Genomic DNA, 56,245 nt, shown 5'->3' on the forward strand with positions numbered 1-56,245 from the left:
GTGGGCGGCGGTGCCTCGCTCATCGTCCAGGACGCCCGGCCAGCCAGGCCTCCGCCGCCATCTGTTCCGCTGCCCGCTTGCTGTCGCCCATACCCTCCGCCTCCCGCCCTGCGGCGGTCACCGCCACGACGAAGACCGGCTGGTGCGCCGGTCCGGTGGTCGAGACCAGCCGATAATCCGGCAGGCCGAGGCCGCGCCCCAGGGTCCATTCCTGCAACCGGCTCTTGGCCGACATCGGCGGCCGCAGGTCGGCACCTACCAGTGCCTCCCACTCCCGCCGCACCAGTTCGCGCGCCGGCGCCAGCCCGCCATCCAGATAGATCGCGCCGAGCAGGGCTTCCACCGCATCGGCCAGCACATTGGCGCGTTCCCGCAACCCGGCGCGGCCTTCGGATGCCGGCACCCGCAGCACCGCAGCGAGGCCAAGCCTGTCGGCCACCTTGGCCAGGGTGTCCCGCGCCACCAGCATGCCGAGCCGCTTGCCGAGGTCGCCCTCGCGCTCCTCCGGGAACCGCTCGGAGAGCCATTCGGCCATGACCAGCGCCAGCACCCGGTCGCCGAGGAATTCCAGCCGCTCATTGGAATCGAGCTGGGAGCGCCGCGGATCGGCGGCGGAACGGTGGGTGAGCGCCTGGGACAGCCATTCGGGCCGGGCGAAATCATACCCCAGCCGCCGCGCGAAATCCGCCAGCGCGGACGCCTCACCGCCCGTCATGGCCGCATGATCATGCACCTGCGCCACCGCCCGCCTGCCGGTACAGCACCACTCAGCGGATCGCGGAGAGCAGCCGCGTCCAGCGCACCGCGAGCGGCCATGCCCAAACCTCCCACCAGGCGGCGGAGCCGTCGACCGAGAAGAAGATGAACTCGGCGCGGCCGACCAGGTTCTCCACCGGGATGAAGCCGACGGCATCGAGGAAGCGGCTGTCCTGGCTGTTGTCCCGATTGTCGCCCATGGCGAAGACATGCCCCGCCGGCACCCGGTATTCCTGGGTGTTGTCGGCCGCGTTGCTGTCCGAGCATTCGAGGATGCCATGCGTCCGGCCTTCCGGCAGGGTCTCGCGGTAGGACCTCGGCCCTTCCCGGCCGAAGCAGCGGTCGAGGTCGGAGGGCCCGACCAGCTCCCGCTTCACCGGCCTGCCATTGATGTGCAGGACGCCGCCGCGCACCTGGACGGTGTCCCCCGGCAGACCGATGATGCGCTTGATGTAATCCTGGCTCGGGTCGCGCGGCAGCTTGAACACTGCCACATCGCCGCGCTGCGGCAACGAGCCGAAGATGCGGCCGGAGAACAGGTTCGGCCCGAACGGCATCGAATAGCGCGAATACCCGTAGGAATACTTCGAGACGAAGAGGTAGTCGCCCACCAGCAGCGTCGGGATCATCGAGCCCGAGGGGATGTTGAAGGGCTCGAACGCGATGGTACGGATGCCGACGGCGATGAGACCCGCGTAGACAATGGTCTTCACGCTCTCAAGCCAGCCGCCGGACTTGTTCTTCGCCATGGAGCTGCTCAAGGTCGGGTCCTACCGGGACGGGGATGCGCCCGCGGAACGCCCCCCTTGGGAGCCACATCAGGCGGCGGGATGAAGCCTGCCGAGGGGTGGGGTGTCAAGGAACCCCCCTCCCCGGATGGTTACACCGAGTTCATGGCATGAAGCTGCCGCCGCCGACATCGAGCGTCGCCCCGGTCAGGTAGCCGGCGGCATCGGAGGCGAGGAAGGCGGCGACCTCGGCCACATCCTCCGGCGTGCCGACGCGGCCCATCGGCACCTGGGCGAGGAAGGCCTCGTTCACCCCGGCGCCGGCGCCGCGCGCCATGGGCGTATCGATTCGCCCGGGGGCGATGCTGTTCACAGTGATGCCGTCCGGCCCCAACTCGGTTGCCAGGCTGCGGGCGAAGCCCATCAACCCGGTCTTAGCGGCGGCGTAATGCGCCCCGGCGATCTGGCTCTTCGCCCGCGCCGCCTGGCTGGTCAGCATGATGATCCGGCCCCAGCGCCGCGCCCTGAGCGGTGGGATGCAAGCCTGGGAGACCAGGAAGGCACCGGTCAGATTCACCGCCAGGACCTGGCGCCATTCCTCGGCCGGCATTTCACGGATCTTCCGCGCGCGGCCATCGGGCCCTTTCGGCGAGATGCCGGCATTGTTCACGACGATGCCGAGCCTGTCCCACCAGTCGCCGAGCAGCGCCGGCAATGCTGCCACCTGCGCGTCAGCGGCGACATCGAGGGCGATGGCGCGGGCCCGGCCGCCGGCGGCGCGGATGGCGGCGGCGGTCGCTTCCCGCTCCTCGATCACGTCGGCGACAATCACCGGATGGCCGAGCGAGGCCAGCTTCGCGGCGATGCCGGCGCCGATGCCGCGGGCGGCACCGGTGACAAGGGCAACCCTCTCCGAATTGCTCATGGCGTCAGGATCACCTTGCCGGCGGCGCGCTGCCGCGCCAGTTCGAAGCCTTCCAGCCCGCGTTCCAGCGGCAGCCGGTGGGTGACCATCGGCCGGAAGCTCTCCGGCGCGCGGGAGAGATGCGCCATCACCCGGTCCCAGGTGCGGCGTTCCGCGCCATGGGTGGCGCGGAGCTGGTGGCGCATGCGGACGAAATCGGTCAGCGGCAGGGTCAGCGCCTCGGCATGGATGCCGGCGGCGACGATGACGCCCCCCTTCTTCAGCACCGCCATGCCCTCGTTCAGGGTCGAGGGCACGCCGGTTGCCTCCAGCACCACATCGACGGCCCGGCCACCGGTCAGGGCCAGCACCTGCTCCTGCAGCGAACCCTCCGCGACATCGACAATGTCGGAAAAGCCGAGCGCCCGCAGCACCTCGAAGCGTGGCGCGTCGGCACGGCCGGCGACGATCACCCGGGCCGCCCCGGCCAGCCGGGCGGAGAGCGCGATGGCCTGGCCAATGGTGCCCGGCCCAAGCACCAGCACGGTGTCGCCGAGGCCGACCTCGCCGGTCAGCACCGCCTCCATGCCGACGCCGAGCGGCTCGGCCAGCGCCGCCAGTTCGCTGTCCAGGTTCGGCGGGATGGCGACGCAGCAGCGCGACGGCACCCGCACCTCGGCCTGGAAGCCGCCGTCGCGGGTCAGGCCGATGCCCTCGCGCTTCAGGCAATTGCGCGTGTCGCCGCTGCGGCAGGCCGGGCAATGGCCGCAGAAGACGAAGGGGATGACGGCGACCCGGTCGCCCTCGGCGAAGCCCGAGCCGGTGCCGTTGCGGCTGATGGTGCCGGCGAATTCATGCCCCATGGTCAGCGGCAGGTGCGGCACCATGAAGCCGTAGCCCTCGGTCCATCCATAGGCATGCACGTCGGAGCCGCAGATGCCGACCGCCTCGACCCGCACCACCACCTCGGCCGGGCCGGGCGGCGGGGCTTCGGGGATCTCCTGGAACTCCAGGCCGAAGGCGGCTTGGGTCTTGCGCAGCGCCAGCATCAGAAGGGCTCCGGGTAGTGGCCGGCGTAGAAGGAGATCGGCGGCTTGGCGTCGGGGTCGGTCACCATGTCGAGCAGCACCGGCTTGCGTGCCGCCAGCGCCGCCTCCAGCGCCGGGCGGATTCCGCTGCTGGCCTCGATCCGCACGCCCTCCACGCCGCAGGCGCGGGCGATGGCGGCGTGGTCCACGGCGGTGAAGTTCACGGCGATGGTGTGCTCGCCGAATTTCACCTCCTCGGCATGCTTCTGGTAGCCGAGGATGCCGTTGTTCAGCACCGCCACCACCACCGGCAGTTCCATCCGCCGCAAGGTCTCCAGCTCCGCCCAGCTGTGGCCGAAGCCGCCGTCGCCGCAGAGGCAGAATACCCGTGCCCCAGGGGAGATTTCTTGCGCCGCGATCTGCGCGCCGATGGCCATCGGTAGGCCCCAGCCGAGGCCGGCGATGCCGCGCGGCGTCAGGAAGCGCTGCCCGGGCCGGCGTGCGGTCAGGTAGTTGGCGATCCAGATCGAGCTGTAGGAGGCATCGGCGACGACGATGTCCTCCGGCCGCAGCAGTCCATCGAGTTCAGCCATCAGCCGCTCCGGCCGGCAGAGCGGGGCGTCGCGGGTGGTGATGCCGGCGATGGTGCGGCGCCAGGTCGCGACGCCGGCGGCGATCTCCGCCTCGATGGCCGGGCGGGCGGCGGCGCGGGCCGCAAGGTCGCGCTTTCCCAGCTCCGCCGTCAGCGCGGCAAGGGTCAGCTTCGCGTCACCGACCAGCCGCATCGCCTCGTAGTTCCGCCCCACCTCCATCGGGTCCATGTCGAGATGGATGAAGCGGGTCGACTCGGAGAAGAGCTTCCAGCTATCGGTGCCGTTCTGGTTGGTGCGGTTGCCGACCAGCAGCACCAGATCGGCGCGCTCGACCATCGGCCGCAGCGCCTGGGTCCGCGCGCCCTGCCCCATCACATAGCCGATGACGCCGAGGCTCAGCGGATGGGTCTCATCCACCGCGCCCTTGCCCATGACGGTGGTGCCGACCGGCAGATGCGCCGCCTGCTGCAGGGCGGCCAGTTCCGCCGCCGCGCCGGAGAGGTGGATGCCGCCGCCGGCGACCACCAGCGGGTGCCTCGCCGCCGCCAGCGCATCGGCGGCCGCGGCGACGGCGGCGGGGTCGGCCAGGCTGCGGTCGAGCGGCACCTGGCCGAGCGAGAGCTGGCGCGGCCGCAGCAGGGCGGAGACCGGCGCCGCCGTCTCGGTCAGCAGATCGGCCGGCACCAGCAGCACCGCCGGGCCTGGGCGGCCGGAGGAGGCGGCGGTGAAGGCCATGTCGACGTAGTCGTCCAGCCGGTCGGCGCGGTCCAGCCGCTTCACCCATTTCGCCACCGGGGCGAACATGTTGAGGTGGTCCAGCTCCTGGAAGGCGTTGCGGTCGAAGGCGTCGCGCGTCACCTCCTGCACCAGGGCGACGATCGGCACGCTGGCCTTCAGCGCCTCGGCCAGCGGCGCCACCAGCAGGGTGGCGGCCGGCCCGTTCTGGGCGGTAACGACGCCGACCTTGCGGGCGATTCGGGCATAGCCATCGGCCATGCTGCCGCCGGCATTCTCCTGCCGGTAGACCTTCTGCTCGATGCCGGCGTGCGGGCTGGCCAGGTGAAAGGCGCTGGGCAGGCTCTGGCCGAAGGTCAGGGTCACGCCGTGGCGGCGGAACGCCTCCGCCATGCGCAGCGCGACGGTGGCATTGCTGGTCTGCCCGGCATGATCCGGCATGGCGTTCCCCTTCGGTGGTTCGCCGCAGCCTAGCATCCGGGGCCATGAGGGGAAGGCGCGGCCGTGCCGCCTTGCCCTGCGGCTCGGTGCGGTCCAGCCTGAGCGGGACATGCCCGACGATCCCCCCCGCCGCCGCCAGGACCTGCTGCCGCTGATCGGGGTGGCCGTGGTGCTGGCGGTGCTGGTGGCGGGATACCTGCTGTTCCCCTGGCTGCACCGGGCGATGAGCTACCAGGATTGCATCGCCTCCGGTCGGATCACCGGCTGCTGAACACCGACCGCCTCACGCCGCGTCGTGGAAGATGACGCCGAGGGTGAAGCGCTCGCCGTCGCGGATGCGGCTGACGCCATGGCGCAGCATCACCCGGTAGGTGCCGCGGCTGCCCTGCACCGGGCGGTGGTGGACGGCGAAGGCCACCGCCTCCCCCTGGCGCAGCGGCACCACCTCGGCGCGGGACTGCATGCGCGGGCGCTGCTCGGTCAGCACGAATTCGCCGCCGCTGAAGTCGCGCCCGGGTTCGGAGAGCAGGATCGCCACCTGCAGCGGGAAGACCAGCGGGCCGTAGAGATCCTGGTGCAGGCAATTGTAGTCGCCGGGGCCATAGCGCAGCAGCAGCGGCGTCGGCTTCGCCTGGCCGGCAGCGTGGCATTCGGCGGTGAAGCCGGCGAGTTCCGGCGGGAAGCGCCGCGCCTCGCCCAGCCACTGGTTCCAGCCATCGGCCACCGGCGCCAGCCGCGGGTAGAGCGCGGCGCGCAGCCCCGCCACCAGCGGCGGCAGGGCGGCGAAATACTTGTACTCGCCGCGGCCGAAGCCGTGCCGGGCCATGATGACGCGGCTGCGGAATCCCTCCTCCCGCTGGTAGAGCCCGGCGAGCTTCGTGCATTCCGCAGGTGAGAGCAGACAGCCGAGCGGGGCGGCGCCGAAGCCGTCCAGCTCGGCGGTGATGCGCGGCCAGTCGAGGCCGGCGATGCGGGTTTCGATGTCCATGCCGCATCCTGTCATGGCGGCGGCCGATACACCTGCCGCAGGTTGCGCCGGTGGCGGCTTCACGCCGCTTCAGCCCGGCCGACGGGCAGCGGATGGCCGCAGCAGCAGCCGGTCGCCGAGCCCGGCCGTCAGCGCCAGCAGCAGCAGCGCCGCCCCGCCGTGCCACAGCAGCACCATCACCGCCGCATCCAGGTGGTGGAACAGCGTCAGCCCGGCCGAGCAGAGCGCTGCCGAGGCCAGCGCCCCGAGCAGCAGCACCGGCCGCGGCCGCACCGGCCCGGCATGCCGCAGCAGCAGCAGCAGCGCCGCGGCCAGCGGCGCGCCGAGCAGCAGGATGAAGCGCAGGCAGCCCCAACTGGTGCCGAGCTGGCCCTCGATCGGTCCCAGCCGAGCGACGTCGGCGAGGCACCCCCAGCCGAGACTCGCCAGCCACAGCGCCAGCGGCGGCAACGGCAGCAGGCCCCAGGCAGGGCTGCGATCGGCGCGGGCCAGCATGGCGGCGGCCAGTGCGGCGCAGATGCCGGTGCCCACCGAGGCGAGCCACTGCACCACCTCCTGCGGCAGACGCAGCCGTGCGCCGAGATCATGCCGCAGGCCGAAGATCAGCACTGCCAAGCCGATCGCCGTCACCGCCAGCGCCAGCCACAGCCCGGCCTGCCAGGCCGGCGGCGCCATCCGCCGCACCGGCCGCAGCCCGGACGCCAGTTGCTCGATCAGTTCCTCGCTTCGCAGCTGGGCTTCCACGCCCCTATTCCTCCACGCCAAGCCGCCTGCGCAGCGCCTTCACCGCCCGGTGGGTGGCCACCTTCAGCGCCCCCACCGACATGCCGGACCGGGCACTGGCCTCGGCCAGCGGCAAATCCTCAAGCTTCGCCAGGCCAAGCGCGGTGCGCTGGGCCTGCGGCAGCGCCGCCACCGCCGCCCGCAGCTCAGCCGCCGCCACCTTCGCCTCCCCTCGATTCGCTGCGGCGTCGGACAAGGTTTCGCCGAAATCCTCGATCGGCGTTTCCCGCCCCGCCTGGCGACCGCTGCGGCGCAACCGGTCGATGGCGCGGCGTTCGGTGATCGCCACCAGCCAGGGGCGGATCGGCCGGCCGGGGTCGTAGGTGTCGCGCAGCCGGTGGATGGTCAGCAGCGCATCCTGCACCGCATCCTCGGCCTCGGCCGGGTCGCGGATGCGGCGGCGGGCGATGATGCGGAGCATCGGCAGGGCGGCACGCAGAAGGCTGTCGTAGGCCTGGGCATCGCCGGCCTGCGCCGCCGCCATCCAACCCTCCCACTCGCCCTCCGCCGCCTGGGTCAGGCCGCCGCCTCCTGCTGGTGGACATAGTTCTTGCGCGCGAACCAGATGATGTAGTCGTCGAACAGGACCGGCGGGTGCTTCGCCGGGCGGCCCGGGCCGGCGCAGCCCGGCAGCGCCTCGATCATCGTATCCGGATGCGGGTCGAAGAAGAACGGAATCGCGTAGCGCGCCGCCGGGCTGACGTTGCGGACCCGGTGCGGGGTGGAGAGGAAGACCTCATTGGTCCAGCGGTGCAGCATGTCGCCGCTGTTGACCGTGTAGGTGCCCGGCACATGCGGGATGTCGAACCACACCCCGTCCGGCAGGTGCACCGAAAGCCCGTCCACCGGATTGGCCGGCAGCAGGGTCATGAAGCCGCTGTCGGTATGCGGGGCGATGCTGAACTCGCCCTCCTGGAAGTCTTCCACCGCCGGGTAATGGGTCAGGCGCAGGATCAGGTTGGGCAGCGAGAAGGCCTTCTCGAAGTAGTCGGGCACCAGACCCAGGGCGCGGGCATAGACCGGCACCAGGCTCTGCCCCAGGCGCATCATGCGGTCCATGTAGGCGAGGCAGTCCTCGCGGAGGCCGGGCATGCCCTCGGGCCACTGGTTCAGCCCGCGCAGCGGCTTGTTGGCGATGACGTCGGGGTCGTCCGGGGTGCGCTGGCGGCGCAGGAAGAAGGCCTCGTTGACGCTCGGCTTGCCGTTCGGATTGTAGGCGCTGGTGCGGTTGAGCGAACCCTTCATCGGCATGTAGCCAAGGTTGTGCTCGTTGATCCGGATCTTCAGCTTCTCCTCGATCGGCTGGGCGTGGAAGCGCTTCGCCGCGGCGTAGGTCCGCTGGATCAGCCCGTCATCGATGCCGTGGCCGGCGAGCAGGTAGAAGCCGACATTCTCCAGGGCGAAGCGCAGCTCGGCCGCCAGCGCCTCCAGCGCGCCGGCCTCGCCGCGCAGGAAGGGAGCGGCATCGAGCACCGGCAGGCGGCCGCCGACCATGGTGGCGGGCGGGCGGGCGGCGGGCGCGGGCAGCAGCGGGTTCATGGCAGTCTCCGGTCGCTGGGGAGTCGAGCGGCGCATGGGCTGGCGGCGGCGGGACGGGTCACGGCACCATCTCCGGCCGCCGGGCGCGCCAGCCATGGGCCTTCTCATAGGCGTCGGCGGCGCGGAACAGCATGGGCTCGGTGAAGGGCTTGCCAACCAGCTGCATCGCCACCGGCAGCCCGCCGGCGCCATAGCCGGTGCAGATGCTGATGCCGGGCCAGCCGGTGACATTGAAGGGGATGGTGAAGTTGGGCTTCTCCATGAAGGCCCATTTCGGCACCTCGTCGATCCTCGCCGCCTCGCCCGGCTGTGCCGCGGTCAGCAGGATGTCGACATCGGCGGTCGCCGCTACCGTCGCCGCGATCAGCGCCCGCCGCTTCTTCTGCGCCGCCATATAGTCAGCGCCGGAGAGCAGCCCGCCCAGGACCAGCCGGTCGCGCAGCAACTCGCCATACAGATTCGGGTCGCGCCGCATCCAGGCCTCGTGCACCGCGAAGGCCTCGGTCAGCAGGATGATCCAGCCGCAGGCGTTGAACTCCGCAAGCGAGGGCAACGCGACATCGCGCAGCGTCGCCCCCTCAGAGCGGAAGAAGGCGGCGGCATCCTCGATGCCCTTCAGCGTCGCCGGGCTCACCGGATGGTCCAGCTCATGGAAGTGCCGGATGATGCCGATGCGAAGGCCCCTCACCCCCTGTCCCAGCTGGGCGGTGAAATCCGGCACCGGGCGGTCGGCGCTGGCCGGGTCGGCCGGGTCGTGCCCGGCCATGGCCTGCAGCAGCAGGGCGCAATCCTCCGCCGTCCAGGCCATCGGCCCGGTGTGGTCGAGCGATTGCGCCAGCGGCAACACCCCGGCACGGGAGCAGAGGCCGTAGGTCGGCTTGATGCCGGCGATGCCGCAGAGCGCCGCGGGGCCGCGGATCGACCCGCCGGTGTCCGACCCCGTGCCGCCGAGGATCATGCCGGAGGCGACCGCCGCGCCGGTGCCGCTGGAGGATCCGGCGGTGAAATGCTCCGGGTTCCAGGGGTTGCGCGCCGGCGGCCAGGGCAGGTCGAAGCTCGGCCCGCCGAAGGCGAATTCATGCGTCGCCAGCTTGCCGAGCATGACGATGCCGGCCTCGGCCAGCTTCGCCACGGTGGTCGCATCGGCCTCCGGCACATGGTCCTGCAGCACGCGGGAATGCCCGGTCGTCGGGATGCCTGCGGTGCAGTAGATATCCTTGTGGGCGAAGGGGATGCCATCCAGCGGGCCGCGCGGGCCTGCCGTCATGATCCGCGCCTCGGCCGCCCGGGCGGTGGCCAGCGCGGTGTCGCGGGTCCTGCGGATGAAAGCGTGCAGCCTGCCGTCCAACGCCTCGGCGCGGCTCAGGCAAGCCTCCGTCAGCTCGACCGGAGAGAGTTTCCGCGCGGCGATCAGCTTCGCCGCCTCGGCAATGGTGGGGATGTCCGTAGGCCGAGGCTGATTCGCCGTCCCGCCGCCGGTCGGCCGATCGGACGCGCTCATCGGCCGGGCTCCGCCGAGAAGGTGGTAGCCGGCTCCGCCTCGGGTGGCGGCGCCGGGGCGCGCACCAGCGCCTGCATCGCCTCGATTCCGCCGAAGGCGGCGTAGATCCCGGCCTTCTGCGCCGCGGTCAGCGTCAGGCCGGCGCGGGCGACCAGCGCCTCGAACTCGGCCTCGGTGGTCTTCGGCGGCATCGCTCTTCTCCCAGCCAGGATTGACGCAGTGCAGTATGCCGCAATGCCCGGCCAGGTGAAGCGTCTCAGGCATGACGCTGGCGCACCGGTTGCATCCCTCTCGCACCGGAGGCTAGGCTGACGTCGGAAACGGGCGCCCCGGGCAAACCGGAGACGCAAATGGGCTCTTGCGGCCCGCAGCGGGAGGAATGGCCATGAAGGTCGGCGAAGCCATTGCGGAAATCATGAAGCGCGAAGGCGTCGAGATCCTCACCGGCTATCCGGTGAACCATCTCATCGAATTCGCTGCGGCGAAGGACATCCGGCCGGTGATGGTGCGGCAGGAGCGCATCGGGCTGCACATGGCGGATGCCATCAGCCGCGTCACCGCCGGCCGCAAGATCGGCGCCTTCTGCATGCAGCATGGGCCGGGGGCGGAGAACGCCTATGGCGGCGTCGCCCAATGCTATGGTGAAAGCATTCCGGTGCTGGTGGTGCCGCAGGGCTATCCGCGGCGGATCGCCCATATCGACCCGAATTTCAATTCCTCCGAAGCCATGCGGCATGTGGTGAAATCGGCCGAGCCGGTGGTGCTGGCGGCCGAGGTTTCCAACATCATGCGCCGCGCCTTCACCCGGCTGCGCAACGGCCGCGGCGGGCCGGTGCTGGTGGAAGTGCCGACCGACATGTGGAATGAGGAGGTCGGCGAACTCGACTACATCCCGGTCATGGCGACGCGCTACGGCCCCGATCCGGCCGAGGTGAAGCGCGCCGCACAGCTGCTGGCGAATGCCAGGCGGCCGGTGATCTACGCCGGCCAGGGCGTGCACTGGGCCCGGGCCTGGCCGCAGCTGAAGGCGCTGGCGGAGCTGCTGGCGGCACCGGTCACCAGCAGCCTCGGCGGCAAGTCGGCGTTCAACGAGGAGCATCCGCTGTCGCTCGGCTCCGGCGGCCTCGCCATCTCGAAGCCAGTGCGGCACTTCCTCGACAAGGCGGATGTGATCTTCGGCATCGGCTGCTCCTTCACCGAGACCAATTTCGGCGTGAAGATGCCGAAGAGCCCGAAGATCATCCACGCGACCCTCGATCCCATGCATCTGAACAAGGATGTGCGGGCGGATCTCGGCCTTCTCGGCGATGCGGCGCTGACGCTGGATATGCTGCTGGCGGAGCTGGCGACGCTGGTCGGCAGCAACCGCGACCCGGCACCCGTGGCGGCGGAGATCCAGGCGGTGCGCGAGCCCTGGCTGGCCGAGTGGATGCCGAAGCTGACCAGCAATGACGCGCCGCTCAATCCCTATCGGGTGCTGTGGGACCTGCAGCACACGGTGGACCGCGACAACACCATCATCACCCATGACGCCGGCAGCCCGCGCGACCAGATCTCGCCCTTCTGGAAGGCGACCACGCCGCTCTCCTACCTCGGCTGGGGCAAGACCACGCAGCTTGGCTATGGCCTCGGCCTCGCCATGGGGGCCAAGCTGGCGGCGCCGGAGAAGCTCTGCATCAACGTCTGGGGCGATGCCGCCATCGGCTTCACCGGCATGGATTTCGAGACGGCGGTGCGCGAGCGCATCCCGATCATGTCCGTCCTGCTGAACAATTTCTCCATGGCGATCGAGCTGAAGGTGATGCCGATCAGCACCGAGAAATACCGCAGCACCGACATCTCCGGCGACTACGCCGCCATGGCGCGGGCCTTCGGCGGCCATGGCGAGCGGGTGACCCAGCCTTCCGAGATCGTCCCCGCCATCAGGCGCGGCATCGAGAAGACCCAGGCCGGCATCCCGGTGCTGCTGGAGTTCATCACCTCGAAGGAGACCAGCGTCTCTCGTCTCGGCTGATCCCGGGCACAGCCAAGGAAATCCCGGGCACAACCAAAAGAAGCAGGCGCGGGCGGGCCAGGCGGCGCGCCCGAACAGGGGAGGCGAGATGGCAAACGTTGCGTTCCGGAACGTTCGCAAGGCCTTCGGGCCGGTGGAAGTTCTGCACGGCGTCGACGTCGACATCGAGGACGGCGAATTCGTGGTGCTGGTCGGGCCGTCCGGCTGTGGCAAGTCGACATTGCTTCGCATGCTCGCGGGGCTCGAGAACATCACCGCCGGCGACATCACGATCGGCAACCGGGTGGTGAACCAGGTCCCGCCGAAGGACCGGGACATCGCCATGGTGTTCCAGAACTACGCGCTCTACCCGCACATGACCGTCTTCGACAACATGGCCTTCTCGATGAAGCTGGCCAAGGCGCCGAAGGCGGTGATGGAGTCAGAGGTCGCGCGCGCCGCGAAGATCCTCGGCCTGGAGCAGCTGCTGCAACGCTATCCGCGGCAGCTGTCCGGCGGCCAGCGGCAGCGCGTGGCGATGGGCCGCGCCATCGTCCGCAACCCGCAGGTATTCCTGTTCGATGAGCCGCTGTCCAACCTCGACGCCAAGCTCAGGGTGCAGATGCGCGCCGAGATCAAGGAACTGCACCAGCGGCTGAAGGTGACGACCGTCTATGTCACCCATGACCAGATCGAGGCCATGACCATGGCCGACAAGATCGTGGTCATGAACAGCGGCAACGTCGAGCAGGCCGGCCGGCCGCTCGAACTTTACGACACCCCCGCCAACCTCTTCGTCGCCGGCTTCATCGGCAGCCCGGCGATGAATCTGATTCCCGGCCGCGTTGGCTCCGGCGGCTTCGAGGCGGCGGGGGGCGCGGTGCTGCCGCTGCCGCCCGGCGCCTCGGCCGCCGCCGGCACCTACGGCATCCGGCCGGAGCATTTCCGCCTTGATCCCAATGGCCTTCAGGCGCGGGTGCAGCTGGTGGAACCGACCGGGTCGGAAACCCAGGTCTTCGTCCGCCTTGCCGATACGTTGATGAGCTGCGCCTTCCGCGAGCGCATCACCGCCGGCCCGGGGGATATCATCGGCATCAGCCCGGATCTGTCGCTGGTGCACCTGTTCGACTCCGGCACCGGCCAACGCCTCGCAGCCTGAGCAACCACAAGAACAACCAAGGGAAGCATTCGGGAATGTACATCATCAACCGACGCAGTGCCTTGCAACTGGGTGTCTCCGCCGCCGCCCTCGCCGCCTTCCGGGCCTCCGCCCAGGCGCCGATCGCCGCCACCGACACGCCGGCGCCGCGGCTGCCGATCGAGCAGGGCGCCACGCTCCGCATGCTGCGGCCGGTCCGCTTCGTACAGCCGGATGAGGATGTGTTCCGCGCCAACGCCGCCCGCTTCACCCAGGCCACCGGCGTGCAGGTGCGGGTCGATTTCGTCGGCTGGGAGGACATCACCCAGCAGACCGCGGTCACCGCCAACACCGGCGCCGGGCCGGACCTGATCATCGGCTTCGGCGACGCGCCGCACATCTTCGCCGAGAAGCTGATCGAGGTTTCCGACGTCGCGGACTATCTCGGCAAGCGCTACGGCGGCTGGATGGCGGTCGGCGAGAAATACGGCAAGCGGCACGGCACCAACAACTGGATTGGTCTGCCCTTCGGCGGCACCGCGGGGCCTCTGGTCTGGCGCAAATCGGCGGTCAACCAGGTGGGCTTCGAGAATCCGCCGTCCGACCATGCCGGCTTCCTCGACCTCTGCCGCAAGCTGAAGGCGGCGAACAAGCCGGCCGGTTTCGCCCTCGGCAATGCGGTGGGCGATGGCAACGGCTTCGCCAATTGGCTGCTGTGGTCGCATGGCGCCTCCCTCACCGACGAGGAAGGCAAGGTCTCGATCAACAAGCCGGAGACCATCGCCGCGCTGAACTACCTGAAGGAGCTGTATCCAACCTTCGTGCCGGGGACGCTGGCCTGGGGCGATATCAGCAACAACCGCGCCTACGCGGCGAATGAGTGCTGGGTCACCTCCAATGGCGTCTCGCTGTACTTCTCGCTGAAGAACGACCCGGCGACGGCGCCGATCGCCGAGGACAGCCAGCACAGCCTGTTGCCGCTCGGCCAGGCCGCAAGCTGGCCGAGCGCGCCGCTGACCCTGAACGCCATGGTGTTCAAGCACAGCCGCTTCCCGAACGCCGCCAAGGCCTTCCTGCTCTTCATGATGGAGCGGGAGCAGTACGACCCCTGGCTGATCGCCAACCTCGGCTATTGGGCGCATCCGCTGACCAACTATGGCAGCAGCGCGGTGTGGAGCAGCGACCCCAAGGTCGCGATCTTCAAGGACAGCATGAACAACAAGTTCTGGAACGGCTACAAGGGACCGATTTCGGAAGCCTCCGGCCAGGCGAATGCGGAATACGTCACGGTGCAGATGTGCGCCGCCGTCGCTTCCGGCCAATCGACGCCGCAGGAGGCGGCGCGTGAGGCCGAGCGCCGGGCCCGCCGCATCTTCCGCCGCTGAACCGGGCGGCGGCGCCCCTTCGGGGAGCGCCGCCCCCAACCGGGGAGCCTGCCATGTCCGTCACAACCGCACCGGCCTGGCGTCCGGCCCGCCAGGAGCCTGGCTGGCTGGTCAGGTTGTTCGAGTACAAGCCGTTCCTGGTCTTCGCCTGCCTGCTGCCGGCGGTCGGGCTGCTGATGGTCTTCCTGACCTATCCGCTCGGCCTCGGCATCTTTCTCGCCTTCACCGACACCACCATCGGCCGCCGCGGCATCTGGGTAGGGCTCGAGAATTTCCAGTACCTGCTGGAAGACCCGCTGTGGTGGAACGCGGTGTTCTACAGCGTCTTCTACACCGCCGTCGCGACCGTCGGAAAATTCGCCCTCGGCCTCTGGCTGGCGCTGCTGTTGAACAACCACATGCCGTTCAAGAGCCTGCTGCGGGCGATCATCCTGCTGCCCTGGATCGTGCCGACGGTGCTTTCGGCCATTGCCTTCTGGTGGATCTACGACCCTCAGTTCTCCATCATCTCCTTCCTGCTGGTCGATGTGCTGGGCTGGCGGACCACCAACATCGACTTTCTCGGCAGCGCCTGGCCGGCCCGCTTCTCGCTGATTGCAGCCAACATCTGGCGCGGCATCCCTTTCGTGGCGATCTCGCTGCTGGCCGGGCTGCAGACCATCTCGCCCTCGCTGTATGAGGCGGCGCTGCTGGACGGCTCCTCCGCCTGGCAACGCTTCCGCTACATCACCTTCCCGATGCTGCTGCCGATCCTGGCGATCGTGATGACCTTCAGTATCATCTTCACCTTTACCGACTTCCAACTGGTCTACGCCATCACCCGCGGCGGCCCGGTGAACTCCACCCATCTGCTGGCGACGCTCGCCTTCCAGCGCGGCATCCCCGGCGGCCAACTTGGCGAGGGCGCGGCGATCGCGGTCTCGATGATTCCATTCCTCGTCTTTGCCACGCTGTTCAGCTACTTCGGGCTGGCACGGCGCAAGTGGCAGCAGGGAGAAGGCAATGACTGACGCCGCAACGCTGCCCCAGCCGGTGGCCGCCAGCAACGCCGCCACCGCCCAGCCGGAGACCATGGCCTGGGACAGCAAGGCGCGGCGCATGGTCACGCTCTACCTGCCGCTGGCCTGCTTCGTCATCATCCTGCTCTTCCCCTTCTACTGGATGACGATCACCGCCTTCAAACCGAACGCCGAGCTGTTCGACTACAAGACCCACAACCCCTTCTGGATCAGCTCGCCGACGCTCGACCACATCTACCATCTGCTGTTCAACACCGCCTATCCGCGGTGGCTGATAACGACGATGACGGTGGCGATCTGCTCTACCTTCATCTCGCTGATCGCCAGCACCCTGGCGGCTTATGCGATCCAGCGGCTGCGCTTCAAGGGCAGCCAGTATGTCGGCCTGGCGATCTACCTCGCCTATCTCGTGCCGCCCTCCATCCAGTTCATTCCGCTGGCGACCATGGTCTATCAGCTCGGCCTGTTCGACAGCCCGATGGCGCTGATCCTGACCTACCCCACCTTCCTGATCCCGTTCTGCACCTGGCTGCTGATCGGCTACTTCAAGTCGATTCCCTATGAGCTGGAGGAATGCGCGCTGATTGACGGCGCGACGCGACTGCAGATCCTGCGGCAGATCACCCTGCCGCTGGCGGTGCCGGGGCTGATTTCCGCCGGCATCTTCAGCTTCACACTGTCATGGAACGAGTTCATCTATGCCCTCGCCTTCATCCAGAGCAGCGAGAGCAAGACGGTGCCGGTGGCGATCCTGACCGAGCTGGTCTCCGGCGATGTCTACCAATGGGGCGCGCTGATGGCCGGCAGCCTGCTCGGCTCACTGCCGGTGGCGATTTTCTACTCGTTCTTCGTGGACTACTACGTGTCGTCCCTGACCGGCGCGGTGAAGGAGTAGCGGCCAACCGGTCGCCTCCCTTCGTGCCTAATATGTCGTGAGCCTCGTCGTGGTCGGGCCTGGCCCAGCCATCCCTTCCACCGAGTGCGGCGAGGGATGCGCGGGTCAAGCCCGCGCATGACGGTGGCTGTTGCCGCCTAGAGTTTCCGCCCCAGCGCCGCGACATATCCCCGGTTATGGGTCGGTGTCAGCCAGATCTCGTTCATCGTCACATGCGGCGGCAGGCCCGCGGCATAGGCGATGAGGTCGGCGCAATCTTCCGGCTGCAGCATCTGGTCCAGTTGCTCCTGGGTCAGCGGGTTCGGCCGCTGCTTCAGGATCTCGGTGTTCACCTCGCCGGGGCAGAAGACGGTGCTGCGGATGCCGTTGACGCATTCCTCCATGTTGATGCTGTGGCTCATCGCCACCACGCCATGCTTGGCAGCGTTGTAGCCTGGCCCGCTCATCGGCCCGACATTGCGCCCGGCCATGGAGGCGGTGTGGATCATCACCCCGCCGCCCTGCTGCCGCATGATCGGCAGCACTGCCTGTGCCACGTAGAAGGCAGAGGAAAGGTTGCCATGGATCAGGGTGTCGATCCCCTCCGGGCTCAGCCGCTTCCAGTCGCGCTCGGTGACGTTGACACCGGCGTTGCTCACCAGCACGTCCAGCCGACCGAGCGTCGTGCCGATCCAGGCCGCCACCTTCTGCACCTCGGCGGGCTTCGTCAGGTCGGCCGGCTGCACATGCACGGTACCGTCCTTCGCCCGGATGCGCTCCGCCACCTGCTCCAGCCTGTCCTGACGGCGGCCGGTGATGACGGTGATGCAGCCCTCCGCGCCGAAGCGCTCCGCCACCGCCTCGCCAATGCCGCTGCCGGCGCCCGTCACCCAGGCGATCTTTCCTGTCAGCTTGCCCATGGGACCCTCCCCTTTGCCGCAGCAGGCTAGCGCCCGCACGGCGGCTTGTGGATAGGCGCCGGCCATGCTTCGCTTAACCGGTACGGACCGCCGCCCGGCAGCACCGCCGCCGGAGCGCCGAGCCGCACCGTAAGACAACGGAAAGAAGTGGAGGGGGAAGCATGAAGATCGCCCGGGTCGAGACCCTGCGCGCCGATGCTGGCTGGCGGCTGTTCTCCTTCCTCAAGGTCACCACGGACGACGGGCTGGTCGGCTGGTCCGAGTACAATGAAAGCTTCGGCAGCACCGGCCTTTCCGCGGTGATCGAGGGGCTGACGCCACTCATCATCGGCCGCGATCCGCGGCGGTTCGAGGAGGTGACGGCCTGGCTGCATGTGATGACCCGGCAGTCGCGCGGCGGGCTGAATCAGCAGGCGATCGCCGCCATCGAGAATGCCCTGCTCGACATCGCCGCCCGCGCCCGCGGCATCCCGGTCTATGCGCTGTTCGGCGGCCCGATCCGGGAACGCATCCCGGTCTACTGGTCACATTTCGGCAGCTACCGGGTACGCAATTCGAAGTTCATGGGCACCCCGCCGCTGCTCGACTGGGATGAGGTGGCCCGCCACGCCGCTGAGGTGAAGGCGCTCGGCTTCCGCGGCCTCAAGACCAACATCCTGATCCCCGGGCCGGACGGCAAGCTGTACCAGTACTCGCCCGGCTTCGGCCGCCATGCCGGCTGGCCGGAGCTGAACTGGGACAACCGGACGCTCAGCCTGCTGCAGCGCCACCTGCAGACCATCCGCGACGCGGTCGGGCCGGAGATGAACATCCACCTCGACAGCAATTTCCACTTCCGGACGGAGGGCTTCCAGAAGGTCGCCCGGGCGGTGGAGCCGTTCAACCTGACCTGGCTCGAGATCGACATCCATGACGCGCCGGCGCTGGCCAGCATCAAGCGCATGGCCCCCTGCCCCATCGCCTCGGCCGAGACGCTGCACGGCCGCCGTGAATTCCGTCCCTACCTCGAGCATTATGCGATGGACGTCGGCATCGTCGACGTCATCTGGAACGGCCTCAGCGAATCGATGAAGATCGCCTCGCTCTGCGACGTCTATGAGGTGAACTGCGCGCCGCACAACTTCTACGGCAATCTCTGCAGCATGATCAGCGCGCATTTCTCCGCCACCATCCCGAATTTCCGGGTGATGGAGATCGATATCGACAGCGTCTCCTGGCGTGACGAATTCACCCCGCCGCCGGTGATCGAGGATGGCGAGCTGGTGCTGCCGACCGGGCCGGGCTGGGGTGTCGAGGTGAATGAAGCCGCGATCCGCGCGCGGCCGCCGAAATAGCGCCAGGTTTCCACCGGCGCAGCAAGGAAGGAGGGGGAACGTAATGCCCAGGTTCAGGATCGTCACGCCAGCCGGCGCCAGCTTCACCGTCGCGGGCGGCGGCTATGGGCTGGAGAGCGAGGCGCTGGAAGGCCTCGACGCGACCATCGAGGAAGCGCCGACCGACGAGGCCGGCTTCATCGCCGCCGCCCGCGGCGCGGATGCGATCTACGCCAAGGGCATCCCGATCACCAAGGCGATCATCGACAGCCTGGAGAATTGCAAGGTCATCAGCCTCGGCAGCGTCGGCGTCGACAGCGTCGACGTGAAGGCGGCGACAGCGCGCGGCATTCCAGTGACCAACGTGCCTGACACCTTCATCGAGGAGGTGGCCGACCATGCCATGATGCTGCTGCTGGCCGGCTTCCGTCGGCTGTTGGAGCAGGACCGCATGGTGCGCGAGGGCCGCTGGAAGGAAGGCCGCCCGGCGCTGCTCAAGATCCCCCGCCTGATGGGCATGACGCTCGGCTTCATCTCCTTCGGCCGGGTCGCTCGCGCCGTGGCGAAGCGCGCCGCGCCCTTCGGCCTGCGCATGATCGCCTATGACCCCTTCGTCGAAGAGATGTTGATCTCCGAGCATGGCGTGCTGCCGGCCACGTTGAACGAGGTGATGGAGCAGTCGGACTTCGTCTCGATGCACGCCCCCGCGCGTCCTGAATGCACCCACATGCTGCGCGAGGAGCATTTCCGCCGCATGAAGAAGAGCGCGATCTTCGTCAATGTCGGCCGCGGCCCGACCGTGCATGAGGAGTCGCTGATCAAGGCGCTGCAGGAAGGCTGGATCGCCCATGCCGCGCTCGATGTGCTGGAAGTCGAACCGCCTTCGCACAACAACCCCCTGCTGCGGATGGAGAACGTCACCCTCACCGCCCATGTCGCCTCCGCCTCCGCCCGCTTCGATGAGGCGCGGAAGCGCCGGGTCGGGCACGAACTGGCGCTGGTGCTTTCCGGGAAATGGCCGATGAGCTGCGTCAACCCGTCCGTGCTGCAGAATACCGCCTTGCGCCGCTGGCAGCCGATCGGCATGGGGCGCGGGCCGAACAGCTAACCGTCCGGTCGCCGGGGGCCGCCTCGGCGGGACGCAGGAAGGAGAGTCCCCATGTCCACCAAATATGCCGTCGTTACCGGCGCCGGCTCCGGCGTCGGCCGCGCCGCCGCCCTGGCATTGCTTGCCGATGGCTGGTCGGTCGCGCTGGCCGGCCGGCGCCTGGACGCCCTTGAGGAAACCGCCGGCCTGGCCGGCAATGGCGCCTCGCGCGCCCTTGTCCACCCGACCGACGTCGGCGACCCGGAGGCGGTGAAGGCCCTGTTCGCCGCGGTGAAGTCGAACTGGGGCCGGCTCGATTTCCTGTTCAACAACGCCGGCGGCAATGTTCCGGCCGGGCCGATCGAGGATCTGGCCTATGCCGACTGGGCGCGGGTGGTGCAGGTCAACCTCACCGGCAGCTTCCTCTGCGCCCAGGCGGCCTTCCGCATCATGAAGGAGCAGTCGCCGCAGGGCGGGCGCATCGTCAACAACGGCAGCATCAGCGCGCATGTGCCGCGGCCGGACAGCGTGGCCTATACCTCGACCAAGCACGCCATCACCGGCCTGACCAAGACCCTGGCGCTGGACGGGCGGAAGTACGACATCGTCTCCGGCCAGGTCGACATCGGCAATGCGGCGACGCCGATGACCGCTCGCATGGCGCGCGGGGTGAAGCAGGCCAATGGCGAGATGATGGTGGAGCCCACCTTCGACGTCGCCCATGTCGGCAGCAGCCTGCTGATGATGGCCAACCTGCCGCTGGATGCGAATATCCAGTTTCTCACCATCACCGCGGCGAAGATGCCCTGGATCGCCCGCGGCTGATGGCCGCCGCCGGAGTGCCGCAGGCGGCACTTCGGACGGGCCGGCCTCCCCGGGGCGCCCAGGCTCCCTGTGGCTCCGGAAGCAGGCGCTTCCGGGCCGCCGACTCATGCGAGCCGTATCCGGCCAGGATGAAATCGCGCTAACCTTGCCCTTCTCCGCAGCCGGGCAAGGAGCCGAACATGGCCATCGCCGAACACCCCAGCGTCTGCACCCTCGACTGCCCGGACACCTGCAGCCTGACTGTCGGCGTCGAGGCCGGGCGCATCGTCAAGGTCCGCGGCTCGCAGGCCCTGCCCTATACCGCCGGGGTCATCTGCAACAAGGTGGCGCACCACACCGGCGCGTTCGTGCATGGCCCAGGCCGTCTGCACCATCCGCTGCAGCGGGTCGGCCCGCGCGGCGGCGACAGTTTCCGCCGCATCGGCTGGGATGAGGCGCTGGACATCATCCACGCCCGCACCACCGAAGTGATCGACCGCTACGGCCCGCAGGCGGTGATGCCGCTGAACTACGCCGGGCCGCATGGGCTGCTGTCCTACGACAGCATGTCGCTGCGCTTCTTCCACAGGCTTGGCGCCACCCAACTTTTCCGCCGCGCCATGTGCGGTGGGGTGCGCAGCGAGGCCTGGGTCGGCACCTATGGCGCGGTGCCCGGCGTCGGGCCGGAGGCGGCGGCGGAGGCACGGCTCAATATCCTCTGGGGCAACAACGCCACCGTCACCAACCTGCATCTGGTGCGCCAGCTTGGCATTGCCCGCCGCCATGGCGGCAGGCTGGCGGTCATCGACCCGCTGCGCACCAAAGTGGCCGAGCAGGCCGACCTGCACCTGGCGATCCGCCCGGGCACCGATGTGGTGCTGGGCTTCGCCCTAGCCGTCGCGCTGGAGGTCCGCGGCGCGCATGACCGGCGCTTCATTGCCGAGCATGTCGCCGGCTATGCCGAATACATGGAAGCCGCCCGCGCCTGGCCGCCAGAGCGCGCCGCCGAGACCTGCGGCATCCCGCTGGCGCAGATCGAGACCCTTGCCGAATGGATGGCCGAGGCCACGCCGCTGGTCATCGCCCCCGGCAATGGGCTGGAGCGCCACCGCAACGGCGGCAGCGGGCTGCGCGCCGCCATCGCCTTGCCCGCCCTGCTCGGCAAGCTGGATGCCCGCAGCGGCGTGGTGCTCGGCGCCGGCAATGCCTTCCCCCGCACCCCGGCGCGTCTGCACCGGCCGGACCTGCTGCCGCCCGGCACCCGCACGCTGAACATCCTCGATGTCGGCCGGCATCTTGAGAGCGACACACTCGACCCGCCGCTGCGCGCGCTCTTCATCTACAACCACAACCCGATCGTCGTTCATCCGGACCAGAACCGGCTGAAGCGCGGCCTGCTGCGCGAGGAGATCTTCACCGTCGGCGTCGAGGTGGCGATGACCGAGAGCATGCGCTTCTGCGACATCATCCTGCCGGCGGCGACGCAGTTCGAGGTGGATGACATCTACGTCTCCTACGGCCACCCCTGGCTGCAGCGCGCCGCACCGGTGATCCCGCCACTGGGTGAGTCCCTGCCGAACACCGAGATCTTCCGCCGCCTTGCCGCCCGCTTCGGCTTCGACGAACCCTGCTTCGCCGCCGATGACGCGACCCTGATGGATGAGGCGCTGGACCCCGCCGACCCGCGGCTCCGCGGCATCCGACCGAGCGCAGTGCCAACCACCGAGGCGCTGCGCATGACGGCACCGGATGGCCGCCCGCTGGTGGTGTTCGACACCATCATGCCGGCCACCCCCTCCGGCAAGGTGGAACTGGTCTCGGACACCCTGGCGGGGCGCTGGGGCCCTGAGGCACGGCTGCCAGGCTACCGGCCGCGCACGGCGGCGCTGCCGCTGGCTTTGATCTCGCCGGCTTCCGACAAGCGCATCTCCTCCACCCTGCTCGGTGCCGGCGGTGCGCCGGCGGATAACCCGCCGCTGCTGATGCACCCTGCCGATGCCGCGGCGCGCGGCTTGCAGGCGGCGAGCCGGGTGAAGCTGTGGAACGCGCTCGGCGCCGTCATCCTGCCGCTGCGGGTGACCGATGCGGTGCCACCCGGCGTGGTTGCCTCGGAGAAGGGTACCTGGCTCGCCAGCAGTCCGACCGGGCAGACCATCAGCGCCCTGGTCTCCGCCACGGATCGCGCCGATCTGTCGGAAGGCGCCTGCTACAACGACACCGCGGTCGAAGTCTCGGCCGCCTGACGCGAATGCCCGGTTGGCCTATGAGACTGGCGGCACGATGCGGCCACGCATGGCATCATGCGATGAGGTGGCGTCGGGATTTCCCGCCCGATCACTCTTCTTTGGAGTTTTCAATCAGTACGACGAAGCAAGCGCGCTTATGTATTCATGGTTGAACGTGCCCCAAGGATGGCCGCCCGGCGATGCGGCGCACGGCGAGTCGACCGGGCAGGATCCGGCAACACCTTGGGAGACGCGGCGGTAGAGCGGCCATCCTGACTGCACGAGCAGACCGATGCAGCAATCCTCTGGCCGGCCCCGGTATGACCGCTTGCGGCGAGTTGCTGTTGAGAACGCGAACCCGTGAGCGGTGGCACAACCGCCGCAACGACACTGGCAGCATGGATCGACTGACAGTATACGCCTGCAAGCAATTGCAAATACAAGAGCGCCGCATTCCTCAGGGTATTGATACAATTCAGCCTCCACGATTGCGGCAGCGCTGGTGTGCACGCATCGCACCGCATTCACCCAACAGGGGTCTCGCCACGACTTGTTCAACGGAGCCCCGATGCATCGGCTGACGCTCCGCGGCCGGATGGTTCTGCTCGTGCTGGTCGGCGTGCTGCCGTTGCTCGGCTTCCACCTTGCCTTGATCTACCGGGACTTCCAGGCGCAGCGGGACCAGTTCGGTGTCCAGGCGCAGGACCTCGCCAGCAGCCTCGCTCAGCTGGTGGAGGGCGAACTGGGAACCAGGGTGGCGGCGCTTGAGGTGCTGGCCCTGTCCCAATCCCTGGCGCGGGATGACCTGCTCGCCTTCCGGGCCGAGGCGGAGGTGGTGCTGGCCCTGCAGCAACCCGGTGCCAGCATCATGCTGGTGCGGCAGGATGGCCAGCAACTGATGAACACCGCGGTGCCTCCCGGCGCGCCGCTGCCGATGCTGCAGGAAACCACCAACCTGCAACGGGTCCTGACGACCGGCCAACCCGCCGTCTCCGACCTCTATGTCGGCAGCGGTCTGCAGCGCCGGGCGATTGCCATCAAGGTGCCGGTCTGGCGGCCCGACGGCAAGCTGGACCGCGTTCTCGCCCTCACCCCCCGGCCGGACGCCTTGTCCAACCTGATCGCCCGGCAGCACCGGGGCACCAATTGGTGCGTCTCCCTGCTCGACGGTGCCGGGGTGCGCATTGCCCAGCTCCCGAACCCCGCCGGTTACGAGGGTGAGAAGGTCAGCTCGGCGTTCTTCAGGGCAGCCGCGGATCGATCGGAAGCGATCTACGAAACCACCTCGGCGGAAGGCGTACCGCTGATTGCCGCCTTCAGCCGGCTTGATGCCTATGGTTGGGCGGTCGCCGTCGGCATTCCGCTGTCCGAGCTGACGCAACCCGTCTGGCGGCGGGCAACGAACTCGCTGGCGGTGGGCATGGCGCTGCTGCTCGGTGGGCTGGGGTTGGCGCAGCTGGTGGCACACGGCATCACCGGCCCGATCACCGCGCTGCGGCGGCTCGCAACCACCACGGATGAGGCTCCCGCGGCACCGGTGACGACCGGGCTGGCGGAGACCGACGACGTCGCCGATGCGCTGCTGGCCGAGACCAGCCGGCGGCGTGCCGCGCTGACCTCGCTGCTCGAAAGCGAGCGGCGACTGCGGCTGGTGGTGGCCGAGTTGAACCATCGGGCGAAGAATGCCTTGGCCACGGTGCAGGCGCTGGCCCAGCAGACCGCCCGCGGCGAGGCCGGCTCCGACCCGGTACGCTTCACCGCTGCCTTCAATGCAAGGCTGCAGAGCCTGGCGCGGGCCCATGACCTGCTGGCCGCCTTCTCCTGGGAGGCCGCGGCGCTGCACGCGGTGGTGCAGGCCGGGCTGGCGCCCTGGTTGGCTTCCGGGGACGCCGGAAGGGAGCTGTCACCGGATGTGCGGATGCTGCCGACGCAGCCGGGCGATCCGTCGCGCATCGACATCCACTGCATCCATGACGTCGAGCCGGCGATGGCCTCGCCCGGGCAGGCCCAGGCGCTGGTCCTGGCGTTGCATGAGCTGGCAACCAACGCGGTGAAGCATGGCGCACTCTCGACGCCGGCGGGATATGTGAAGGTGATCTGCCGCCGGGCTGAGAGCTGCCAGGACTGGATCATCGAATGGCGCGAAAGCGGCGGCCCACCGGTTCCGGGCCCGCCTGATCGGGGCGGCTTCGGCACCCGGCTGCTGACCCGGGCCCTGGCACATGATCTTGGACCGGGCGGCAGCGTGGCGTTGGACTTCCGACCCACCGGGGTGCACGCGACCATCCGCTTCCGTACGCGCAGCTACGCAATCACCGGCGCGGCCGGATAGCGCAAGCCGCGGCGGGGAGGCGTGAACGCTCCAAGGCGCGAATCCGCTCCACGAACAACCGGCTACGGCGGGGCAGCGTTCGGAGCTGAACGCAATCCGCCGTAGCGCAGTCACTCCCCGGGCGGTGGGCCGATCGGGGCGAGCGGCTCTCGCGCCTCGCCAACGCCGAGCGCCAGGGCAAGGTGGTGCCAGGTATTGGCCAGGGCGGGGTCGCCCTGGATGCCGCGGGCGTGGATGAGCGCGAGGAAGGCGGGGTCGTAGGTCCGGGCCAGGGCAAGCGCCGCCTGGCCATTCTCGGCCATCGCCGCCCGCTCATAGAGCCGCCGCGCCGCCGCGATGTCGCCGAGCTGGAGCATCTCATCGGCGCGCTGCACCAGCGCCGACAGCGGGGCGGCGGCCGCAGTCGCGGCCGGTCGCAGCGCCACGGCGGGCAGTGATGGCGCTGATGGCGGTGGCGCTGGCGCTGGCGGCAAGACCGCGATGGCGGGCGGCTCCGGCGGGTACCGCTCCCCGGGGATGATCCCGGTCAGGGCGTCCATGGCCGGTGCTTCGGATGTCGAAGCCGGGGTCGGCCCGCCAACGAACGTCATGGCCTCGGGCACGGGGCTGCCCGCCTCGGCCTGTGCCATGTCGGAGCCAATACCGGGTGATGGCAATACCAGGGTTGCCGGCGCTCCGGCGGTGGCATCGCCGGGGCCGGGGGCCGGTGGTGCGGCGGCTTGCGCCGCAATCGGGCTGGACATGGCGCGCCCTGGGCTGACTGGCTCCGGCGCAACCGGCATGGGGGGCGTCGGCGCCAGGCTCGCTGCCGCCGACGCCGCCGGTAGCGTTGGCTCCGGTGTGGCCGGCTCGACCAGCGCCGACCCAGGCCCAGGCGGCTCCGGCAAAACCGGCTCTGCCACCGCCGGTTCAGGAATTATCGGCCCAGGCACACCGGTCCCGGTGCTGCCGGCTCCGTCGTCAGCCCGTCAGGCAGGGCGATCTCCGGCGCGGCGAGGGCTGAACCGGGCGTCGAGACCGCAGCCTCTGGCGGAGACAGGGAGACAAGCTCCACTGGCGGAGCCGCCCCGCGCTCCTCGGCTGGCCCCTCCGCCCAGGCCGGACCCACTGTCGGATCGACCGGACCGGGTAGCGTGGCCGAGGCCCCCCTATCGGCTTCGGCAGCGTCGCCGGCAGCGGAACCAGCGCAGCGAAATCCGCATCGGGCTCTGGCGGCCCAAGCAACTGCAATATCAGCACGACGCTGCCGACCAGCAGCACCAGGCCGCCCCAAATGCCGGCCAGCAGCCGCCCCCCCTGCCAGCCGCCGCCCGGCCCGACCGGTTCCACCGGCACAGCCGGGGGTGGTGGCAGAACTGCCCCTGCCAGCGCCTGCTGCGCCGCGCCGACCCAGGCCGAGCCGCCAGCCACCGCCAAGGCCGGGCGGCGGCCGAACTGCTTCTCGATCACCCAGCCGAGAGTCGGCAGCATGCGCTGCGGCAGACGTAGGTGCAGAATCGGCGGCAGCCCGCCGAAGCGCTGCGTGAATCCGGCCGCATCAAGCAGCCACCCCAGCCGCCCGGCGGCATCCGGCGCGATGTCGCCCGGCGCCAACTCCAGCAGGACGATCCCGGCCGACGGATGCAGCAGGGCGTGGCGGATTCGGCCGGCTGGCGCCGCGCCCTCCTCCGGCAGCAGGCAACCCTCCAGAGCGACCCAGCCGGGGCCAAGCCCGGCGACGGCCTCGGCGAGCGCCATGGCGGCATGGCTGGCTCGGCCGGCCGGCGCGGCGCCGAGCGCATCCAGCAGCCCAGCCTCGGCCTGCGGTGGCGCCTGGCGTGGCATGGTGGATGAGGCCTAGAGCAGATCGCCGAAGGACGGCATCGCCCGGAGGCGAGAATCTGCTTCTTTGTCACAAGACAGAGTATTTTCTGTGAACCCATGTGAACGGAAAATGCCCTACAGCGGATTGCGTTCATGCCTGCACGCCAATCCTCTGTAATGTCTTAGTTTCAATGATAATTCACGCCCTTCCGCGATCCGCTCTAGTCGTGGTCCGGCTGGCCCTCCGGCTGCGCCGGAACGTCCGGGCGCCGATGGTCCTGGCCGATGAACAGGATGCTGTCGGTGCCGTGCATCATCTCCGGTCGGTGCGCAACGCTGATCCGGGTAATGGCGAGGCGGCGAAGGCGCTCGTTGATCTGCTTTTCCTTCTCCACGTCGAGATGCGCGGTGCCCTCGTCGAGGAACAGGATGCGTGGGCTCTTGTAGAGCGCCCGGGCGAGCAGGACGCGCTGCTTCTGGCCGCCCGAGAGCGAGCTGCCCATGTCGCCGATCAGGCTGTTGTAGGCCATCGGCATCGACATCACCTCCTCATGCACCCCAGCCATCTGGGCGCACATCACCATGCGTTCCTGGTCGAAGGCCGGATCGAAGAAGCAGATGTTGTCGGCGATCGAGCCGGACAGCAGCATGTCTTCCTGCATCACCGCCGCCACCTGCTCGCGGTAGACCCGCACGCCGATGGTCTGCAGCGGGATGCCGTCCACCAGTACCTCGCCGCTGGTCGGCTCCAAGAGGCCCAGCATGATCTTCAGCAGCGTGGTCTTGCCGCCGCCGGATGGCCCCATGATGGTGATGAACTTGCCCGCTTCCACCTTCAGGTTGACGTTCTCCAGCACGAAACGCTCGGTCTCGGCGTAACGGAAGGAGACATTGCGCAGTTCCAGCGCGCCCTGGATCGGCTGGGCATAGGCCAGCGGCCGGTCATGGCCGCGCTCCAGCGGGTTCATCGCAATGTCGGAGAGGCGCTCCAGATGCAGGTCGAGCAGGCGGAATTCGATTGCCTTCTCCACCAGGGTGGAGGCCTTGGTGGTGAAATTCTGCTTGTAGGACATGAAGGCGAAGATCATCCCGACGGTCAGCAGGTTGTCGAGCGCCAGCATCGCCGCGAGGTAGACGGTGACGATCTGCTCCACGCCGAAGATCGCCCGGTTCATGGTCTGGAACTGCACCTGGGCGCGCCCCAGCCGGATGTCGGCGTTCACCGCATCGGCGTAGCGGTTGAGCCATTGCGCTTCACGGTCGCTCTCGCGGTTGAACAGCTTGACCGTCTGGATCGCCCGCGCGGTTTCGATGAAGTTGGAATTCTCCTGCGCATCGGCCTGGATTTTCGCCTCGTTGAGGTCACGGAATCGCCGATAATGCACCAGGCGCAGCACCACGTAGAACAGCAGGGCTGCCAGCGTCACCAGCGCCAGCTGCGCGCTGTAGACGAAGATCATCGCCAGGGTCGCCAGCGCCATGATGCCGTCGATGGCGGCGAGGACCAGCCCTTCGGCCATGGCGGTGCGGATCGGCGTCAGCGAGTTGAAGCGCGACAGCACATCGCCGATGTGGCGCTTCTCGAAGAACTCCAGGGGCAGCCGCAGCAGGTGGTGGAACAGCCGCGCGCCCATCTGGAAGTGCATGGCGTTCTGCACCACCAGCATGATGTGCGAGCGCAGCGCATTGGTCGCCACCTGGATCGCCATCAGCAGGCCGAAGCCAAGCGCCAGCGCCAGCATCAGGTCGGTGTCGCCGCGGGCGACGACCTCATCCACCGTCAACTGCATGTAGAAGGGCGCGGCGACCACCAGCAGTTCGAGGATCACCGAAAGCAAAAAGATCTGCGCCAGCGGCGAGGACATCCCCGGCATCTGCGCCCAGAACACCCGGAACGGCAGCCGCGCCCGTTCCTGCTTCGGGGCGAAGCCTTCGGCCGGCGACAGTTCCAGCGCGATGCCGGTCAGGTGCTTCGATGCCGTCTCCAGGGTCAGCGTCTTCACACCGGTGGCCGGGTCGTGCACCACCACGCCCTTCGCGGTCACCGCCTTCAGCACAACGAAGTGATTCAGGTCCCAGTGGACGATCGCCGGCAAGGTCAGCTCGCGGATGTCCTCCAACTCGTAGCGCACCGGCCGGCTGGCAAGGTGGAGCTGGCTGGCAAGCTGGATCAGCCCACGCAGGGTGACGCCCCTGAGGGACACCGGGTGACGGCGGCGCAGCGTGTTCAGGTCGATGCGATGGCCATGGTAGCTGGCGATCATCGCCAGGCAGGCGAGACCGCATTCGGCCGCCTCGGTTTGCAGGATGCTCGGCAGCCGTCGCCGGCCGCCGAAGTCGAGCAGGCCCTCGATCATGTGGCAGCCCTCATCCCTGGATCCTGGCGCTCAGCAGCGGGTTGAGAATCCAATCCACCAGCGTCCGCCGCTCCAGGATGATGTCGGCGCGCAGCTGCATGTCGGGCTGCAGCGGAATGCGCTTGCCGTAGGCGTCGATGTCCGGCCGCTCGAGCGCCACGATGGCACGGTAGGAAGGCCCGGTCAGCGTCACCGGCGCGGCCACGTCAGTGCCGGTCAGGATGGTCTGGGAGACGCTGACGATCCGCCCGCGGTAGGTCCCGTAATGCTGGTAGGGGAAGGCGTCGTAGAGGATCCGCACCCGCTGCCCCAGTTCGACGAAGCCAATGGCGCGGGCCGGGATGAACAGCTCCGCCTGCAGCGCGCTCTCGCCCGGGACGATCTGCAACTGCAGCCGGCGCGGGTCGGCGAGCTGTCCGACGCTGGCCTGCAGGGAGGAGACGCGGCCGGAGATCGGCGCCCGGATGATATAGGCGCGGCGGCCATTGACCTCGGCGGTGCGCTGCTCCGCCACCGAAAGCTCGTTGCGCAGCTGCTGGATCTTCTCGGCGGTGACGATCGGCAGTTGCTCGAGGTTGAACCGCGCCTCGGAGAGCTGCGACCGGCGTTCCGTCAGCTGCTGGCCGACGGCGTTGAGGCTGAGTTTTTGCTCAAGCAGCGCCTCCTCACGCCGTCGCTGCTCTACCTCGGACACCAGGCCGCGCGTCGCCAGTTGCGCGCCGGAGGCGACCAGGCGCTCTACCACCCGGATGCGCTCACGCTGCAGCAGGATCTGCGCGGCGATGTCGGCGATCTGGGCCTCGAGGCCCTGGATCTGTACCGTCAGCCGCTCTCGGTCGGAAGCACCGCGCTTCTCCTCTGCGGCGATCTGGCGGATCAGCGACTGCTTCTGCCGGTCGAGCGTCGCCAGGATGGTGGCGTTGACGTCCTCGCCATTGGCGGCGATCTGGTCGGTGGTGATGCTGAGCAGCGGCTGGCCTTCGCTGACATGCTGGCCCTGCTCGACATGCACGGCGCTGACGATGCCCTGCTGTGGCGCGAAGATCCGCGCGCTGCCGGCCATCGGCGCCAGATAGCCGATGACGGTCTCCTTGCGGGCGTATTGGGCGACGAAGAGGAAGGCGACGACGGCGAGGGCAGCGCCACTGATGAACCAGACCATCAGCCGCACCGGCATCGGCTGCATCGGCACCACCCGGCCCCATTGCCGGTGCTGCTGCTGGAATTCGACGACTTCCTGGCGGAACAGGGGAGGTTTCGATGGCACCCCCATAGGGTCACTCCGCTTGCCTTGACGGCTCAGGATTGGGTCGGTCCGAAGGGTCTCTCCCGGCGGGATTCCGCCGGGAGAGGGTCGACAAATCGCCGGCGCACGCCACCAATCAGGCACGCGCAGGCTTGCATCGGATCAGTTGTCGATGACGACGGCGCCGTTGGCGTTGGCGTCGCCGGTCTTGTAATTGCCGATATAGACGCCGCTGTAGTTGATGTTGCCGGTGGCAACGCCGCTGATGGCGGTGCCGCCATTGCCGCTGTACTTCACGACGTTCACGGTATAACCACCCCAGGCGCCCGTCACGGCGTCGAGGTCGCTGTCGCTCAGAACGGTGATCTTGCTCATGCTAATTTCCTCCATTGAAATACTGTCCCCGATGCGGGGCAATGCCACAAAGCCGTGGCACGGCCCTCGAGGAGACCCACCGCGGGATAGTCCGAGGTGAGCGTAATTGTAGCCTAATTGTAGATGAACACGCCGCCGTTGGCGTTGGCGTCGCCGGTGTAGCTGTTGGAAATGCTCACCCAGCTGTTCTTGATGTTGCCGGTGGCAACGCCACTGATGGCGGTGCCGCCATTGCCGCTGCCGATGACGACGTTCTTGGTGAAGCCGCCCCAGGCACCCGTCACGGCGTCGAGATCGGCGTCGCTCAGTACGGTGATCTTGCTCATATCCATCTCCTCTGAAATTCCCGGTTTCCCGGTTGCGATCGGGGCAGCCCGCCCCCCTGCGCAGTGCCTAGCGCACCGCACACTCATGGGCGCCGCGGCCGCCATGGCCACGACGCCGATCCGGTCCCGGGCGCATCTTGGCCCGGGTGATGTCGCATTGTGTTCGAGGCGCCGGTCCGGCGTGGCGGTGCCCGGCGGAGTGCCCCGCAATACCGCGGCGCCGAGGCGTTGCATCGGCCGCGGCGTCCGCCGCGGCACTCCACCGGGTTACGCCTGACGACACCTCCACCAGCATTCTGGCGGTCGCAATCGAGAGTCGCGGCGCAATCCACGGCCCAGGCCGCCAGATGAATAAAGTGCTCAAGGAATAATTTCCCCGATAAAAAATGAATACCGAATAATCATCCGGCTAACGCCGAATACTACGGACCCTAAAATTCATCTACACTTCATCTGCAGGTCTATTATTGACCTTCGAATGCGTTTTCCTCCCAAGACTTCGGCGTTACGCAGGGACATTAGAAACAGCCGCTGATCAGGGTCAAGAATGGAATACAATTACACACATATGTTACGGAAATTTGCGCCCTGGTTGGATGCCGCCTTAGAAAATTGCGCCATGCCCGACCGATCTTCACCAATTGCACGCGGCGCGTGTATCCCCTGCGGAATGGACACGCGAGAGAATGGGGCCGCCGATACCGGCGACCCCTGCAACCTCAGGCCCAGACCATGTCGCCGACATAGATGGTGCCGAAATTCCCCTTGATCTCGATCGAACTCATATCGGTGCCCGCGGCGAAGTAGATCCTGCCGTGGTTGTCCTCGACCTCGAACCGGCCATGGTCGAACAACTGCTGGAAGTAGACGTCGCCATAGTTGTCCTCCACCTCGAATCGGTCCTGGTAGGTCAGATCGTCGAACCAGACGCTGCCATAATTGTCCTCCAGAGCGAATGCACCCAGGAAGAACTGGCTGAAGATGTCATCACCCCCGGTTTCTCCGAACCGTATGCTCCCCCAATTCTCTTCGATCTTGAAACTTCCGGCGAAGAGATGACCGTAGGCATCACCGACGACATCGCCGATTCCGCCGGTCACATCGCCAAAGTGAATCTCGCCGCGGTTCTTCTCGATTTCGAGGCCATGCGAGAATACATGTCCATAGGCGTTGCCGCCGGTCGCACCGGTCCCGCCGGTAATGTCGCCGAAGTCGATGGTGCCGCGATTTCCCTCGATCTTCAGGCCGGCGGCGAAGACATGGCCGAAGGCGTCGCCGCCGTCACCTGCCCATGCTAGGCCGCCAGCCCCGCCCAGCCCACCGGCCCCGCCGGCGGCGCCGTTGGCCGCGGCTGCGCCGGTCACCTCGTTGATCAGCTCGACCAGGGAGACGACGATGTCGCCGGTCGCGACGCCACTGATGGCGGTGCCGCCATTGCCGCCGGCGCCGGCAGGCCCAGCGGCCCCGTCCGCGCCGGCAAGGGCGGCGCCACCGGCGCCGCCGGTCACCGAGCCGAAGCCGATGTGGCCGTAATTTTCCTCGACTGTCAGCTTGGCGGTGAAAAGATGGCCACGGGCGTCGCCGCCGTCGCCGGCCCAGGCGTCGCCGCCTGCGCCACCCTGCCCACCGCTGCCGCCGTTGCCGCCATTGGCATCGCTGTCGCCGGTGCGGCTGTTGGCCACGCCGACGGCGGAGAAGCGGATGTCGCCTAGCGCGATGCCGCTGACCGCCAGCCCGCCGTCGCCGCCTGCACCACCATGGCCGCCGGCGCCGCCGGTGCCGCCGATGCCCGCGCCGCCAGCGCCACCGGTGACATTGCCGAACAGGATGGTGCCTCGGTTATCCTCGATCTCCAGCTTATGCGCGAAGACATGGCCATAGGCGTCGCCACCATCGCCGGCCCAGGCATCGCCGCCGTCGCCGCCCCGGCCGCCGGTGCCGCCATCGCCGGCGCTGGCATCGGCCCGGCCGGTCAGGTCGTTGATCAGGAGCGCTCCGGAAAGGGCAATGTCGCCGACCAGCACGCCGCTGACCGCCAGGCCGCCATCACCGCCCGCGCCGCCCGCGCCGCCACGTCCGCCCGCGCCGCCGATGCCCGCACCACCGACCCCACCGGTGACATTGCCGAACAGGATGGTGCCGCGGTTGTCCTCAATCTCGACGCCGCGGCTGAACAGCTTGCCATAGGCATCGCCGCCGTCGCCGGCGTGCACCGCCGGACGTGCTGCACCGAGGCTGCCTGTGCTGCCGTCGCCGCCACGCGCTTCGGCGTCACCGGTCGCTAGATTCGTTATCTCGGTCAGGGAGTCGTTGAGGTCGCCGAGCAGGATACCGCTGATCGCCACCCCGCCGTCGCCACCCGCCACGCCGATGCCGCCGATTCCGCCGACCGCGCCAGTGGCGGATCGGCCAGTGCTGCCCAGCACGTCGCCGAAGGTGATGGTGCCACGATTGTCCTCGATCGATCCGCCAGGCTTGTAGCCGCGCCCCTGGGCCTCGGCGCGGGGCGGGGCGGATTTGTCATGCCCACCATGCCTAGCCGCCTCCCATTCGATGCCATCCGCGTCTCGTCCATCTCCGTGGGACAGATGATCGAGATGCGCCGAGTGCAGTTTTCCCGGCGCGGCAGATCCACTCTTGGTTGCTGTTGCGGAGCTCGCTGACGATCCCATTGCCTCTTCCTCCTTAGCCAGAACTTTCCGGTGTCCGATCAGCAACCACTGGGCATTTCATTGACGACCAGTGGTTGATAATCAGATTGTCTTCGAGAAACGAAGATAGGAAACGGCCCTGTCTGGCGTAGTTCTGGCCACTTCCGGATCGGTACTATCGGAGGATTAGGGATCTTCGGTCTGTAACGTAATCGTATTTACAGACAAGTCTCTGTGAAATAAGGGTTTGTATTTAATATACATTCCAATTTTCGTAAACATATCCTAGACGACTGGGCGCCATGCACGACTCGTTACTACCTTCCTAATGTTGTGTTTTCCCTGGAATGGTTGCCCGGACAGCGGCTCACCGCCGTGGCCGCCGCCAGGAAGGCTTGATCCCCCCAGGGCTTGGTGCAGCACCGCCCTGGCTTGGGCGACCAGCAGCGGCCATGTGCCTTGGCACAGACGCCATGCTGCCGCGCGTTGGCGTGATCGCGGTGGATCTGCCCTAGCCGCCGGGGCCGCAATCCGCAGGCAGCGCCGCCGCCGGATCGCGCAGCAGGGCCGCCAGCGCCGCGCTCTCCTCCGTCGGCAGCGCCGCCTGGGCGGCCCGCAACCCGGCCGGCCAGGCGGCCTTCACATGCGCCAGCACCGCGGCAATCTCCGCCGCATCCAGTTGTGTGCCGAAGCCAGGCATGCCCGACCCGCCGCGGGCGATGCGCCGCGCCAGTGCCGTATCAGCATGCTGCCAGGCATGGCCGGTGGCGCCGAGCGGCGGGCCGCTGCGCCCTTCGAGAGCCGTGCCATGGCAGCCGGCGCAGAACTGCGCATAGACCGCCGCGCCGCGTTCACGCTGCTCCGGCGCCGCCACCTGCGGCAGCGCCGCCAGCCCTGCGCCGATCAGCGCCAACCCGCCGAGCAGCGCCAGCACCCCGTGGCGGAGCGGCGACATCACCGCCCCGCCATGGCGGTCATCGCCGCCCGGGGTCGGGCGCTGCCGTATTCGGCATGCTGCAACCCCCAATACGCCCCCATGAACAGGGCAATGGCGGCGGCGAAGCCGAGCCCGGCCCGCCTCGCCTCGCTCAACAGCCCGCGCCGCGCATCATGCAGGCGCCGGTGCAGCGGCGTCGGCCCATGCAGGAACAGCACCGCCAGCGGGACGATCACCGGCAGATGGCCAATGGCGTCGAGCCGGCCGAAGTCGATGATGGCCGCGACGAAGATCAGCCCCAGCCCGGCGGTACCAAGCCGCAGCAGCCCCAGCCCGGTCAGGATGTGGAAAGCCAGGGCGAATTCAACAAAGCCGGCGATCACCATGAAATCCGCTGCCGGAATGCCGAAGGTGAGGTAGGGCTTCTCTGCCAGCAGCGGAAAGGTCCATTGCGGATAGGCCCATTTCTCCACCGCGCCCCACATCAGGCTGGCGCAGAAGGTGACCGTCAGGATCGGCACCCGCAGCGCCCGGAGCCGCGGCGCATCCAGAGAGGTCAGCGCCAGATAGGCGGCGATGCCAAGGAAGATCGGATAGTCGGTCAGGTGGAAGACCCCGTACTCGGCAACGGCATGGCCGTAGAGCACAAGGATGCCGAGCGCCCCCAGCAGCGTGGTCCGGGCCGAGAGCATGCTGAGGGCGATCGCCCCCTGCAGCCAGGCCGGCCATTCCGCATCACTCCTCAGCTCCGGCGTCAGGATCACCCCGCCGGTGGCGAACAGCGCCACGAAGAAGCTGCCGATGCCGGCCCGCATCAGCCGTTCCTCCAGCGCTTCCGCCCGGCCAGAGCGGGCGAGGCCGTACCCGCTGCGGGCGACGGCGCGGTCCAGGACGTAGCCGCCGAAGACCAGCAGCAGGAAGCCGGCGAAGACCAGCAGGAAATGTGCCCCCAGAACGCCGCCGAGCGGCAGCGGCGGCTGGCTCACGTCATAGGGCGCGAACCACTTCACATGCCCTGCGGCAGGCACCGGCAGCAGCACGGCGAGGATCACCTTCGCCTGGAGGCGGGCGGCGATGCGCATGGCTGGGCTTAGGTGAGCAGCAGCAGAGTCGGCAGCGGGAAGGCAGAGACCTCCCGCCGGGGCAGCCTGGAGGACGGGCGGCGATGAGGTGTGGTGTGTCGACATCGGGGGGCTCCTCGGCTCCGGGCCGCTCTGGCGCCGAATCTCCCCATGCGGCGGCAGTGCCGCTGTGAGCGCGATCACAAACCCCGCGGCGCGCAGCCTGCGGTTTTGCCGGCATGCGGCTTGCTGCCCAACCGGGGCATCCAACCCGAGGTCACGCCATGTCTTGGTCCCGCCGCGTGCTTCTCGGCACCACCGGCCTTGCCGGCCTGCCCGGCGAATGGGCGGTCCCGATCGCGCTTGCCCTAGGCAGTGCCCAGGGCGGCAAGCGCGTGCCGCGCTACGGCATCTCCATGGTGGGTATTCCGCAGACCACGAGCCAGGCGGACCGCGGCGCCGATCAATTCACCGGCTATACGCTCTACGACCCGCTGGTGGCCTGGGAGATGGATGTCGCCGACACGCCGAGCCGAGGCGGCTGGAGGCTATGCCGGGGCGAAGCTCACCAGCTCCGCCCCCTCCTCCACCATCTCATCCGGCTTGGCCCGCACCACGGCGACCACGCCATCCATCGGCGCGCGCAGGGTGAACTCGGTCTTCATCGCCTCGATGACCAGCAGCGGGGCGTTGCGGGAGACCGTCTCGCCCGGCTGCACCAGCACGCGGGTGACGCGGCCCGGCACCGGGGCGGTGACACGGTCGCTGCCGGCCGCCTCGGCCAGCGGCGGCGCCAGCGGATCCTCATGCAGTAGCAGATGGTTGGTGCCGCCGAGGATCACCGCGATCTCCGCCCCGCGCCGTACCAGGCCGATACGCCGGGTGACGCCGTCAAGGTGCAGCACCGGCCCCTCCTCCAGCCGCGCGCGCACCGTGCCGCCTGGCAGGTCGAGCCGGTAGCCGCCCTCCGGCAGCGGATGGCTGCGCAGCCGGACCGGCGCGGCCTCGCCCTGGCGGAAGTAGAGATCCTGGTAGCCATCGCCGTTCAGCCGCCAGGCATCCTGCATCGCCCAGGGGCTCCAGGGATCGCCGCTGCCGGCCGCCGCCGCAGCGCCGGTGAACTGCTGGTCACGCAGCACGGCCAACGCCGCGGCGGCCCAGATCGCCGGATCATCGGACGGCACCGTGGCCGGCATCAGCGCCGCGGCATGGCGGGCGATAAAGCCGGTGTCGAGTTCCGCCGCGGCGAAGGCCGGATGGGTGGCGATGCCGCGCAGCAGGCCGAGGTTGGTACGCAACCCGACGACCTCATAGGCGTCCAGCGCCGCCGCCAGCCGCTGCACCGCGGCCGGGCGGTCCTCGCCCCAGACGATCAGCTTGGCGATCATCGGATCGTAATGCGGGGTGATGCGGTCGCCCTGGCGGACGCCGGTGTCGACGCGCAGCTGGCCCGGCACCTCGGCCGGCTGGCGCAGGTGCAGCAGCGTGCCGGTCGCGGGCATGAAGTTGCGCGCCGGATCCTCGGCGTAGAGCCGCGCCTCGATGGCATGGCCGCGCAGCGCCGGCGTGGTGTTCGGCAGCGGTTCGCCGGCGGCAATGCGCAGCTGCCATTCCACCAGGTCGAGGCCGGTGACCATCTCGGTCACCGGATGCTCGACCTGCAGCCGCGTGTTCATCTCCATGAAGAAGAACGCATCCCCTTCGGCGATGAACTCCACCGTGCCGGCGCCGACATAGCCGACGGCGCGGGCGGCGGCGACGGCGGCCTCGCCCATGGCGGCGCGGCGCGCGGGATCCATGCCCGGAGCCGGGGCTTCCTCGATGACCTTCTGGTGCCGGCGCTGGATCGAGCAGTCGCGCTCGAACAGCGAGATGGTCTGGCCCTGGGTGTCGGCGAAGACCTGGATCTCGATATGCCGCGGCTGGGTCAGGTATTTCTCGATGAGCAGGCGGTCATCGCCGAAGGAGGCGCGGGCCTCACGCCGCGCTCCCTCGATGGCGGCAGCGAGATCCTCGGCACGCTCCACCACCCGCATGCCCTTGCCACCGCCGCCGGCGCTGGCCTTGATCAGCACGGGGAAGCCGATGCGCCCCGCCGCCGCGGCCAGCACCGCCGGATCCTGTTCTGCGCCATGGTAGCCGGGCACCAGCGGCACGCCGGCGCGCTCCATCAGCGCCTTCGATTCCGCCTTCGACCCCATGGCGCGGATCGCGCCCTCTGGCGGGCCGATGAAGGTGATGCCGGCAGCGGCGCAGGCGGCGGCGAATTCGGCGTTCTCCGACAGGAATCCGTAGCCCGGATGGATCGCCTCCGCGCCCGAACGCCGCGCGGCATCGAGAATGCGGGAGATGTCGAGATAGCTCTGCCGCGCCGGCGCCGGACCGATCGGCCAGGCCTCGTCGGCGAGCTGCGCGTGGCGCGCCCCGGCATCCGCCTCGGAATAGACCGCGACGGTGGCCACCCCCAGGCGCCGTGCCGTGGCGATGACCCGGCAGGCGATCTCGCCGCGATTGGCGATGAGGATCTTGCGGAACATCGCCATCACATCCTGAAGAGGCCGAAACGCGTCTCCGGGACCGGTGCGTTCAGCGCGGCAGAGAGGCCGAGAGCCAGCACCCGCCTGGTGTCGGCGGGGTCGATGATGCCGTCGTCCCACAGCCGCGCGGTGGCATAATAGGGGTGGCCCTGGGTCTCGTACTGCTCGCGGATCGGCGCCTTGAAGGCTTCCTCTTCCTCGGCCGGCCACTGGCCGCCGCGCGCCTCGATGCCGTCGCGCCGCACCGTCGCAAGCACCGCCGCCGCCTGCTCGCCGCCCATGACGCCGATGCGGGCATTGGGCCACATCCAGAGGAAGCGCGGCGCATAGGCGCGGCCGCACATGCCGTAGTTCCCGGCGCCGAAGCTGCCGCCGATGATGATGGTGAACTTCGGCACCGCCGCCGTCGCCACCGCGGTCACCATCTTCGCGCCATCCTTGGCGATGCCGCCGGCTTCGTACTTCCGTCCGACCATGAAGCCGGTGATATTCTGCAGGAACACCAGAGGGATGCCGCGCTGGGCGCAGAGCTCGATGAAATGCGCGCCCTTCTGCGCGCTCTCGGAGAACAGGATGCCATTGTTGGCGACGATGCCGACCGGATAGCCCCAGATATGGGCGAAGCCGCAGATCAGGGTCTGGCCGTAGAGCCGCTTGAATTCGTCGAACTCGCTGCCGTCGACGAGGCGGGCGATCACCTCGCGCACGTCATAGGGGGTGCGGCGCTCGGCCGGCACTACCGCGTAGAGTTCCTCCGCCTTGTAGCGCGGCGGCACCGGGGCGCGCAGCGCGAGCTGCGGACGCTTCACGCTGTTGAGGGTGCCAACGATGCGGCGGGCGATGCCCAGCGCATGCGCGTCATTCTCGGCGTAATGGTCGGTGACGCCGGAGATGCGGCTGTGCACATCGGCGCCGCCGAGGTCCTCTGCGCTCACCACCTCGCCGGTCGCCGCCTTCACCAGCGGCGGGCCGGCGAGGAAGATGGTGCCCTGGTTGCGGACGATGATGCTTTCGTCCGACATCGCCGGCACATAGGCGCCGCCGGCGGTGCAGCTGCCCATCACCACGGCGATCTGCGGAATGCCGGCGGCCGACATCTGCGCCTGATTGTAGAAGATGCGGCCGAAATGGTCGCGGTCGGGGAAGACCTCATCCTGGTTCGGCAGGTTCGCTCCGCCACTATCGACCAGATAGAGGCAAGGCAGGCGATTCTGCTGCGCGATCTCCTGCGCCCGCAGGTGCTTCTTCACCGTGACCGGGAAATAGGTGCCGCCCTTCACCGTCGCATCATTGGCGATGATGACGCATTCGCGTCCCGAGACGCGGCCGATGCCGGCGATCAGCCCGGCCGAAGGCACCTCCCCGCCATACATACCCTGCGCCGCGAGCTGGCCGATCTCGAGGAAGGGCGAGACCGGGTCGATCAGCGCGCGGATACGATCGCGCGGCAGCAGCTTGCCGCGGGAAAGGTGCCGCTGCCGTGCCGCCTCCCCGCCACCAAGCCGCACCGCCTCGGCCTTCTCGCGGAGGTCGGCGACCAACGCGCGCATCGCTTCTGCATTGGCGCGCGCCTCGGCGCCGCGCGCATCGAGCGTGGTTTCGAGCACCGGCATCAGGCGGTCTCGGCGAAGAGTTCGCGGCCGATCAGCATGCGGCGGATCTCGCTGGTGCCAGCGCCGATTTCGTAGAGCTTGGCGTCGCGCAGCAGCCGCCCGGTCGGGTAGTCGTTGATGTAGCCATTGCCACCGAGGGCCTGGATCGCTTCCAGCGCCATCCAGGTGGCCTTCTCCGCGGCGAAGAGGATGGCGCCCGCGGCATCCTTTCGCGTGGTGCGGCCGCTGTCGCAGGCCCGCGCCACGGCATAGACGTAGGCGCGCGCCGCATTCATCACCGTGTACATGTCGGCGAGCTTGCCCTGCATCAGCTGGAACTCGCCGATCGCCTGGCCGAATTGCCTGCGGTCGTGCACATAGGGCACGACCACGTCGAGGCAGGCGCGCATGATGCCGAGCGGCCCGCCGGCCAGCACCGCGCGTTCGTAGTCAAGGCCGCTCATCAGCACGTTGACGCCGCGGCCGACCGTGCCGAGGACGTTCTCCGCCGGAACCTCGCATTCCTGGAAGATCAGCTCGCAGGTGTTCGATCCGCGCATGCCAAGCTTGTCGAGCTTCTGCGCCGTGGAAAACCCCTTGAAGCCCTTCTCGACCAGAAAGGCGGTGATGCCGCGCGGCCCGGCCTCGGGGTCGGTCTTGGCGTAGACCACCAGCACATCGGCATCAGGGCCGTTGGTGATCCAGAATTTGTTGCCGTTGAGGATGTAGCCGTCGCCGTGCTTCTCCGCCCGCAGCTTCATCGAGACGACGTCGCTGCCTGCACCCGGCTCGCTCATCGCCAGCGCGCCGACATGCGCACCGCTGACCAGCTTCGGCAGGTAGCGGCGGCGCTGTTCCTCCGTGCCGTTGCGGCGGATCTGGTTGACGCAGAGGTTGGAATGCGCGCCGTAGGAGAGGCCGACCGAGGCAGAGGCGCGGCTGATCTCCTCCATCGCCACCACATGTTCGAGGTAGCCCATGCCGGCGCCGCCGTATTCCTCCTCCACGGTGATGCCGAGCAGGCCGATGTCGCCGAGCTTGCGCCAGAGATCGGCGGGGAATTCATTCTGCCGGTCGATCTCGGCGGCGCGGGGCGCGATCTCGGCGGTGGCGAAGGCGGCGATCTGGTCGCGCAGCGCATCGGCGGTCTCGCCAAGGCCGAAATCCAGCCCCTGGAATTCGTTCCGCATCCCGTTCCTCCTCGGCGCCGGGCGCCATTTTAAAAACGAACATACGTTAGTATCTGGAAGGCGACAAGAAGCTCATGGGATCGCGCCCGCGACACCTAGGCTGAGTCGCGGGTCCGGTTCCAGCGGCGGATCGCAGGGTATCCGCGGCAAGCTGACGGATTGGCACACGCAGTCGCGACACTGCCCGCGACAGGCCAAGCTTGCACGCGACCACGCCGCACATGCCACCCTCCCCGCGGCCGCCGTTCCGGCCCAAAGGGAGGAGACCGATGCCAGAGCTTCCTGCCGCCACGCGCCGCGGCGTGCTTGGCGGCGCGCTCGCCGCCGGCGCCGCCATCCCGGCGCATGCCCAGCGCAGCTATAATCGCGGCGCCGCACCGGCGCGCTACCCTGATGCGGATATCGTGGCGATCGATCCGAAGCGCTTCACCGCCAAGCTCGGCAATACGGCTATCCGCCGCCTCGGCACCGGCTACGGCTGGGCGGAAGGCCCGGCCTGGCACGCCAACGGCCGCTTCCTCATCTGGTCGGACATCCCGAACGACGAATGCCTGCGGCTGGTGGAGGAAGACCACAGCATCCACCGCCGCTTCCGCAGCCCCTCCGGCTTCTCCAACGGCAACACCTTCGACCGCGAGGGGCGGCAGATCGCCTTCCGCCACTTCAACCGCGACGTGCTGCGCTACGAGCCGAATGGCACCACCACCGTGCTGGCGGCGCGCGGACCGGATGGGCCGTTCAACGCGCCGAACGACGGCGTGGTGCATCCCGAGGATGGCGCGGTGTGGTTCACCGACCCCGGCTATGGCGCGCTGATGAACTATGAAGGCAACCGCACGCCGGAGTCCGCCAACAGCCCGCGCCCCTTCATCAAGGAAGCGATCTACCGGATCGACGGGCAATCCGGACAGGTCACGAAGGTGGCGGATGAGCCGTTCAAGCCGAACGGGCTGTGCTTCTCACCTGACTACCGCCGGCTCTATGTCGCGGACAGCGGCAGGACGCACTACGACCAGGCGAAGAACATCATCTGGGCCTATGACGTCGATGGTCCCCGGCTGCGCAACCCGCGCAGCTTCTGCGACATGGAGATGGACGGCAAATCCGGTTTCGGCGACGGCGTCCGCTGCGACGAGGCCGGCAACCTGTGGGTCGGCGCCGGCTGGGTTGGCGATGGCTATGACGGCGTGCATGTCTTCGCCCCGGACGGCCAGCGCATCGGGCTGATCAAGCCGCCGGAGATCTGCGCCAACATCTGCTTCGGTGGCGCCCGGCGCAACCACCTGTACATGACCGCGAGCCAGTCGATCTACATGGTCCCGGTGGAGACCCGCGGCGCGCATTTCTGCTGAAGCGGGGCGAGGCCTAAGCCGCCGTCTGCGGTGCGGCGGCGGCGCGGCTGAAGCGGATGGTGACGCGGGTGCCCTCACCCAGGGCCGATTCCACATCCAGCCGCGCCCGCGCATTCTGCCGCAGCGACTGCACGATCAAGGCGCCGAGCCGGCCGCTCCGCGGCCATTCCACGCCGTCCGGCAGCCCGTTGCCGTCATCCGCGACCACCACCGTGCAGCCCGTGGCATCGATCAGGCTGTGCAAGGTGATGGTGCCGCCATCGCGCCCGACGAAGGCGTGCTTCAGCGCATTGGTCAGCAGCTCGTTCACCACCAGCCCGGCCGGCATCGCCACATTCACCGAGACGGGCCAAGCATCGACCTTGAGCTCGAGCCGGACCCCCTCCTCGGCATGCGCCCGCATCACCGCGGAGGCGACCTGGCTGAGATAGGTGCCGAGGTCCACCTCGCCATCGCGGCCGTCATTGGCCAACGCCTGGTACAGCAGCTGCAGCGCCTCGATCCGCCCGGCGAGCCGGTCGAAGGCGCCGTCCATGTCGGTGCCCCGGGCGGCGTTGCGCGCCTCAATGCGGATCAGGGCGGTGACCATCTGCAGGTTGTTCTTCACCCGGTGCTGCATCTCCTGCAACAGCACATCGCGCTCATGCAGTTCCTGCATCAGCGTCTCGCGCTGCGCCTCGATGATGCGGCCGGCATCGACCAGTGCGACCAAGCGGAACACCGACACGCCGGCGTCATCCTCTATGAGGTTGACATAGGCATCGACGATGGCGGGTTCGGCCGCGCCACGCGCGATGCGGAAGGTGCCGAGATGCTCGCTGCCGGCAAGCACTGCGGCGCCAAGTGGCGGGCCGGCCGGATCACCCTCGCGCTCGCCGGCCAGCACGCTCCAGGGCTGGTCCTCGACGGCGGCGCAATCCTGGCCGGACAGCCGCTCGAATTCCGGGTTGGCGTAGACGATGCGCTCCTCGTCCGCCACCTTGGCAACCACGACGGCCACCGGGATGTGGTCGAGAAAGCGGCGGAATTGCTCGCTTTCCAGCGCCTCCGCCAACTCCCGCGTGGCCAGCAGGGTCTCGACCGGCCGAGGCATGTCGTGGTCGGCGCTCATGGCGGTCGTTCTCGCTCCGGATGCGGAATGCGCGTGGTGTCTGACGCCCTATATGGCACCGCGGCATCGGCATGCCAGGAAATGTCGCGCACGGGCTGCGGAACGGTTTCCGGTGCACACCAAAACCCCGGCCGACACCCTGCCACCGCTCCGCTACCTCGGCCAGAGGATGCCGCTTCAGAACCCTGGCCCGGGAGCGGGATGCCTCACCGCGGCGACCCTCCCCGGTGAAGCCTGCCCCTATCCCAGTGTCAGTTCGGCCGTTCGACGCACATCGCCACGCCCATGCCGCCGCCGATGCACAGCGTCGCCAGGCCACGCTTCGCCTCCCGCCGCTGCATCTCGAACAGCAGCGTGTTCAGCACCCGCGCGCCGCTGGCGCCGATCGGGTGGCCGAGGGCGATGGCGCCGCCGTTGACGTTCACCTTCGCCGGGTCCCAGCCGAGATCCTTGTTCACCGCGCAGGCCTGCGCGGCGAAGGCCTCGTTCGCCTCGATCAGGTCCAGGGTGGCGATGTCCCAGCCGGCCTTCTGCAGCGCGCGGCGGCTGGCCGGGATCGGGCCGGTGCCCATGATGGCGGGGTCGACGCCGGCCGTCGCCCAGGAGACGATCCGTGCCATCGGCCGGATGCCGCGCCGCTTCGCCTCCTCGGCCGACATCACCACCAGCGCCGCGGCGCCGTCGTTGATGCCGCTGGCATTGCCGGCGGTGACGGTGCCGTCCTTGGCGAAGGCCGGGCGGAGCTTGGCCAGCACCTCGATGGTGGTTTCCGGCTTCGGGTATTCGTCGGTCTCGAACACCGTATCACCCTTGCGGCCCTTCACCGTCACCGGTGCGATCTCGTCCTTGAAGCGGCCGGCCTTCATCGCCTCGCCGGCCTTGCGCTGGCTGGCGGCGGCGAACTCGTCCTGTTCCTGGCGGGTGAGCTGGTATTTCTGCGCGACGTTTTCCGCGGTATTGCCCATGTGGTAGCCGTGGAAGGCATCCATCAGCCCGTCCCGCAGCATGGTGTCGACCATCGCCAGATCGCCCATCTTCTGCCCGGCGCGGAGGTTAGCGGCGTGGGGCGCCTGGGTCATGCTCTCCTGGCCGCCGGCGACGACGATGCTGGCATCGCCGGTGGCGATCTGCTGGGCCGCCAGCGCCACGGCGCGCAGCCCGCTGCCGCAGAGCTGGTTCATGCCGAAGGCGGTGGCACTGGCGGGAATGCCGGCGGCGATGGCGGCCTGGCGGGCCGGGTTCTGCCCACCGCCGGCGGTCAGGATCTGGCCGAGGATCACCTCATTTACCTCCTCCGGCTTCACCCCGGCCCGGGCCAGGGCCGCCTGGATGGCGACGGTGCCGAGTACATGCGCGGGCAGCGAGGCGAAGGCACCATTGAAGCTGCCGACCGGCGTGCGCGCGGCGCTGGCGATGACGATGTCAGTCATGACAGGGGTTTCTCCCACCCGGTTATCGTGCTGCGGTGCAGTCTGGACCGGCACCCGGACCGCTACAAGCAGGCGGCCTATATGGGCAGGGATGCGCGCCAAGCCAGGAAAGGTGTCCAAAGCGCCGCGTCCGCCGTGCTGCCGGCGACCATGCCGACATGCCCGGCCGCCGCCCGGTGCACCTGGGCCCGCGGCAGCAACGGCGCCAGCGCCAGCGCCGCGGCGGGCGGCACGATCCGGTCGCGCGACGGAATCGCCAGGAAGGCCGGCAGCGCCAGCCGGGCCGGCGTCACCGCCTCGCCGGCGATCCGCCAGGCGCCACGCATCGGGGTATTGGCGCCGTACCAGCCAGCAAGGCATTCCCGCGCCACCGGGGCGGCCAGCGGCACCCCGTCGTTCAGCCAATCCTCCAGCGCGACGAAGCGCCGGGCACGCGGGCTGGTCGGGTCCAGCCGGGCGAAGGCACGGTACTTCTCACCGATGGCAAAGGGGTCCAGCCCGGCGAAGAGGGTCTGGATGGCATCGACCGGCAAGGTGCCAGTCGCCTCCAGCAGTGGCTCCAGCGCCGGCAGCAGCGTGGCCAGGGCGCGTGGCGCCGCCTCCTCCTCCGCCCAGAAATCCCAGGGTGTCGCCCAGAGCGCGAGGGCCGCGAGCTGCTTCGGCCGCCGCTGCGCCACCGCAAGGGCCAGCAGCCCGCCCATGCAATAGCCGACCAGCACCAGTCTGCCCCCGGTCAGGTCCGCCGCGGCCAGCAACGCCCGTTCCAGCCTGCCGGCCACGTAGTCGGTCAGGCTGAAGCCGCGTTCGGCCTCGCCCGGCGTGCCCCAGTCCAGCAGCAGCACCCGGGCACCCTGCGCCGCCAGGTATCGCAGGCATGAGGCTTCGGGCAGCAGATCCAGCACATCGGCGCGATTGACCAGAGAGGGCACCACCAGCACCGCCGGGCCATCGTCGCCCCCGCCATAATCCAGCAGCCGGCTGCCGCCTTCCGCCCAGACCACCGGCGGCTCCGCCATCTCCCGCCGCTGCGGGTGGCGGCGATAGCCGGCGACGCCATTCAGCAGCGCCGCATCCTGGCGCCGCAGCACCCGCAATACCGCGGCGTGGAAGGCCTCAGGCGCGTGTCCGCCGGCGGCGAGGGCGGCGGTGATCCGCGCCGCCTCCTGCCGCCCGGCCTTCGAGCGCGGCAAGGCGGGATTCCAGCTCGGCAAGCCGGTCGCGGAGCCGTTCGATCTCGCCGGGGTCGGGTGGTTCAGCATGAGGGGGCCCGGGATCGCGCCCAGCGCCGCCCAGGCCCGCGCCGCCGCCAACCCCAGGTGCAGCAGCAGCGGCCGCGGGCCGCGGCGAAGCCACGGGCTGGTCATGCCACGGCGGCGAGGCGCGCTGCAGCACCCACCACCAGCCCAGCCCGAGGTTCAGCCAGTGCCGGGACAGCGCCGAGAACTCGGGATCGGCGGCGAGGCCGGCGAGTTCCGATTGCCACAACGCCACCCAATCCTCTGCCAGCCGATCGAGCTCGGGGTTGCATTCCTCGTCTTTCGCCCTGCTCATCCCGTTCCGGCCTGCACCCTGGGTCACGCGCCCCGCGCGGGCACCGCGACCATCCGGCTGAGCATAGCGCCGTCGCCACCTGGCCGGACAGCCCCGGAGATGCAACTGGAAGAGGATCATCGGCCTCCTGATTCCCCCGGTTCCGCCGGCCCGGGCTAATCGCAAGCGGGTGGTCAGCAGCCAAGCAAGCCATCATAATTCCGCCATACTGTGCGCTGCAAAAATCCGACTTCCGCAGGCGGCATCCCGGCGTGCTAGGCTCGCGCCATAAGAGACGCCTCAACATCAGCGGAATCCCATGGCCGACAGCACCGCCCGCGCCGAAGCCGCGGTCAACCCCACGGCGTCCCCCGAAGCCCCGCCGGTGGTGGTCAAGAAATACGCCAATCGCCGCCTCTATAATACGGAATCCTCCAGTTACGTGACGCTGGAGGATCTGGCCAAGATGGTCCGGCTGGGCCGTAACTTCGTGGTGTTCGACGCCAAGTCGGGTGAGGACATCACCCGCTCCGTTCTCACCCAGATTATCGTCGAGGAGGAGGCCAAGGGCGGCCGCAGCCTGCTGCCGGAAAGCTTCCTTCGGCAGTTGATCGGCTTCTACGGCGACAGCCTGCAGGCGGTGCTGCCGCGCTACCTGGAAACCGCGATGGCCGGCTTCGCCCGCCAGCAGGTACAGATGCGCCAGTCCATGGAGCAGGCGATGGGCGGCTTCCTGCCCTTCCCAGGCCTCGAGGAGCTCGGTAAGCAGAATATGGCGATGCTGGAACGGGCCATGAGCCTGTTTGCTCCCTTCCGCCCACCGAACAACGGGCAGACGGTAGAAGCGCTGCGAGCGGAGGTTGAACAGCTTCGCCAGCAACTCGCCGAAGCCCAAAGGAACGCGGCGAACAGCACGCGCAAAGGGTGAGTTGCAGCGGGATGGGTTCCATCACGGGATCGTCACGCGTTCCGGTGGAACACCGACAGTCCCTGAGCATTCCCTGGTAAGACACTCAGGGATCGAGGACAACCGCATGGCAACCACTCAGACGGGTGAGTCGCGTCGCGACGAGGCCGGCACCAAGGGACCGGTGAAGCCCGGCCAGCGCGCGAACGCAGCAGACCGGCATGTCGGGGCCCGCATCCGCGAACGCCGGGTCATGATGGGCCTGTCGCAGCAACAACTCGCCAGGATGATCGGCGTTACATATCAGCAAGCTCACAAATACGAGCGCGGCCTGAACCGCATTTCGGCCGGGCGGCTGTTCGAGATTGCCCAGGTCCTCGGCGTCGCCGTATCCTGGTTCTTCGATGGGCTGTCGGCCGAGACCGAGCCTCATGAAGTTTCGCCGCGGCAGCGCATGTGCCTGGAACTGGCGCGCAATTTCGCTCTTATCGACAATGAGAAGCATCAGGAGGCGCTGAGTCAGATGGCCCGTGCACTCGCTGCCCAGAGCCAGGCCGCACATGGGGCAGTCGCCCCGGATGCGCTGGGCCCGCTGGGTACGTCGCATGCCGTGCCGACCGAGGCCGGCGAACCGCACTGAGTCCGACGATCCGGGCACGCGGGGCGGATCGCGCCTTCCGGCTACCGCGGACGGAGCGCGCTCCGCCACCACCGCTGTTGCGGCCGCCTCGACGCCGCCTGCGGTCGGTGCTGGCCGGGTTTGGCCTGGTGCTGACCGCCGGTCTGGGTGGCATGATCCTGGGGCTCGCCCTGCGTCCCGCCCCAGCCCCCGTGGCACCGCCGGCTGAATCGGTCCAACCGTCAAGTCCGGCGCTGACCGAGCAGCTCGCGGCGCTGCGCCAGGCGATCGCCACCGAGCAGGCCCGGCTGGATGCCCTCACCCGTGCCCGGGTCGCGGCCGAGGCGCAACTTGCGGCCGCCCAACGCGACGCCAGCCAGCGCGATCCTGCCCCGCGCGAAGCTGGTCCGCGTGAGCCAACGCCGCGGGATGTCGCGCGCGAAGCGGCGGTCCGCGAGGCCCAGGCACGGCGGGAGGTAGCCGCCGTGGCCGCCGCACCGCCAGCCCGACCGGCACGGCCCGAACCGGCCGCCGCCCTTGCCTCCGGACCACGCGTCTTCGTGCATTACCGCGGTGGCTCCCCCGCCGCGGCCGAGGCAGCCAGCACGGCAGCGGCGCTGCTGCGCGACTCGGGCTTCGAGGTGAGCGACCTGCGGACGGTGCAATCGGTGCCGGCGCAGCGGGTCGTGCGCTATTTCCATGCCGAGGATGCCGGCGCCGCGGCGCGGCTGGCCGGGCGGCTCGGCCGCGGCTGGGCGATCCAGGACTTCCGCAACTTCGAGCCCTCGCCGGCACCGCAGACGCTGGAGATCTGGCTGCCGGAGCGCTGATGCTGGCGACATAAGTGTTGCATGCATGCCGGGGCGCGACGGTGCCCATCGGTGTTGCTGCGCAACCTCCACGGGACTCGGGAATGTGGCGCGCCGCCCAATGAGGGTGCGGTTGATCAATCGGGATCAACCGCACCCGGCCCGCATTCTACAGGCTGATCGGCGTCAGGTCCTGGAACCAGCTTTGCGCCTGGACGAAGCCCTTCACCTGCCGGCTCATCGCGCGCGGGTTCATGTCATGCGCGACGAAGAGGAACAGCGCGTCATCCAGCACCTTGTCGTGCAGCTGCTTGATCAGCGCATCCTGCGCGGCGGTTTCGAAGGTCTGGTAGATGCGCTCGATGATGGCGTCGTAGCCCGGGTCGTTCAGGTAGCCCCAGTTGTTGGCGCGCGGCGGGACCAGATCCGACTTCAGCAGGCGGATCATCGCGGTATAGGGATCGAGCGCGGTGTAGCTGACATTGATCGCATCGCAGCCGCGCACCGCCGGCACTCCGGCGCCCTCGCGCCAGGTCGAGAGCAGGGTGTTCCACTCGAACACCTCGAAGGTGATCTCGATGCCGACGTCCTTGAGCTGCTGCTGCAGCGCCTCGTTCATCGCCAGCACCTGCATCTGGCCCGAGCCGGAGGCGGAGATGGCGACCTTGGTACGCAGCGGCGTGCGCGGGGTGATGCCGGCTGCCGTCAGCAGCTTGCGGGCGGCGGCGGCGTCATAGGCTAGCCGGGGGCTGCGCACCGGGTTCCACGGGCCACCGACCGGCACCAGTCCGCCGCCTTCCAGCATGGTGCCCGCGAGCATGCCCTTCATCGCCTCCCGGTCGATCGCCAAGTTGGCGGCGCGGCGGACGCGAATGTCGCGCCAGGGCGAACCGTCACGCAGCGAGAAATGCCAGGTCCAGTTGTGGCCATACTGGTTGGTGACGATCTGGAAGCCGGCCTGGCGCAGCGAGGGGATGGAGTCGGGCGGCGGCGCCTCGATGAAATCCACCTGGCTGGAGCGCAGCGCGGCGACCCTTGTATTGGCCTCAGGCAGCGGGATCAGCGTGACCCGGCCAAGCTTGGGGATGCGGCGGGCCTCCCAGTGGTCGGGGTTGCGGACCAGCACGGCGCGCTCGCGGAAACTGAAGCTCTCCAGCTTGAAGGGGCCGGTGCCGACCGGCTGGTTCAGCATCCTGTCGTTGTCGCGGCCGGCGGCCTCCCAGGCGCCGCGATGGGTGATGCCGACCCAGGTGGCGCCATAGGGCACCATGCTGTCCACCACGCTGGTCTCGATGACGAAGATCCGTGGCCCCTCGGCATACCACCTGGAAATGGTCGGCATGCGGCTGCGCACCTGGGCGGAGCCGCGCGCATCGTAATGCGGCGCGTCGTTCTTGAAGCAACGGTCATAGGAGAAGGCGATATCCTCGGCGTCCAGGATCTTGCCGTCATGGAACTTCACGCCCTCGCGGATGGTGAAGATCCAGCGTTTCGGATCGGCCGGATCGGTGTGCCATTCGGTGGCGAGGCCGGGGCGGAGCGGCGCCGGCCGGTCGCTGACCGAAAGGTCCCAGGCGACCAGATGGTCGTAGAGGGTGATGCCCATGAAGCGATGCCCCTCGGCGCCCTGGTCCGGCATGCCGTTCGGCAGCGGCACGGCACTGGCGGTCATGCCGATGCGGAGATTGGTGCCGGGGGTGCCCTGAGCGAGGGCGAGGTCCCAGGGGAGTGTCGCTTGCAGCATTCCCGCCGTGGCGAGGCTGCCGAGCAGGCCGCGGCGGCCGATGGTCATGGTCATGGTCATGGTCGGGCAGTCTCCGGTTGGGGTCATGGTGAGCGGCGCGGGATCGGGACCTGCGGTCCAGCATCCAGGATCGCGCCTGGATGCAGCCCTTCAGCCGCGCGCCGAGGTCATGGGCGACGAGGCGTGCCGAGGCCTGCTCGGACAAGGTTGCGACCGCACCGGAGAGCGGGATGCGACGGGTCAGGCGGTTGCACAGCACGACCTCCTCATGGCCAGGACGAGCAAGACTAAGGTCATGATTTTTATTTAGGCAAATTGCAATTTTCGTCTATATTTTAGCCTAATTGTGGCAGTGTTTGCTCATATTTTGGTCTGTTCCGGCCGTGGTCCACTGCTCCTGCCGAGGCAGCGCCGGATTGCGCGCAGGTCAGAACGCTGCTCCGCTCCGCCTGCTGTTTGCAGAGTGGATTCACATCCCTCCGCGATCCGCTCTAGGCTCGGCCGGAAGGCGGGCCGCGAATGGCCGGCCGATCAGGGAGTTCGTCCATGCGCCTGACCCGCCGCGCGGCCCTCGCCACGGCCGCCAGCCTGCTGCCCTTGCCGACGCTGCTTGCCCAGACCGCCGAGCCGATCCGCATTGGCGTGCTGACCGATCTTGCCGGCCCCTACCGCGACGTCACCGGCCCCACCTCCGTCGCCTGCGTCCGACAGGCCGTGGAGGAGTTCACCGCGCAGAATCCGGACATTCGCGTCGAGGTCATCGTCGCCGATCACCAGAACAAGCCGGATGTCGGCATCAACACCGTGCGGCAGTGGTTCGACCAGCGCGGCGTGGATCTGGTGACCGACGTTGGCAACAGCGCCATCGCCCTTGGCATCAACCCGATCTGCGTCGAGAAGGATCGCATCCACCTCAACGCCTCCGCCGGCACCTCGGACCTCACCGGGCGGGCCTGCACGCCGAACAGCCTGCACTGGTCCTACGACACCTGGTGCCTGTCCAATACCTCCGGCACGGCGCTGACGCGGATGGGCGGCGACAGCTGGTACTTCATCACCGCTGACTACGCCTTCGGCCATGCGGTTGAGCGCGACACCAACCGCTTCATCGAGGCCGCCGGCGGGAAGATGATTGGCGCCTCCCGCTATCCCTTCCCGCAAACCACCGATTTCTCCGCCTTCCTGCTGCAGGCGCAGGCATCGCGCGCCAAGGTGCTCGGCCTTGCCATGGCGGGCGACGACCTGATCAACTGCGTGAAGCAGGCGCAGGAATTCGGACTGACCCGCAGCATGCGCCTGGCCGCCATCATCGGCTCCATCACCGGCGTGGTCGCGGCGGGGCTGCCGACCATGCAGGGAATGTACATCGCCGAAACCTTCTGGTGGGACATGGATGAGCGGACCCGCGCCTTCACTGCCCGGGTGCGGTCGAAGCTGCCGGCCAATGTCTGGCCGAACTACGTGCACGCCGCCAACTACTCCGGCGTGCTGCACTACCTGAAGGCGGTGAAGGAGATGGGCGTTGCCCGGGCCAAGGCCAGCGGGCGGGAGGTGGTGGCGCAGATGAAGCGCATGCCGACCGACGACGACGCCTTCGGCCGCGGCACCATTCGCGAGGACGGCCGCAAGATCCACCCGGCCTACCTGCTGCAGGTGAAGAAGCCCGACGAAAGCCGCTACCCCGGCGACGTCTACACCCTGGCCGCCACCGTGCCGGGCGAGCAGGCCTTCCGCCCGCTCAGCGAGGGCGGCTGCCCGATGGTGCGAAGCTGACCGGTTGACGGATAGCCCGGCATGACGGCAGGCCCCTTCCTACCTGTGTAGGGCCGAACGGAAGGACCATCATGCCGAGGACGATCAATGCCGAGCGCCAGTTGCTGACCGAGGCGGAATTCGCCGCGGTGGCGCAAAGCCACCATCCGGCGATCCGCGCCCTGGACACGGCGGCGCTGGCTGCGCTCGAGCAGCAGCTGACGGAAATGCACGACCGGGCGCGCGACCTGATCCGCCAGCGCCGCCGCGACCTGCGCGGCAAGGCCGTGGCGCCCGGTACCGGCCCGGCCCCGGCCGAGCCGGCCCTGCCGATGAAGAAGCAGGCCTTCGCCGCCGCGCTGAAGCGGGTGGCGCGGGAGCAGGCGCGGCGGGTGGAGGGGTGAAGGCCCTGCCTTCAACGGCGCCACCTGGATCAGCCTCGGCCATGCGGTCCCACTCGGATGCGGACCGCCTGTAAGCTCAAGGGTTCCAAGAGCCCTTCGGCCCTTGGGATGGGGAGCGCGAGGGAAGCAATGCTCCCCTCGCCATCGCACCTCAGGCCACGCTGTAGCCCGCCACCCCATCGAAGCGCTGCAACGTCTCCAGGTGCATCCAGCGGTACTCGCGGCCGATGCGTTGCAGCAGATCGGTGATCGCCGTCGTCGCATCGCCCTCGGGCGGCGTACGGAACAGGAAGCGGGCACGGAACTGGTCGACCAGGAAGCTATGGCCGCCGGTCGCCGGCCAGACCTGCGCGCCGCGGGAGCCGATCGCCGTCAGGGTGAAGGCGCTGCCTTCCGCCATCGCGGCCAGGCTGCCGCCGATGGTCTCCGGATCCTGGTCGGTCTCGATAAAGACATCGACGCCGGCCATCTCGCGGCTTGCGACGGCCCGGGACCAGGTGACCTGCGGCCATTGCCGCAGCGCGATGGGGCGGTATTCCCGCGCCGGCACCAGCGCACTCTCCCGCCCCAGATTGGCGATGACCCGGTCGACGAAGGCTCCGGTGGAGGCGCCCGGCCCCTCCCGCGCGATGTCGCCGGTCAGTTCCCTGCCCTCTTCCAGCGTCACGTAGAGCGCATGCTCCACCCGCCGCGCGGTGGCGAAATCGCCGATGTGGCGCAGCATCATCAGCGAGGAGAGCAGCAGCGCCGTCGGATTGGCGAGCCCTTTGCCGGCGATCTGCGGTGCCGAGCCGTGCACCGCCTCGAACATCGCCACCCGGTCGCCGAGGTTCGCCGAAGGCGCCACCCCGAGCCCGCCGACCAGCCCGGCGGCCAGGTCGGAGAGGATGTCGCCGTTCATGTTGGTCATCACCACGACATCGAATTGCTCGGGCCGGATGACCATCTGGTGGGCGCAGTTATCGACGATCATGTGCTCGTGCTGCAGCGCCGGGTGTTCCATCAGCACCCGTTCGCCGACCCGCTTCAGCATGCCCTCGGTCAGCTTCATGATATTCGCCTTGGTGGCGACCGTCACCTTGCGCCGCCCCTCCGCCGCGGCCAGCGCCGCCGCCAGCCCAACGATGCGCTCGCAGCCAGGCTCGGTGATCAGCTTCAGGCCCAGCGCGACGCCGGGGGTCTGCATGTATTCGATGCCGGCGTAGAGATCCTCGACATTCTCCCGCACCACGACGAAGTCGATGCCGCGGCCGCTGAAGGGCGTGCGGATGCCGGGCAGTTCCCGCACCGGGCGGATGTTGCCGTACATCTCGAAGGTCTTGCGCAGCGCCACATTGGCCGAGGTCTCGCCGTAGCCGACCGGGGTTTCCAGCGGGCCCTTCAGCGCCACGCCGTTACGCTCGATGCTGTCCAGCGTCTCGCGCGGGGCGCCGCTGGCGATGCCGCGGCGGAAGGCCTCGGCGCCGGCCAGCGCCTCCTCCCACTCCAGCCGGGCGCCGGCGGCGTCCAGCACCTGACGGGTGGCACGCATCACCTCAGGTCCGATCCCGTCGCCAGGGATGGCGGTGACCCGGGCCTTGGTCCGGCTTCCCGGGGGCGTCGCGGGATCCGGCATCCTGTCCTTCAGGGGCATTCTTCAGCTTTCATGTTGCGCTGCAGCGTATATTACCAGCCCGGTCGGCGCTTCGCACCTTCCAAGCGCCGTTCCGGCCCCGGCGGTCGCGCCGCGCAGGCCGACCATGACGCAACGCGGCTGGCCATGCCGGGATTTGATCCGGGGCAGTGGCGTCGCCCGCGGCAGGCGCGCGTTGTTGCGGCACTGCTCCATGTCCCGGGAGTGCAGAGCCGATGCCTCTTACCCACCTTGCTGCGCTGCCACTCGTTGCGCTGCTGCTCTTCCCGCTGCCGCTGGGGGCGCAGGAACGCGCCACCGGCACTGTCACCATCGACCGCCCGCCGCCCGAGCCGCGCGGCGCGGTGCTGACCCGGCCGGACGGCAGCACGGTGGAAGTGCCCCGCGGCGGCGGCTTCGAGATCTCCGGCGCCAATGTGGTGGTGGAGCGCGAGACGGCGCGCGGCACCACCCTGACCGTGCAGAACGACGTGCTGTTCGACTTCGACAAGGATGAACTGCGGCCAGAGGCGGCGCAGGCGCTTGGCCGCGTCGCCGAGATCATCCGCCAGCGCCAACCGCGTGCGGTGCTGGTGATCGGCCACACCGACAGCATGGGCGCCGATGCCTACAATGACGCGCTGTCGCGCCGCCGGGCGGAAGCGGTGCAGGCCTGGCTGGCGGCGCAGGGCGGCGCGCTGCCACCGCTGCGGGTGGAAGGCCGCGGCGAGCGCGAGCCGGTGGCGCCCAACATCGTCGACGGCCGCGACAACCCGGAGGGGCGGCAGGCGAACCGCCGGGTGGAGGTGCTGCTGGAGCGATGATGCGGGCCGCCGGGGCTATGCCGCCACCCCATGGATGAACCCATAGGCGGGGTAGGCGCTGCTGCCGTAGCCATTGACCCGCGGATACCAGACCCGCAGCAGCGACCAGTCGTTGCGTGGCGAGACATCTGCCACCGGCTGGTCCCGCGCGACCCGTCCCTTGGCGGCACCGGAGGCCCAATTCGCATGGTCCACCCGGATCTCCCGGGTCGAGACCACCTGCGACACCACCGCCAGGTGCCCCTGCGGCAAGCGGGCGGTCCGCATCAGCACCAGCACGCTGCCGGGCCGCGGCATGCGGTCGCGCCGGTACCGGCCGGCCGCGGCCTCCCACCACTGCCAGGCGTCACCGCGCAGGGCCAAGCCGCTGCGGTCGCGGGCATAGGGCACGCAGGACAGGTCGGCACCGCCGGAGGAAGGCCGCGGCGGCACCCGGCGGGAGGTACCGCAGGCGCCCAGCAGCAGCGGAGCGAACAGCACCGACCGGCGCAGATGGTGCGGTAGCTCCCCCCGCATTGCCCCGAACCCCTCCCCTGCCCCCGACGATGCCTGCCAAACTACCACCTGCTGAAATGAAATGGCAGCCAAAATCGAATGTTGCCAGCAGGTTGCAGAAAGATACTGTTACGCCATGCGCAGACACTCGCATAGCTTCACCGAGTGTGCTGAAACGGCGACCGCAGGCGGACCGTGCCTGGGTCGAATCATCCGCCCCCGCCGGGGCGGGAACGTCCCGGGTGTCCATCCCTGCCAGGAAGGGCATAGTGATGACGGAATCGAAACCGCGGCCGAAGCGCCGCCTCGCCGCGGCGCCTGCCGCGCTGCTCCTCGGCGCAGCCTTGCTGCAGGCCTCGCCGGCCTTCGCCGTGCCGCGCTGCACCGCCGAAAGCGACCAGAGCGTGTTCGAGCTGGAGGCGCTGAAGACCGAACTGATGGTGGTCGCCACCACCTGCAAGCAGGAAGACCGCTACAACGCTTTCGTGCAGCGCT

At 68.9% G+C, this 56,245-nt stretch carries 51 protein-coding genes (2 of these 51 only partly in view); 19 read left to right on the plus strand and 32 right to left on the minus strand.

Translation table 11 applies throughout. From position 1 onward, the window contains the following. The 6 genes from era to H7965_RS08665 form a co-directional block, all read right to left on the minus strand. Positions 1-23, minus strand: partial view of a GTPase Era gene (era, locus tag H7965_RS08640; RefSeq protein ID WP_186770162.1) — the 5' portion only. Its footprint begins 904 nt before the window's first position; the window shows 23 of its 927 coding nt (coding positions 1-23); the start codon lies at positions 21-23; its stop codon lies beyond the left edge, outside the window. Then, positions 20-715: a ribonuclease III gene (gene rnc / locus H7965_RS08645; protein WP_186770163.1), complete on the minus strand. Its 696-nt coding sequence runs from the start codon at positions 713-715 to the stop codon at positions 20-22. The genes era and rnc overlap by 4 nt, the downstream gene beginning before the upstream one ends. 52 nt (positions 716-767) lie before the next feature. Beyond that, positions 768-1,505, minus strand: a complete 738-nt coding sequence (gene lepB / locus H7965_RS08650; protein WP_186770239.1) for a signal peptidase I — start codon at positions 1,503-1,505, stop codon at positions 768-770. Between the two features lie 142 nt (positions 1,506-1,647). Next, positions 1,648-2,409, minus strand: a complete 762-nt coding sequence (locus tag H7965_RS08655; RefSeq protein ID WP_186770164.1) for an SDR family oxidoreductase — start codon at positions 2,407-2,409, stop codon at positions 1,648-1,650. Further along, positions 2,406-3,437 carry a zinc-dependent alcohol dehydrogenase gene (locus H7965_RS08660; protein ID WP_186770165.1) on the minus strand — a complete coding sequence of 344 codons (1,032 nt, stop codon included), beginning with the start codon at positions 3,435-3,437 and terminating at the stop codon, positions 2,406-2,408. The genes H7965_RS08655 and H7965_RS08660 overlap by 4 nt, the downstream gene beginning before the upstream one ends. Then, positions 3,437-5,185 carry an acetolactate synthase catalytic subunit gene (locus H7965_RS08665; protein WP_186770166.1) on the minus strand — a complete coding sequence of 583 codons (1,749 nt, stop codon included), beginning with the start codon at positions 5,183-5,185 and terminating at the stop codon, positions 3,437-3,439. The genes H7965_RS08660 and H7965_RS08665 overlap by 1 nt, the downstream gene beginning before the upstream one ends. Before the next feature lie 109 nt (positions 5,186-5,294). On the opposite strand from H7965_RS08665, the gene H7965_RS08670 reads away from it, so the two are divergent. After that, positions 5,295-5,456 (plus strand): hypothetical protein, encoded by a 162-nt coding sequence (locus H7965_RS08670; protein WP_186770167.1) that lies wholly within the window; start codon positions 5,295-5,297, stop codon positions 5,454-5,456. Positions 5,457-5,468: 12 nt separating this feature from the next. Here the strand turns inward: H7965_RS08670 and H7965_RS08675 are convergent, their stop codons facing one another. The 6 genes from H7965_RS08675 to H7965_RS08700 form a co-directional block, all read right to left on the minus strand. After that, entirely contained in the window at positions 5,469-6,173 is a 705-nt protein-coding gene (locus H7965_RS08675; protein ID WP_222440522.1) for a 2OG-Fe(II) oxygenase, read from the minus strand. Positions 6,174-6,242: 69 nt separating this feature from the next. Further along, positions 6,243-6,917, minus strand: coding sequence for an NrsF family protein (locus H7965_RS08680; protein ID WP_186770169.1), 675 nt, complete (start codon positions 6,915-6,917; stop codon positions 6,243-6,245). A 4-nt stretch (positions 6,918-6,921) separates the two neighbouring features. After that, complete coding sequence (locus H7965_RS08685; RefSeq protein ID WP_186770170.1) at positions 6,922-7,440, minus strand: sigma-70 family RNA polymerase sigma factor; 519 nt, start codon at positions 7,438-7,440, stop codon at positions 6,922-6,924. A 32-nt stretch (positions 7,441-7,472) separates the two neighbouring features. Beyond that, positions 7,473-8,495 carry an isopenicillin N synthase family dioxygenase gene (locus H7965_RS08690; RefSeq protein WP_186770171.1) on the minus strand — a complete coding sequence of 341 codons (1,023 nt, stop codon included), beginning with the start codon at positions 8,493-8,495 and terminating at the stop codon, positions 7,473-7,475. 58 nt (positions 8,496-8,553) lie between these two features. Then, on the minus strand, positions 8,554-9,996 hold the full coding sequence (locus H7965_RS08695) for an amidase (RefSeq protein ID WP_186770172.1): 1,443 nt from the start codon (positions 9,994-9,996) through the stop codon (positions 8,554-8,556). After that, complete coding sequence (locus H7965_RS08700) at positions 9,993-10,187, minus strand: hypothetical protein (protein WP_186770173.1); 195 nt, start codon at positions 10,185-10,187, stop codon at positions 9,993-9,995. Before H7965_RS08700 ends, H7965_RS08695 begins: the two co-directional genes overlap by 4 nt. Before the next feature lie 188 nt (positions 10,188-10,375). On the opposite strand from H7965_RS08700, the gene H7965_RS08705 reads away from it, so the two are divergent. The 5 genes from H7965_RS08705 (at position 10,376) to H7965_RS08725 (ending at position 16,426) form a co-directional block, all read left to right on the plus strand. After that, the gene (locus tag H7965_RS08705) at positions 10,376-12,010 is read left to right on the plus strand and encodes a thiamine pyrophosphate-requiring protein (protein ID WP_261394115.1); all 1,635 of its coding nucleotides are present in this window, start codon (positions 10,376-10,378) and stop codon (positions 12,008-12,010) included. 88 nt (positions 12,011-12,098) lie between these two features. Then, on the plus strand, positions 12,099-13,148 hold the full coding sequence (locus tag H7965_RS08710; RefSeq protein WP_186770175.1) for an ABC transporter ATP-binding protein: 1,050 nt from the start codon (positions 12,099-12,101) through the stop codon (positions 13,146-13,148). A 35-nt stretch (positions 13,149-13,183) separates the two neighbouring features. After that, complete coding sequence (locus H7965_RS08715) at positions 13,184-14,512, plus strand: ABC transporter substrate-binding protein (RefSeq protein WP_186770176.1); 1,329 nt, start codon at positions 13,184-13,186, stop codon at positions 14,510-14,512. Positions 14,513-14,565: 53 nt separating this feature from the next. Further along, the gene (locus tag H7965_RS08720) at positions 14,566-15,522 is read left to right on the plus strand and encodes a carbohydrate ABC transporter permease (protein WP_186770177.1); all 957 of its coding nucleotides are present in this window, start codon (positions 14,566-14,568) and stop codon (positions 15,520-15,522) included. Then, entirely contained in the window at positions 15,515-16,426 is a 912-nt protein-coding gene (locus H7965_RS08725; protein ID WP_186770178.1) for a carbohydrate ABC transporter permease, read from the plus strand. Before H7965_RS08720 ends, H7965_RS08725 begins: the two co-directional genes overlap by 8 nt. Before the next feature lie 137 nt (positions 16,427-16,563). Here the strand turns inward: H7965_RS08725 and H7965_RS08730 are convergent, their stop codons facing one another. Beyond that, on the minus strand, positions 16,564-17,325 hold the full coding sequence (locus tag H7965_RS08730; RefSeq protein ID WP_186770179.1) for an SDR family oxidoreductase: 762 nt from the start codon (positions 17,323-17,325) through the stop codon (positions 16,564-16,566). A 161-nt stretch (positions 17,326-17,486) separates the two neighbouring features. On the opposite strand from H7965_RS08730, the gene H7965_RS08735 reads away from it, so the two are divergent. The 5 genes from H7965_RS08735 (at position 17,487) to H7965_RS08755 (ending at position 25,086) form a co-directional block, all read left to right on the plus strand. After that, a complete protein-coding gene (locus H7965_RS08735) occupies positions 17,487-18,659 on the plus strand; it encodes a mandelate racemase/muconate lactonizing enzyme family protein (protein WP_186770180.1) in 1,173 nt (390 codons plus the stop codon). A gap of 43 nt (positions 18,660-18,702) precedes the next feature. Further along, entirely contained in the window at positions 18,703-19,746 is a 1,044-nt protein-coding gene (locus H7965_RS08740; protein ID WP_186770181.1) for a C-terminal binding protein, read from the plus strand. A 51-nt stretch (positions 19,747-19,797) separates the two neighbouring features. Continuing rightward, positions 19,798-20,550 (plus strand): SDR family oxidoreductase, encoded by a 753-nt coding sequence (locus H7965_RS08745; RefSeq protein WP_186770182.1) that lies wholly within the window; start codon positions 19,798-19,800, stop codon positions 20,548-20,550. 179 nt (positions 20,551-20,729) lie between these two features. After that, on the plus strand, positions 20,730-22,772 hold the full coding sequence (locus H7965_RS08750) for a molybdopterin-dependent oxidoreductase (protein WP_186770183.1): 2,043 nt from the start codon (positions 20,730-20,732) through the stop codon (positions 22,770-22,772). A 550-nt stretch (positions 22,773-23,322) separates the two neighbouring features. Next, positions 23,323-25,086, plus strand: a complete 1,764-nt coding sequence (locus tag H7965_RS08755) for a sensor histidine kinase (RefSeq protein WP_186770184.1) — start codon at positions 23,323-23,325, stop codon at positions 25,084-25,086. Positions 25,087-25,196: 110 nt separating this feature from the next. Here H7965_RS08755 and H7965_RS08760 read toward each other — a convergent pair whose 3' ends face one another. The 12 genes from H7965_RS08760 to H7965_RS08815 all read right to left on the minus strand — a co-directional run bounded on the left by H7965_RS08760 (position 25,197) and on the right by H7965_RS08815 (position 41,161). Then, a complete protein-coding gene (locus H7965_RS08760) occupies positions 25,197-25,625 on the minus strand; it encodes a hypothetical protein (RefSeq protein WP_186770185.1) in 429 nt (142 codons plus the stop codon). Positions 25,626-26,046: 421 nt separating this feature from the next. Next, positions 26,047-26,910 carry a hypothetical protein gene (locus tag H7965_RS08765; RefSeq protein ID WP_186770186.1) on the minus strand — a complete coding sequence of 288 codons (864 nt, stop codon included), beginning with the start codon at positions 26,908-26,910 and terminating at the stop codon, positions 26,047-26,049. A 200-nt stretch (positions 26,911-27,110) separates the two neighbouring features. Then, positions 27,111-29,246 carry a peptidase domain-containing ABC transporter gene (locus H7965_RS08770; RefSeq protein ID WP_186770187.1) on the minus strand — a complete coding sequence of 712 codons (2,136 nt, stop codon included), beginning with the start codon at positions 29,244-29,246 and terminating at the stop codon, positions 27,111-27,113. A 10-nt stretch (positions 29,247-29,256) separates the two neighbouring features. After that, positions 29,257-30,519: an HlyD family efflux transporter periplasmic adaptor subunit gene (locus H7965_RS08775; RefSeq protein WP_222440523.1), complete on the minus strand. Its 1,263-nt coding sequence runs from the start codon at positions 30,517-30,519 to the stop codon at positions 29,257-29,259. Positions 30,520-30,654: 135 nt separating this feature from the next. Continuing rightward, complete coding sequence (locus H7965_RS08780; RefSeq protein ID WP_186770188.1) at positions 30,655-30,867, minus strand: hypothetical protein; 213 nt, start codon at positions 30,865-30,867, stop codon at positions 30,655-30,657. Between the two features lie 113 nt (positions 30,868-30,980). Further along, a complete protein-coding gene (locus H7965_RS08785) occupies positions 30,981-31,193 on the minus strand; it encodes a hypothetical protein (RefSeq protein WP_186770189.1) in 213 nt (70 codons plus the stop codon). Between the two features lie 719 nt (positions 31,194-31,912). Next, positions 31,913-33,865, minus strand: a complete 1,953-nt coding sequence (locus H7965_RS08790) for a hypothetical protein (protein WP_186770190.1) — start codon at positions 33,863-33,865, stop codon at positions 31,913-31,915. A 490-nt stretch (positions 33,866-34,355) separates the two neighbouring features. Beyond that, a complete protein-coding gene (locus H7965_RS08795; RefSeq protein WP_186770191.1) occupies positions 34,356-34,799 on the minus strand; it encodes a c-type cytochrome in 444 nt (147 codons plus the stop codon). Then, positions 34,799-35,863: a hypothetical protein gene (locus H7965_RS08800; RefSeq protein ID WP_186770192.1), complete on the minus strand. Its 1,065-nt coding sequence runs from the start codon at positions 35,861-35,863 to the stop codon at positions 34,799-34,801. Before H7965_RS08800 ends, H7965_RS08795 begins: the two co-directional genes overlap by 1 nt. Before the next feature lie 527 nt (positions 35,864-36,390). Further along, entirely contained in the window at positions 36,391-38,379 is a 1,989-nt protein-coding gene (locus H7965_RS08805) for an acetyl/propionyl/methylcrotonyl-CoA carboxylase subunit alpha (RefSeq protein WP_186770193.1), read from the minus strand. A 5-nt stretch (positions 38,380-38,384) separates the two neighbouring features. Beyond that, positions 38,385-39,992, minus strand: coding sequence for a carboxyl transferase domain-containing protein (locus tag H7965_RS08810; protein WP_186770194.1), 1,608 nt, complete (start codon positions 39,990-39,992; stop codon positions 38,385-38,387). After that, complete coding sequence (locus H7965_RS08815) at positions 39,992-41,161, minus strand: isovaleryl-CoA dehydrogenase (protein ID WP_186770195.1); 1,170 nt, start codon at positions 41,159-41,161, stop codon at positions 39,992-39,994. Before H7965_RS08815 ends, H7965_RS08810 begins: the two co-directional genes overlap by 1 nt. A gap of 269 nt (positions 41,162-41,430) precedes the next feature. Between H7965_RS08815 and H7965_RS08820 the strand changes: the two genes are divergently transcribed. After that, a complete protein-coding gene (locus H7965_RS08820; RefSeq protein WP_186770196.1) occupies positions 41,431-42,513 on the plus strand; it encodes an SMP-30/gluconolactonase/LRE family protein in 1,083 nt (360 codons plus the stop codon). Positions 42,514-42,526: 13 nt separating this feature from the next. On the opposite strand, the gene H7965_RS08825 is transcribed toward H7965_RS08820, so the two are convergent. The 4 genes from H7965_RS08825 to H7965_RS30810 form a co-directional block, all read right to left on the minus strand. Next, positions 42,527-43,624 carry a sensor histidine kinase gene (locus H7965_RS08825; protein WP_186770197.1) on the minus strand — a complete coding sequence of 366 codons (1,098 nt, stop codon included), beginning with the start codon at positions 43,622-43,624 and terminating at the stop codon, positions 42,527-42,529. Positions 43,625-43,875: 251 nt separating this feature from the next. Then, positions 43,876-45,054: an acetyl-CoA C-acetyltransferase gene (locus tag H7965_RS08830; RefSeq protein ID WP_186770198.1), complete on the minus strand. Its 1,179-nt coding sequence runs from the start codon at positions 45,052-45,054 to the stop codon at positions 43,876-43,878. A gap of 77 nt (positions 45,055-45,131) precedes the next feature. Continuing rightward, on the minus strand, positions 45,132-46,244 hold the full coding sequence (locus H7965_RS08835; protein ID WP_229682540.1) for an alpha/beta fold hydrolase: 1,113 nt from the start codon (positions 46,242-46,244) through the stop codon (positions 45,132-45,134). Next, the gene (locus H7965_RS30810) at positions 46,168-46,725 is read right to left on the minus strand and encodes a coiled-coil domain-containing protein (protein ID WP_229682541.1); all 558 of its coding nucleotides are present in this window, start codon (positions 46,723-46,725) and stop codon (positions 46,168-46,170) included. The genes H7965_RS08835 and H7965_RS30810 overlap by 77 nt, the downstream gene beginning before the upstream one ends. 178 nt (positions 46,726-46,903) lie before the next feature. Here H7965_RS30810 and phaR point away from each other — a divergent pair, with 178 nt between their 5' ends. The 3 genes from phaR to H7965_RS08850 all read left to right on the plus strand — a co-directional run bounded on the left by phaR (position 46,904) and on the right by H7965_RS08850 (position 48,940). Further along, a complete protein-coding gene (gene phaR / locus H7965_RS08840; protein WP_186770200.1) occupies positions 46,904-47,512 on the plus strand; it encodes a polyhydroxyalkanoate synthesis repressor PhaR in 609 nt (202 codons plus the stop codon). Between the two features lie 106 nt (positions 47,513-47,618). Further along, entirely contained in the window at positions 47,619-48,131 is a 513-nt protein-coding gene (locus tag H7965_RS08845) for a helix-turn-helix domain-containing protein (RefSeq protein ID WP_186770201.1), read from the plus strand. Positions 48,132-48,259: 128 nt separating this feature from the next. Next, on the plus strand, positions 48,260-48,940 hold the full coding sequence (locus H7965_RS08850; RefSeq protein ID WP_186770202.1) for a hypothetical protein: 681 nt from the start codon (positions 48,260-48,262) through the stop codon (positions 48,938-48,940). Positions 48,941-49,088: 148 nt separating this feature from the next. On the opposite strand, the gene H7965_RS08855 is transcribed toward H7965_RS08850, so the two are convergent. Then, a complete protein-coding gene (locus H7965_RS08855; protein ID WP_186770203.1) occupies positions 49,089-50,723 on the minus strand; it encodes an ABC transporter substrate-binding protein in 1,635 nt (544 codons plus the stop codon). A gap of 486 nt (positions 50,724-51,209) precedes the next feature. On the opposite strand from H7965_RS08855, the gene H7965_RS08860 reads away from it, so the two are divergent. Together H7965_RS08860 and H7965_RS08865 are read left to right on the plus strand one after the other, a co-directional pair. Then, on the plus strand, positions 51,210-52,436 hold the full coding sequence (locus H7965_RS08860) for an ABC transporter substrate-binding protein (RefSeq protein WP_186770204.1): 1,227 nt from the start codon (positions 51,210-51,212) through the stop codon (positions 52,434-52,436). Between the two features lie 71 nt (positions 52,437-52,507). Continuing rightward, positions 52,508-52,819 carry a hypothetical protein gene (locus H7965_RS08865; RefSeq protein WP_186770205.1) on the plus strand — a complete coding sequence of 104 codons (312 nt, stop codon included), beginning with the start codon at positions 52,508-52,510 and terminating at the stop codon, positions 52,817-52,819. 151 nt (positions 52,820-52,970) lie between these two features. Here H7965_RS08865 and H7965_RS08870 read toward each other — a convergent pair whose 3' ends face one another. Next, positions 52,971-54,452: an NADP-dependent isocitrate dehydrogenase gene (locus H7965_RS08870; protein WP_315898683.1), complete on the minus strand. Its 1,482-nt coding sequence runs from the start codon at positions 54,450-54,452 to the stop codon at positions 52,971-52,973. Positions 54,453-54,667: 215 nt separating this feature from the next. Here H7965_RS08870 and H7965_RS08875 point away from each other — a divergent pair, with 215 nt between their 5' ends. Further along, entirely contained in the window at positions 54,668-55,255 is a 588-nt protein-coding gene (locus H7965_RS08875) for an OmpA family protein (RefSeq protein ID WP_186770206.1), read from the plus strand. Positions 55,256-55,270: 15 nt separating this feature from the next. On the opposite strand, the gene H7965_RS08880 is transcribed toward H7965_RS08875, so the two are convergent. After that, entirely contained in the window at positions 55,271-55,771 is a 501-nt protein-coding gene (locus H7965_RS08880) for a CHAP domain-containing protein (protein WP_229682543.1), read from the minus strand. A gap of 251 nt (positions 55,772-56,022) precedes the next feature. Between H7965_RS08880 and H7965_RS08885 the strand changes: the two genes are divergently transcribed. Next, on the plus strand, positions 56,023-56,245 hold the beginning of the coding sequence (locus H7965_RS08885) for a hypothetical protein (protein ID WP_186770207.1). Its footprint extends 332 nt past the window's final position; 223 of the gene's 555 nt are visible here — the first part of the coding sequence; the start codon lies at positions 56,023-56,025; its stop codon lies beyond the right edge, outside the window.

Origin of the sequence: Siccirubricoccus deserti (assembly GCF_014283215.1) — a bacterium.
Taxonomy (GTDB): domain Bacteria; phylum Pseudomonadota; class Alphaproteobacteria; order Acetobacterales; family Acetobacteraceae; genus Siccirubricoccus; species Siccirubricoccus deserti.

Excerpts from the sequence above, each read along its gene's own strand:
- H7965_RS08780 (WP_186770188.1), bottom strand. The coding sequence starts at position 30,867 with ATGAGCAAGATCACCGTTCTGAGCGACAGCGACCTCGACGCCGTGACG.
- H7965_RS08830 (WP_186770198.1), bottom strand. The coding sequence starts at position 45,054 with ATGACTGACATCGTCATCGCCAGCGCCGCGCGCACGCCGGTCGGCAGC.
- H7965_RS08675 (WP_222440522.1), bottom strand. The coding sequence starts at position 6,173 with ATGGACATCGAAACCCGCATCGCCGGCCTCGACTGGCCGCGCATCACC.
- H7965_RS08845 (WP_186770201.1), top strand. The coding sequence starts at position 47,619 with ATGGCAACCACTCAGACGGGTGAGTCGCGTCGCGACGAGGCCGGCACC.
- H7965_RS08665 (WP_186770166.1), bottom strand. The coding sequence starts at position 5,185 with ATGCCGGATCATGCCGGGCAGACCAGCAATGCCACCGTCGCGCTGCGC.
- H7965_RS08740 (WP_186770181.1), top strand. The coding sequence starts at position 18,703 with ATGCCCAGGTTCAGGATCGTCACGCCAGCCGGCGCCAGCTTCACCGTC.
- H7965_RS08750 (WP_186770183.1), top strand. The coding sequence starts at position 20,730 with ATGGCCATCGCCGAACACCCCAGCGTCTGCACCCTCGACTGCCCGGAC.
- H7965_RS08725 (WP_186770178.1), top strand. The coding sequence starts at position 15,515 with ATGACTGACGCCGCAACGCTGCCCCAGCCGGTGGCCGCCAGCAACGCC.
- H7965_RS08695 (WP_186770172.1), bottom strand. The coding sequence starts at position 9,996 with ATGAGCGCGTCCGATCGGCCGACCGGCGGCGGGACGGCGAATCAGCCT.
- H7965_RS08800 (WP_186770192.1), bottom strand. The coding sequence starts at position 35,863 with ATGCGCATCGCCGCCCGCCTCCAGGCGAAGGTGATCCTCGCCGTGCTG.
- H7965_RS08775 (WP_222440523.1), bottom strand. The coding sequence starts at position 30,519 with ATGGGGGTGCCATCGAAACCTCCCCTGTTCCGCCAGGAAGTCGTCGAA.
- H7965_RS08860 (WP_186770204.1), top strand. The coding sequence starts at position 51,210 with ATGCGCCTGACCCGCCGCGCGGCCCTCGCCACGGCCGCCAGCCTGCTG.
- H7965_RS08655 (WP_186770164.1), bottom strand. The coding sequence starts at position 2,409 with ATGAGCAATTCGGAGAGGGTTGCCCTTGTCACCGGTGCCGCCCGCGGC.
- H7965_RS08685 (WP_186770170.1), bottom strand. The coding sequence starts at position 7,440 with ATGGCGGCGGCGCAGGCCGGCGATGCCCAGGCCTACGACAGCCTTCTG.
- H7965_RS08670 (WP_186770167.1), top strand. The coding sequence starts at position 5,295 with ATGCCCGACGATCCCCCCCGCCGCCGCCAGGACCTGCTGCCGCTGATC.
- H7965_RS08855 (WP_186770203.1), bottom strand. The coding sequence starts at position 50,723 with ATGACCATGACCATGACCATCGGCCGCCGCGGCCTGCTCGGCAGCCTC.
- H7965_RS08790 (WP_186770190.1), bottom strand. The coding sequence starts at position 33,865 with ATGGGATCGTCAGCGAGCTCCGCAACAGCAACCAAGAGTGGATCTGCC.
- rnc (WP_186770163.1), bottom strand. The coding sequence starts at position 715 with ATGACGGGCGGTGAGGCGTCCGCGCTGGCGGATTTCGCGCGGCGGCTG.
- H7965_RS08795 (WP_186770191.1), bottom strand. The coding sequence starts at position 34,799 with ATGTCGCCGCTCCGCCACGGGGTGCTGGCGCTGCTCGGCGGGTTGGCG.
- H7965_RS08820 (WP_186770196.1), top strand. The coding sequence starts at position 41,431 with ATGCCAGAGCTTCCTGCCGCCACGCGCCGCGGCGTGCTTGGCGGCGCG.
- H7965_RS08690 (WP_186770171.1), bottom strand. The coding sequence starts at position 8,495 with ATGAACCCGCTGCTGCCCGCGCCCGCCGCCCGCCCGCCCGCCACCATG.
- H7965_RS08875 (WP_186770206.1), top strand. The coding sequence starts at position 54,668 with ATGCCTCTTACCCACCTTGCTGCGCTGCCACTCGTTGCGCTGCTGCTC.
- H7965_RS08735 (WP_186770180.1), top strand. The coding sequence starts at position 17,487 with ATGAAGATCGCCCGGGTCGAGACCCTGCGCGCCGATGCTGGCTGGCGG.
- H7965_RS08810 (WP_186770194.1), bottom strand. The coding sequence starts at position 39,992 with ATGCCGGTGCTCGAAACCACGCTCGATGCGCGCGGCGCCGAGGCGCGC.
- H7965_RS08705 (WP_261394115.1), top strand. The coding sequence starts at position 10,376 with ATGGCCATGAAGGTCGGCGAAGCCATTGCGGAAATCATGAAGCGCGAA.
- H7965_RS08660 (WP_186770165.1), bottom strand. The coding sequence starts at position 3,437 with ATGCTGGCGCTGCGCAAGACCCAAGCCGCCTTCGGCCTGGAGTTCCAG.
- H7965_RS08700 (WP_186770173.1), bottom strand. The coding sequence starts at position 10,187 with ATGCCGCCGAAGACCACCGAGGCCGAGTTCGAGGCGCTGGTCGCCCGC.
- H7965_RS08765 (WP_186770186.1), bottom strand. The coding sequence starts at position 26,910 with ATGCCACGCCAGGCGCCACCGCAGGCCGAGGCTGGGCTGCTGGATGCG.
- H7965_RS08770 (WP_186770187.1), bottom strand. The coding sequence starts at position 29,246 with ATGATCGAGGGCCTGCTCGACTTCGGCGGCCGGCGACGGCTGCCGAGC.
- H7965_RS08715 (WP_186770176.1), top strand. The coding sequence starts at position 13,184 with ATGTACATCATCAACCGACGCAGTGCCTTGCAACTGGGTGTCTCCGCC.
- H7965_RS08815 (WP_186770195.1), bottom strand. The coding sequence starts at position 41,161 with ATGCGGAACGAATTCCAGGGGCTGGATTTCGGCCTTGGCGAGACCGCC.
- H7965_RS08880 (WP_229682543.1), bottom strand. The coding sequence starts at position 55,771 with ATGCGGGGGGAGCTACCGCACCATCTGCGCCGGTCGGTGCTGTTCGCT.
- H7965_RS08745 (WP_186770182.1), top strand. The coding sequence starts at position 19,798 with ATGTCCACCAAATATGCCGTCGTTACCGGCGCCGGCTCCGGCGTCGGC.
- H7965_RS08755 (WP_186770184.1), top strand. The coding sequence starts at position 23,323 with ATGCATCGGCTGACGCTCCGCGGCCGGATGGTTCTGCTCGTGCTGGTC.
- H7965_RS08870 (WP_315898683.1), bottom strand. The coding sequence starts at position 54,452 with ATGCCCCTGAAGGACAGGATGCCGGATCCCGCGACGCCCCCGGGAAGC.
- H7965_RS08865 (WP_186770205.1), top strand. The coding sequence starts at position 52,508 with ATGCCGAGGACGATCAATGCCGAGCGCCAGTTGCTGACCGAGGCGGAA.
- H7965_RS08710 (WP_186770175.1), top strand. The coding sequence starts at position 12,099 with ATGGCAAACGTTGCGTTCCGGAACGTTCGCAAGGCCTTCGGGCCGGTG.
- H7965_RS08825 (WP_186770197.1), bottom strand. The coding sequence starts at position 43,624 with ATGAGCGCCGACCACGACATGCCTCGGCCGGTCGAGACCCTGCTGGCC.
- H7965_RS08805 (WP_186770193.1), bottom strand. The coding sequence starts at position 38,379 with ATGTTCCGCAAGATCCTCATCGCCAATCGCGGCGAGATCGCCTGCCGG.
- H7965_RS08760 (WP_186770185.1), bottom strand. The coding sequence starts at position 25,625 with ATGGACGCCCTGACCGGGATCATCCCCGGGGAGCGGTACCCGCCGGAG.
- H7965_RS08785 (WP_186770189.1), bottom strand. The coding sequence starts at position 31,193 with ATGAGCAAGATCACCGTACTGAGCGACGCCGATCTCGACGCCGTGACG.
- H7965_RS08720 (WP_186770177.1), top strand. The coding sequence starts at position 14,566 with ATGTCCGTCACAACCGCACCGGCCTGGCGTCCGGCCCGCCAGGAGCCT.
- phaR (WP_186770200.1), top strand. The coding sequence starts at position 46,904 with ATGGCCGACAGCACCGCCCGCGCCGAAGCCGCGGTCAACCCCACGGCG.
- lepB (WP_186770239.1), bottom strand. The coding sequence starts at position 1,505 with ATGGCGAAGAACAAGTCCGGCGGCTGGCTTGAGAGCGTGAAGACCATT.
- H7965_RS08730 (WP_186770179.1), bottom strand. The coding sequence starts at position 17,325 with ATGGGCAAGCTGACAGGAAAGATCGCCTGGGTGACGGGCGCCGGCAGC.
- H7965_RS30810 (WP_229682541.1), bottom strand. The coding sequence starts at position 46,725 with ATGATCCTCTTCCAGTTGCATCTCCGGGGCTGTCCGGCCAGGTGGCGA.